The organism is Paraburkholderia sp. J41 (genome assembly GCF_905220235.1).
Lineage (GTDB): Bacteria > Pseudomonadota > Gammaproteobacteria > Burkholderiales > Burkholderiaceae > Paraburkholderia.
This window is the reverse complement of sequence record NZ_CAJMZE010000008.1, coordinates 114,863-172,533: the sequence shown is the minus strand read 5'-3', so window position 1 is coordinate 172,533 and position 57,671 is coordinate 114,863. Positions and strand designations below refer to the sequence as shown.

Sequence of the window (57,671 nt, the reverse complement as noted above, 5' to 3'; positions counted from 1 at the left end):
CCGTTCGGCTAACGGCCTCCCGTTTCGGTCAGCGGCCGATCCGCCGCCATGCGCCGCCCGCCGCGCTGCTGGCGAGCACGGCTTCAATAAAGCGCAAACCTTCGACACCGTCCTCTACCGTCGTCAGCAAGCGGCTTTCGGGCGGCATCGGCTCGCCCGCGTCGCGCGCGCGGATTTGCGCGGCGGCGTCGCGATAAAGCTGCGCGAACGCTTCCAGATACCCTTCCGGGTGGCCCGCCGGCACGCGCGTCGCGTCGCGCGCCGCCGCGCCGTTCACACGCGCGCGCGTGAGCCGCACCGCCTCGCCGCCTTGGGGCGTGAACCACAATTCGTTCGGCGCCTCCTGGTCGAACGCCAGCGACGCCTTCGTGCCATACACGCGCAAGCGCAGCGCGTTTTCCGCGCCGCTCGCCACCTGGCTCGCCCACAGCATGCCGCGCGCGCCGTTCGCGTATTGCAGCATCGCCTGTACGTGATCGTCCACGCGCCGGCCCGGCACGAACGTGTGAACTTGCGCCGCGAGCGACTCGGGCACGTGGCCGCTCACGAACGCCGCGAGCTGGTAGGCGTGCGTGCCGATATCGCCGAGACAACCCGCCGGGCCCGCGAGCGCCGGATCGGTGCGCCAGTTCGCCTGACGGTTCGCGCCGTCGCGCTCGACAGGCAAGGCGAGCCAATCCTGTGCGTACTCCACCTGCACGATGCGCACTTCGCCGATCTCGCCCGCCGCCACCATCTCGCGCGCGTGGCGCACGAGCGGATAGCCCGAATACGTATGCGTGAGCGCGAACACGCGCTGCGTTTCGCGCGCGCGCCGGGCCAGCGCCTCGCCTTCGGCGAGCGACACCGCAAGCGGCTTGTCGCAGACGATATGGATGCCCGCGTCCATGAACGCATGCGCGACGCTCGCATGCAGATGATTCGGCGTGACGATCGCCACCGCGTCGATGCCCTCTTCGAGCGCGCCTTCCACGCGCGCCATCTCGCGCCAGTTGTCGTAGCTGCGCGCGAGCCCGAGCGCCGCCGCGCTCGACTGCGCGCGCAGCGCGTCGGACGAAAGCGCGCCCGCGACGAGTTCGAAACCATCGTCGATGCGCGCGGCCATGCGATGCACCGCGCCGATGAACGCGCCCTCGCCGCCGCCGACCATGCCGAGCCGCAATCTTCGAGTCATGTCGATGTCCTCGCGCTGAACGCGCTCATAAACCCAGCACGCTTTTGAGTTGCGCCGCATTCACGCCGCTGCCCGCGAAGTCGTCGAACGCATGCCCGGCCACGCGGATGATGTGCCGCTTGATGAAGCCGGCGCCCTCGCGCGCGCCGTCGTGCGGATGCTTGAGCGCGCATTCCCATTCGAGCACGGCCCAGCCCGGATAGTCGTACTGCGTGAGCTTCGAGAAGATCGCGCCGAAGTCGATCTGGCCGTCGCCGAGCGAGCGAAAGCGACCCGCGCGCTCGACCCAGCCGCTATAGCCGCCGTACACGCCTTGCTTGCCGGTCGGGCGGAATTCGGCGTCCTTCACATGAAATGCCTTGATGCGCGCGTGATAAAGGTCGATGAACGCGAGATAGTCGAGCTGTTGCAGCACGAAATGGCTCGGGTCATAGAGAATATTCGCGCGCGGATGATCTTCCACGGCGGCGAGAAAGCGCTCGAACGTCACGCCGTCGTGCAAGTCCTCGCCGGGATGCAGCTCGTAGCAGACGTCCACGCCCGCGTCGTCGAACGCGTCGAGGATCGGCCGCCAGCGCTTCGCGAGTTCGTCGAACGCCGCTTCCACGAGACCCGCCGGGCGCTGCGGCCACGGATACAGATACGGCCACGCGAGCGCGCCCGAAAACGTCACGTGCGCGCTCAAGCCGAGGTTCTTCGACGCCCGCGCGGCCAGCATCAATTGATCGACGGCCCACGCCGTGCGCGCCTCGCGGTTCGCGCGCAGTTGCGGCGGCGCGAACCCGTCGAACAGCGCGTCGTAGGCGGGATGCACGGCCACGAGCTGCCCTTGCAGATGCGTGGAAAGCTCGGTGATCGCCACGCCCGCGTCGTCGGCCTGCTGGCGCAGGTCGTCGCAATACGCCACGCTCGACGCGGCCTGCGCGAGATCGAGCAAACGCGCGTCGGCCGGCACCTGAATGCCTTTGTAGCCGAGTTGCGCGGCCCATCCCGCCATGTGCCCGAAACTGTCGAACGGCGCGTCGTCGCCCAGAAACTGCGCGAGGAAAATCGCCGGACCCTGGATCGTTTTCATCGGCTCGTGCCTCCCGGTTCGATGGACAGAAAAACGTACGATCAGAACGGCGAGTCGGGGAAGTAGAACTGCTTCGCGTTGTCCTTCGTGATGAGCACCGAAGGAATGATCGTCGTGGGCGGCAGCGCCTTGCCCTGCAAGCGCGCTTCGGCCGTGAGCCTGATCGCGTCGTAGATGAACTTCGGCGAATACGAGACGTCGGCCTTCACGAGCGGATCGCCGTCCATCACGCGCTTGACCATGTCCTTCGAGCCCGCGCCGCCGAACACGATCTTGACGTCGGTGCGCTTCGCCTGGTCGATGGCCTTGAGCACGCCCACGGCCATGTCGTCGTCGGCGGCCCACACCGCGTCGATATGCTTGAAGCGCGTGAGGTAGTCCTGCATCGTGCGGAACGCGTCGTCGCGATTCCAGTTCGCGTATTTCGCGTCGAGAATCTTGATGTTCGGATAGCCTTTCAGCACGGTCGTGAAGGCGGTCCAGCGCTCGTTGTCGAGCGTCGTGGGAATGCCGCGCAGCGCCACGATATCGCCCTTGCCGTTCAACTGTTTCGCGAGGTATTCGGCGGGAATCTTGCCGAACGCGGTGTTGTCGCCGGCCACGTAGGCGTCCTGCGCGCTCGTGTCGGTGAGGCCGCGATCCACGACCGTCACGTACACGCCTTTCTTCTTGACCTGCGCGACCGGCTGCGTGAGCGAAGCCGATTCGAACGGAAAGATCACGAGCGCGTTGATCTTGTTGACGGTCACGAGATCCTGAAGCTGGTTCGCCTGGTCGGGCGCGTTGGCCGCCGTCTTGACGATGACCTTGAGGTCCGGGTGCGCCTTCTCCAGTTCCTTCTTCGCCTCGTTCGCCCACCACACGATGCCGCCCGTAAAGCCGTGGTCGGCCGTGGGAATCGCCACGCCCAGCGTGACTTTTTCGTCGGCGCGCGCCGCGCCCGCACCGAACGTCGCCGCCACCCCGAGCGTCAGCGCGCCCGCACACATCGCCCGCATCGCGTTCCTGATCGTCGTCTTCATGATGCCGTCTCCTTGCCGCTTTCGCGTTGATTTATCCATACCGCTTCCCACGCCAGCTTGTTTCGTCATCCGAATCAAATACCGGACCGTCTACCGCCTGCCACGCTGCAAAAACGCCACGGCGATGATCGCCACGCCCTGCACCGCCGCGTTCAGATACACGCTGATGATGCTCGTGAGGTTGAGGATATTGGCGATCACCGAAAGCAGGATCGCGCCGACCACGGTGCCGGCCACGCGCCCTTCGCCGCCCTTGAGCGCCGTGCCGCCCACTACCACGGCCGCGATCGCCTCGAGTTCCCAGAGCAGGCCCGTGGTCGGCGTGGCGGAGCCGAGGCGCGGCACGTAGAGCACCGTCGCCACGCCCACGCACATGCCGAGCAGCACGTAGGTCGCGCACTTCACGCGATCGACGCGAATGGCCGCGTAACGCGCCACGAGTTCGTTCGAGCCGATCGCCTGCACGTGCCGCCCGAACGCGGTGCGATTGAGGATGAGCGCGCCGCCCGCCGCCGTAAGCGCGAACACCCACACGGGCACGGGAATGCCGAAGAGGCTCGCGTAGTACACGGGGCCGTAGAGATCGACGAGATTGTTCTGTAGCGTGAGCGCGCCGCCGTCCGCGAGCCACGTGAGCACGGAACGGAAAATGCCGAGCGTGCCCAGCGTCACGATGAACGGCTCGATGCGCCCGCGCGTGATGAGCAAGCCGTGCGCAAGGCCGAACAGCGCGCCCAGCACGAGCGCGATGGCGATACCCAGCGCGACGATCGCGAGCGGCGCCAGTGCGTGCAGGTCGGCGAGCGTGTTCATGGTCCAGATCATCACGCCCGCGATGAGCGCGGCCATCGACCCGACCGAAAGGTCGATGCCGCCCGAGATGATGACGAACGTCATGCCCACCGCGATGATGCCGATGAACGAGGTGCGCGTGAGCACGTTGAGCAGATTGTCGACGGTGGCGAAGTCGCGGTTGAGCAGCGTGCCGAGCACGCACAGCGCGATCAGGCCGATGAGCGGCCCGATGCCCGCGAGCCGGTGGACGAATCGCGCGGCGGCGGCGCGGGCGCCGCGCGCCTCCGGCGTCGCTTCAGTGGGTGCCGGTTGCATGAGCGATCAGCTCCTCTTCGTTCAGATGCTCGCGCCCGAGCGTGGCGACGAGCGCGCCCGCGCGCATCACGGCGACGCGGTGCGCGAGGCCGATCAGCTCGATCAGTTCGGACGAGATCACCACGACCGCGCGCCCCGAGGCCGCGAGCCGCTGGATCAGGAAATAGATGTCGCGTTTCGCGCCCACGTCCACGCCGCGCGTGGGTTCGTCGAGCACGATCACGCGCGGGTCGGGTTGCAGGAACTTGGCGAGCGCGAGCTTTTGCTGGTTGCCGCCGGAGAGCATGCGCGCCCGCGCGTCGAGATCGCCGGTGCGAATGCCGAATTCGCGCACCGCCGTTTCCAGCGCGCGCCGCTCCGCCTTGAGGTCGAGCAACGGATGCCCGTAACGTTCGAGCGTCATCAGCGTGAGGTTGTCCTGGAGGCTCAGGTTCATGTGCAGGCCGCGCCCCTTGCGGTCCTCGCTCAGGTACGTGAGGCCGTGGCGCATGGCGTCGCGCGCGTGCCGCAACGCGACCGCGCGCCCGTCGATCTCGATCTGGCCCGCGCGTTTGCGCCGCAAGCCGACAATCGCCTCGAACGCCTCGCTGCGCCCCGCGCCCACGAGTCCGGCAAAGCCGAGAATCTCGCCCGCGCGCACTTCGAAGCTCAAGTCCTCGACCCAGCCCGGCACCGCGAGATTCGACACGCGCAACGCCACGGGCGCGTGCGCGCTCACCGCCGTCTTGTCGGGGAACATGTCCGAGACGTCGCGGCCCACCATCAGGTTGGCCATCTGCTGGCGCGCGAGTCCGGCGGTCGCGCTCGCGGCCACGAAACGGCCGTCGCGCATCACGATCACGTCGTCGGTGATGCGCTCCACTTCGTCGAGCTTGTGCGAGATGTACACGAGCGTCGTGCCGGCGGCGCGCAGCTTCGCCATCAGCGCAAAAAGGCGCGCGGTTTCCGAGGGCGTGAGCGTGGCCGTGGGTTCGTCCATGATGAGCAGGCGCGCGCGGCGCGAGAGCGCCTTGGCGATTTCCACCAACTGCTTTTCGGCGACGATCAGATCGCGCACTTTCGTATCGGGATCGCGCGCGAGGCCGACTTGCGCGAGCAGTTCGCGCGCCTCGCGGCGCATTGCCGTGTCGTCGACAAGCCATCCCTTGCGCTTTTCGTGGCCCAGAAAAATGTTCTGCGCAATGGTCAGATGCTCGGCGAGATTGAATTCCTGATGGATCAGCACGATGCCGGCCGCTTCGGCGGCGCGCGAGCCGTCGAAGTCGCGCGCCACGCCGTCGACGAGCATTTCGCCCGCGCTCGCGCGCTCGTAGCCGGCAAGAATCTTCATGAGCGTGGACTTGCCCGCGCCGTTTTCGCCGAGCAGGCCGTGAATGCGGCCCGGCGCGAGTTCGAAGCTCACGCCGTGCAGCACGCGCACGGGACCGAAGTCCTTGCGGATGTCGTTGAACTTCACGGCGACGCTCATGGGCGCGCGCTCCTCCTGGAAGTTTCGTTCGGCAGGTCGGCCAGGCGGCGTAACTGCCGCCCGCACCTGGACACTGCGGGTCTCCACCGCTGTTCGTTTTCCTCAACCGCTTTCGCGCACCACGAGCCGATGCGGCAGCAGCACGCCCGGCACGCTCGCGCGCGGATCGGCGAAACGGCGCAGCAGCAGGCGCGCGGCCGTCTCGCCCAGCTCGCGCATGGGCTGGGCGATGGTCGTGAGCGGCGGGTCGATGCGCGCGGCGAGCGCGATATCGTCGAACCCGACCACGGCCACGTCGTGCGGCACGCGCCGCCCCACGCTCCGCAAGCCGTTGACGACGCCCACGGCCAGCGTGTCCGACACCGCGAAGATCGCGTCCGGCGCTTCGTTCGCGGGCAACTGCATGAGCGCGGCGGCGCCGCGCGCGCCCGCGTCGTAGTCGAGGCCGTTCACGTTCACGCGCCATGCGTCGCGTGCGGCGACGCCCGCTTCGGCGAGCGCGTCGCGCCAGCCGTCGCGGCGCTGCCGCGCATACAGATAGTGTTCGTCGGAGTTGACGAGCGCGACACGGCGCCGCCCCCGCGCGATCAAGTGCCGCACCGCGTCGCGCGCGGCGCGGTAATTGTCGATGCCGACATAGGGCACGCCCATCGCCGGATCGAACTCGCAGCACGCGACCCACGGCAGCGCCGTCGATTCGGCGGCGAGCGCGTGCTGGACCGTGGCCGGGTCGAGACAGATCGCGCCGTCCGCGCGGTGGCGGCGCAGCAGGTCGAAATAGCCGCGTTCGCGGCCCGCATCGGCGCCCGTGTCGCACAGCAGCAGGAAAAAGCCGTGCTCGCGCGCGACGCTGTCGATGCCGCGCACGATCTCGGCGTAAAACGGGTTGCCGAAGTCGGGCACCATCGTCAGCAAAAGGCGGCTCTCGGCCGTGCGCAGGTTACGGGCAAGCTCGTTGACGCGGTAGCCGCTCGCCTCGATTTCCGCCAGCACTCGCGCGCGGGTGGCGTCGCGCACGTTGGCGTGGCCGTTGAGCACGCGCGAAACCGTCGCCACCGAAACGCCCACGCGCTGCGCCACCGCCGCGATGGAGCCGCCGCGCGCCGCGCCGGCCCTGGCGGGCGCGGGCACGGGTTCCGACGACGGCGGCGCGCAAGCGGTCATGGAGGAAATCGGCGTCGAAAATGTAATCGATTACATTCTTGGTGCCTCGCGCGGCAAACCGCAAGGCATTCGTGGCCAGGATAAACACCAACCTGCCAGCCATTCGAGCTTGCGCGCCCGCACGCAAACCCGAATCCGCATGCCTGTCCTGCCGGCGGCAAGGCAACGCGCGAAGCCGGTTTGCTACAATTCTGCGGTTGCCCGGCGGCGTTCCTGGTTGCGTTCCGAGTTGGCTTTGGACTCGCGCTTTCGGACCGCCGCGCCGGGCGTCCGAACCCCCGATCTCGATCCGATCCGATTCGAACCATAACGCCGAGTGACCATGAACATCGAACAAGCGCGTTTCAACATGATCGAACAGCAGATTCGCCCCTGGGACGTGCTCGACCAGGACGTGCTGAACCTGCTTTCCATCGTCAAGCGTGAGCATTTCGTTCCCGCGGCCTATGCCGACATCGCGTTCGCCGACCTCGAACTGCCGCTGCCCAACGGCCAGCACATGCTGGCGCCGCGCGTCGAGGCGCGCGTGCTCCAGGAACTCGCCGTGAAGAAGCACGAAAGCGTGCTCGAGATCGGCGCGGGCTCCGGCTACATGGCCGCGCTGCTCGCGCACCGCGCGCAAAAGGTGCTGACGGTCGAGATCGACACGGAACTCGCCGAATTCGCGCGCGCCAACTTCGCGAAGAACGGCGTGCTCAACGCCGAAGTCGTGGTGGGCGACGGCGCCAAGGGTTGGCCCGCCAATGCGCCCTACGACGTGATCTGCGTGTCGGGCGGCCTGCCGGTCGTGCCGCAGGAGTTGCTCGAACAGCTCAAGGTGGGCGGCCGTCTCGCCGCCTTCGTGGGCAGCGCGCCGGTCATGGAAACGCAGATCATCACGCGCATCGACGAAAAGCAGTTCCGCATTGCCGCCGTGTTCGAAACGTATGTGGAAGCGCTGCAAAACGCCGTGCATCCGCCGCGCTTCAAGTTCTGACGCTTCGCGTTCCGACGCTTCACGTTCCGCTCTTATATTGAGTTTGCCATGCAGAATCTGACCGCTCCCGCCCTGGCCGAATGGCTCGCCGACTCCTCGCGCGCCGCGCCCGTGCTGCTCGACGTACGCGAACCCTGGGAAGTCGAAACGGCGAAGATCGAAGGCAGCGTCTCGATCCCGATGCGCGAGATTCCCGCGCGCAGCGAGGAACTCGACGACGAAGCGCAGATCGTTTGCGTTTGCCACCACGGCGCGCGCAGCGCCCAGGTCGCGATGTTCCTCGAATCGCGCGGCTACACGAAGGTGTTCAACCTGCAAGGCGGCATCGACGCATGGTCGCGCCAGGTCGACCCGAAGGTGCCCACCTACTGATCGGCCGATCCGGCGGCGGCTCAAACAGCCGGTCGCCGCATGGCGAGAACCCACGAGGGCGCGGTTTCATACCGCGCCCTTTTCCATTTCTGCGCCGCGAGACCAAGCCGCGCGGGCCGCTGCGCGCCGCCCCTTCGCGCTCATGCACAACGATGCAGCGCGCCGCGCGCATCGCGAGCGCCGCCTTCGAGCGCCGCACGCACCGGCACGATGCAGCGCGCCCGAACATGCGTCGCACTGCACCACGATCGCCCGCCCCGCGCGCCCGCGCCCATGCGCGCGGCATCGGTTGACGCCTTGTGGGGCAAGCCGCGCCCCTTGCATGAGAACTGGCATCAAGCTTGCAGAAGAGGAACCGCAAGACCGGCCATACCAACGGGCGGCGCGCGCCACCTCAAACGAAAGCGCGTCCCTGACCCAGACCTGAATCACATCCATGCAAGGGGCAGATACATGAAACGTCGCAGTCTGTTGAAACTCGGGACGATGTCGGGCGCACTCGCGGTTGCGGGACGCGTCCCGTTCGCGCATGCGGACACCGGCAGCGGTCCGATCAAGGTCGGCATTTTGCATTCGCTCTCGGGAACCATGGCCATTTCCGAAACCTCGCTCAAGGACACGGCGCTCATGACGATCGCCGAAATCAACAAGAGCGGCGGCGTGATGGGCCGCCAGCTCGAACCCGTGGTCGTCGATCCGGCTTCGAACTGGCCGCTGTTCGCCGAAAAGGCGCGCCAACTGATTACGCAGGACAAGGTGGCCGTGGTGTTCGGCTGCTGGACGTCGGTGTCGCGCAAGTCGGTGCTGCCCGTGTTCGAGGAACTCAACGGCCTCCTGTTCTACCCCGTGCAGTACGAAGGCGAGGAAATGTCGCGCAACGTGTTCTACACGGGCGCGGCGCCGAACCAGCAGGCGATTCCCGCGACCGAATACCTGATGAGCGCCGAAGGCGGCGGCGCCAAGCGCTTCTTCCTGCTCGGCACCGACTACGTGTACCCGCGCACGACCAACAAGATCCTGCGCTCGTTCCTGCACTCGAAGGGCGTGCAGGACAGCGACATTCAGGAGGTCTACACGCCGTTCGGCCACAGCGACTATCAGACCATCGTCGCGAACATCAAGACCTTCGCGCAAAGCGGCAAGACCTGCGTGATCTCCACCGTGAACGGCGACTCGAACGTGCCGTTCTACAAGGAACTCGGCAACCAGGGCGTGAAGGCGACGGACGTGCCCGTGGTGGCGTTCTCGGTGGGCGAGGAGGAACTGCGCGGCATCGACACCAGGCCGCTCGTGGGCAATCTCGCGGCGTGGAACTACTTCATGTCGCTGCGCAATCCCGAGAACACCAAGTTCAAGAAGATGTTCGCCGACTGGGTGAAGGCCAACAATCTGCCGGGCGGCGACAAGCGCGTGACCAACGACCCGATGGAGGCGACCTTCGTCGGCATGCACATGTGGAAGCAGGCGGTCGAGAAAGCAAAGAGCACGGACGTCGACAAGGTGCGCGTCGCGATGATCGGCCAGAAGTTCGCGGCGCCCTCGGGCTTCACGCTGGAAATGGACGGCAACCACCATCTGCACAAGCCGGTGATGATCGGCGAAGTGCGCGCGGACGGCCAGTTCAACGTGGTGTGGCGCACCAAGACGACGATCCGCGCGCAGCCGTGGAGCCCGTACATTCCGGGCAACCAGGGCAAGCCGGACGTCGTGAGCTCGATTCCCGAGTTCCTGCGCCGCCGTCGCGTGGCCTGATGCGCACCACACGCCCGGCATGACGGCCGGGGCGCGGTTTCATGGGCCGCGCCCCGCCCTCCTGAAAGTCGTCCCAGGCCATTTCCCAGCAGCAGTCCAACCGGCTTCGAACATGACACTACGCAACTGCCTGCGCGCGCTGTGCGTGACCGCGACGCTCGTATGCGCCAGCACGCCCGCATTCGCGCTCGACGCCGCCGACGTCGCGCCGCTCGGCGGCGACGATTTCGACGCGAAGTCCGCGGCCATCGACAAGCTCATCGCCACGCACGACGCCGCCTCGCTCGCGCTGCTCAAGGCGCTTTCCGAAGACAGCGTCACCGCCACCGATTCCGGCGAAGTGCTCGTCCAGGACGGCGACAACGCCCGGGACGCCGCGACCGGCAAGGCCGTTTCCGCCGATGCGGCCGCGAGCGCGCAACCGGTCACGCTCAACAACCTGCTGCGCTCGAAAGTGGCGGGCGCGATCTCGGGCCTGCAACTCGCCTCGCCCGAACTCGAAACGCGCCGCGCGGCCATCGCGCAGTTGCTGAAGAATCCCGACCCGGCGATGAAACCGATGATCGACGCCGCGCGCGCGAAGGAAACCGACCCCGCGCTCAAGCGCCGCCTCGACACGCTCTGGGCCATGACCGCGCTGCGCGACCCCGACGCGGCCACGCGCCTCGAAGCAACGAAGCTCGTCGCCGCGCGCCGCGATCCCGAAATGTACGAACTGCTGCGCCCGCTCGTCGCGAAGAACGCGGCCGGCGTGTTCAACGAATCCGACGACCGCGTGCGCGCCGCCGCGCAAGCCGGCCTCGACGCGCTCGACTCCATCCAGCGCCGCAGCGAGATCGCGGGCACGCTGTTCGCGGGTCTCTCGCTCGGCAGCGTGCTGCTGCTCGCGGCGCTCGGCCTCGCCATCACGTACGGCTTGATCGGCGTAATCAACATGGCGCACGGCGAGTTTCTGATGATCGGCGCCTATGCGACCTACGTGGTGCAAACGCTCGTGCAACGCTATGCGCCGGGCGCGTTCGACTGGTATCCGCTCTTTGCGATTCCCGCGTCGTTCGTGGCGGCGGCGCTGGTGGGCGCCGTGATCGAGCGGCTCGTGATTCGCCATCTCTACGGCCGCCCGCTGGAAACGCTGCTCACGACCTTCGGCATCAGCCTGATCCTCATTCAAGCCACGCGCATGATCTTCGGCGCGCAGAACGTGCAGGTGCAAAACCCTTCGTGGATGAGCGGCGGCCTCACCGTCATGCCGAACCTGATCCTGCCGTACAACCGGCTCGCGATTCTCGCGTTCGCGCTGGCCGTCGTGGCGATCGCGTGGGGCGTGCTCGCGAAAACGCGTCTCGGCCTCTTCGTGCGCGCCGTCACGCAAAACCGCCGCATGGCCGCCTGCGTGGGCGTGCGCACGGCGCGCGTGGACGCGTGGGCATTCGCTTTCGGCGCGGGCATCGCCGGCCTGGGCGGCTGCGCGCTTTCGCAGATCGGCAACGTCGGCCCCGATCTCGGTCAGAGCTACATCATCGACTCGTTCATGGCCGTGGTGCTGGGCGGCGTGGGCCAGATCGCGGGCACGGTGATCGGCGGCTTCGGCCTGGGGCTCGTTTCCAAGGCGATCGAGCCGTTCTGGGGCGCGGTGCTCGCGAAGATCGCCGTGCTCGTGCTGATCGTGCTGTTCATCCAGAAGCGTCCGCAGGGCCTGTTCGCCCTCAAGGGCCGCAGCGCGGAGGCTTGACGATGACGCTCGCGACTTCCACTTCCCCCTCGCATCACGCGCAAGACGGCACGCCCGGCGAGCGCGCGCAAACCTTCGCGCTCGGCCTGCCCGCGCGCCCCGCGCTGCTTTCGCCGCGCGCGTGGCTCGCGCTGATCGTCCTGCTGCTCGCGATGGCGATCGGCGTGCCGCTGTGCGCGCTCGTGCTGCCGCAGTCGAGCGCGCTGCATCTTTCCGCGTATTCGATGACGCTCGGCGGCAAGTTCATGTGCTACGCGATCGCGGCGCTCGCGCTCGATCTCGTGTGGGGCTATTGCGGCATTTTGAGCCTCGGCCACGGGCTGTTCTTCGCGCTCGGCGGCTACGCGATCGGCATGTATCTGATGCGCGAGATCGGTCATGACGGCGTGTACGGCAGCAACCTGCCCGACTTCATGGTGTTCCTGAACTGGCACAGCCTGCCGTGGTACTGGGAAGGCACGAATCATCTCGCCTATGCGCTGCTGCTCGTGGTGCTCGTGCCCGCCGTGGTCGCGTGGGTGTTCGGCTTCTTCACGTTCCGCTCGCGCGTGAAGGGCGTGTATCTGTCGATCATCACGCAAGCCATGACGTTCGCCGCCATGCTGCTGTTCTATCGCAACGAAACCGGCTTCGGCGGCAACAACGGCTTCACCGACTTCAAGCGCATCGCCGGCATGCCGATCACGCATCCGGGCACGCGCACGGTGCTGTTCCTGGCCACGTTCGCCGTGCTCGTGCTCGCGTTTCTCGCGGCGCGCGCCATCGTCACCTCGAAACTCGGCCGCGTGGTAACCGCCGTGCGCGACGGCGAAACGCGCCTCATGTTTCTCGGCTACAGCCCGCTCGGCTACAAGCTGTTCGTGTGGACCGTCTCCGCCGTCCTGTGCGGCATCGCGGGCGCGCTCTACGTGCCGCAGGTGGGCATCATCAACCCGAGCGAGATGTCGCCCGCGAACTCCATCGAAATGGCGATCTGGGTGGCCGTGGGCGGGCGCGGCACGCTGATCGGCCCGATCATCGGCGCGTTCGCCGTGAACGGCGCCAAGAGCTTTTTCACCGCGTATTTCGCCGAATACTGGCTGTTCTTCCTCGGCCTCATGTTCGTGCTCGTGCCGCTGTTGCTGCCCCGCGGCATCATGGGATTGTTCGAACTCCTCAAGAACCGCCGGAGCCCGCGCGCATGAACGGCCACTCGATCATCAACGATCCGCTCAACCACAATCCGTTCGACAACGCCGACGAAAGCGAGGGCCTCACGCTCTCGGGCGTCGCCGAACTCGGACACGTGGTCGAGCCCGGCGCCATCGACGTCTCGCACGGCACGATCCTGTATCTCGAGGACGTGACCGTGAGCTTCGACGGCTTTCGCGCCCTCAATCAGCTTTCGCTCACCATCGACGTGGGCGAGCTGCGCTGCATCATCGGCCCGAACGGCGCGGGCAAGACCACGATGATGGATGTCGTCACGGGCAAGACCTCGCCCGACTCGGGCAAGGTCTTTCTCGGCCAGACGCTCGACCTCACGCGCATGAACGAACCGTCGATCGCGCGCGCGGGCATCGGCCGCAAGTTCCAGAAGCCCACTGTGTTCGAGCAGCATCCCGTGTGGGAAAACCTCGAACTCGCGATGAAGGCCGATAAAGGCTGGTTCGCGACGCTGCGCGCGCGTCTCGGGCGCGAGGCGCAGGCGAAGATCGAGGAAACGCTCGAAGTGATCCGGCTGGAAAGCGACGCGCGGCGGCTCGCGGGCGAGCTTTCGCACGGCCAGAAGCAGCGGCTCGAGATCGGCATGCTGCTGATGCAGAGGCCGCAATTGCTGCTGCTCGACGAACCGGCCGCCGGCATGACCGACGACGAAACGATGGAACTCGCGAAGCTGCTCAACCGCTTGCGCGGAAGCTGCTCGATGATGGTGGTCGAACACGACATGGAATTCGTCGCCGCGCTCGCCGGCGACGCCGGCCGCGTGACGGTGATGGCCGAAGGGCGCGTGCTCGCGCACGGCACGCTCGACGACGTGAAACGCGACGAAGCCGTGATCGAATCGTATCTGGGCCGCTAGGTTCGGCCCGGTCTCTACAGTCATTTATTTCGCCATGCTAACCATCGAATCGCTGAACCAGTATTACGGCGGCAGCCACATCCTGCGCAATGTCTCGATGACGGTGCCCGACGGCGAACTGACCGTGCTGCTCGGCCGCAACGGCGTGGGCAAGACCACGCTGCTGCGCTGCCTGATGGGCGTCGTGCCGACGAGGAACGGCTCGATCGCCTGGCGCGGCGACATGCTCACGAAGCTGCCCACGCATGCGCGCGTGGCCCACGGGCTCGCCTATGTGCCGCAAGGCCGCGACATCTTTCCGCGCTTGACGGTCGAGGAGAATCTGCTCGTGGGCGCGGCCAGCAAGAAGCGCATGCCCTCGGGCGTGCCCGCGCATATCTACGAGCTTTTTCCCGTGCTGAAGGACATGAAGGCGCGGCGCGGCGGCGATCTTTCGGGCGGCCAGCAGCAGCAACTCGCCATCGGCCGCGCGCTCATGAGCGATCCGCAACTGCTGATTCTGGACGAGCCGACCGAAGGCATTCAGCCGTCGATCATTCAGGACATCGGGCGCACGCTGCGTCGCCTCGTGGAAGAGATGCAGTTGACGGTGCTGCTCGTCGAGCAGTATTACGACTTCGCGAAGGCCATCGCCGACCGCTACTGGGTGATGAGCCGCGGCGAGATCGTCGCGGGCGGCACGGGCGCGAGCATGGACGCCGACGGCGTGCGCGAGATGATCGCGGTTTGAGCAGCGCCGTGCGCGCGTTTTCGTGCATGACTCGCATGGTATTCTCCCCGCCACTGTCCGCTTGCCTCCGGTTCCACGCATGTCGCTTCACGAAGATCACGCCGCACTCGCGCGCCGCACGTCGCGTCCCGTCGCTCAACCCGAGTGGGCCGCGAAGCTCGAACTCGGCTTCCAGTTGCAGGCAAGCGGCCGCACGGCGCTCACGCACAAGCTGCACAGCGGGCCGCTGCGCGTGCAGCGCCCGCTGTATCCCGAAGGCGACGCGATCTGTCACGCGGTGATCGTGCATCCGCCCGCGGGCATTGCGGGCGGCGACCGGCTCGACATCGACGTGAACGTGAATGCCAACGCGCACGCCGTGCTCACCACGCCGGGCGCGACCAAGTGGTACAAGTCCAATGGCCGCGTCGCGCGCCAGCGCATTCGTATTTGCGTGGGCGAAAACGCAAAGCTCGACTGGCTGCCGCAGAACAATCTCGTGTTCGATCACGCGCACGCGGAACTCGAATTCGCGCTCACGCTCGCCGAAGGCGCCACGGCCATCGGCTGGGATGCCACGCAACTGGGCCGCCAGGCGGCGGGCGAACGCTGGTCGTCGGGCACGCTGCGCGCCGTGACGCGCGTGATGCGCGCCGCGTCGCGCAGCACGGCTGCGAGTCGCCATCAAAGCGGCGATGAAAGCGGCGATGAAAACGAAGCGCCCGGCAACGCCGCCGAACTGCTGTGGTTCGAGCGCGCGCTGATCGACGCCGCCGATCCGCTGCGCGATGCGCCCCAAGGTCTCGCGGGCTATCCCGCGTTCGGCGTGCTGTGGGCGATCGGACCCGCTTGCACCGACGCGCTCGCGCAGGATCTCGCCGCCACGCTGCCCTTCGACGACGCGCAGCGCAGCGGCGCGAGCTGCGTCGCGCCCGGCGTGCTGCTCGTGCGCGTGGTTGCGCGCACGATGGAGCCGTTGCAGAACACGCTCACGCGATGCTGGACGCAATTGCGGCCGTTCGTGCATGGCGCGAACGCGGCGCCGCTGCGGCTCTGGAACACGTGAGCGCCTTCGCGGCCGAATCAGTTTCGCACCAATATAAAGCGCTATCGCACCATATCGCGTCGCGCTAACACCATGACGGCGCGTATTTTCGCCTATGTGGTGCATCCAGCACTGTCCCCATCATTGGCATATCGCTTGCTTTTAGCTTGCGTCGCATGCGCGCCCACATAGCGGGTAAGCATGCGGTCGAAATGCGTCCGTAAATTGGCTCCGTTATGCTGAGCCGACCGCTTTCCACCGACCCAAACGATGAAGCTCACGCCCCGCGAGAAAGACAAGCTCCTGATCTTCACCGCCGCCCTGCTCGCCGAACGGCGTCGCGCGCGCGGCCTCAAGCTCAACTACCCTGAAGCCGTCGCCTTCATCAGCGCGGCGCTCATGGAAGCAGCGCGCGACGGCAAAACCGTCGCCGAGGTCATGCACTACGGCACCACGCTGCTCACGCGCGACGACGTGATGGAAGGCGTGCCCGAGATGATTCCCGACATCCAGGTCGAAGCCACCTTCCCCGACGGCACCAAGCTCGTCACCGTCCACCATCCGATTCCCTGAGGCTGCGCGCATGATCCCCGGCGAAATGCTCATCGACGAAGGCGAAATCGAACTCAACGCGGGCCGCGAAACCGTCCTGGTGACGGTGGCGAACACCGGCGACCGGCCCGTGCAGATCGGCTCGCACTTCCACTTCTACGAAGTCAACGACGCGCTCACGTTCGAGCGCGAGGCCGCGCGCGGCTTTCGCCTGAACATCGCGGCGGGCACCGCCGTGCGCTTCGAGCCCGGCCAGGAGCGCACGGTCGAACTCGTCGCGCTGGCCGGCGATCGCGCCGTGTACGGCTTCAACGGCAAGGTGATGGGCCCGCTCTGAACGCGCCGCGCCCACGTTCCGAATTCATCAGGACTCCGACATGACATTGAAGATCGGCCGCCGCGCCTACGCGGAGATGTTCGGCCCCACGACCGGCGACCGCGTGCGTCTGGCCGACACCGAACTCATCATCGAGATCGAGCGCGACTACACCGTTTATGGCGACGAAGTGAAGTTCGGCGGCGGCAAGGTGATTCGCGACGGCATGGGCCAGTCGCAGCGCGTGCATGCCGAAGTCGCGGACACGGTGGTGACCAACGCCGTGATCGTCGATCACTGGGGCATCGTGAAGGCCGACATCGGCATCAAGGACGGCCGCATCTGGAAGATCGGCAAGGCGGGCAATCCCGACGTCCAGCCGGGCGTGACGATTCCGATCGGCGCCGCGACCGAGGTGATCGCGGGCGAAGGCCAGATCGTCACGGCGGGCGGCATCGACACGCACATCCACTTCATCAGCCCGCAGCAGATCGACGAAGCGCTCGCCTCGGGCGTGACGACGATGCTGGGCGGCGGCACCGGCCCCGCCACCGGCACGAACGCCACCACCTGCACGCCGGGGCCGTGGCACATGGAACGCATGCTGCAAGCCGCCGACGGCTGGCCGATCAACCTGGGCTTTCTCGGCAAGGGCAATGTGAGCCTGCCCCAACCCGCGCACGAGCAGATCGCCGCGGGCGCGATCGGTCTCAAGCTGCACGAGGACTGGGGCTCGACGCCCGCCGCCATCGACAACTGCCTCACCGTCGCGGACGCCACCGACACGCAGGTGGCGATCCACACCGACACGCTCAACGAGTCGGGTTTCGTGGAAGCCACCGTGGCCGCCTTCAAGGGCCGCACGATTCACACGTACCACACCGAAGGCGCGGGCGGCGGCCATGCGCCCGACATCATCAAGGTGTGCGGCGAGTCGAACGTGCTGCCCTCCTCGACCAACCCCACGCGCCCCTACACCATCAACACGCTCGACGAACACCTCGACATGCTGATGGTGTGCCACCACCTCGACCCTTCGATTGCCGAAGACATCGCGTTCGCCGAGTCGCGCATTCGCCGCGAAACCATCGCCGCGGAAGACATCCTGCACGATCTCGGCGCGCTTTCGATGCTTTCTTCGGATTCCCAGGCAATGGGCCGCGTGGGCGAAGTCATCATCCGCACGTGGCAGACCGCGCACAAGATGAAGGTGCAACGCGGCGCGCTGCCCGAGGACAGCGGGCGGCACGACAACTTCCGCGTCAAGCGCTACGTGGCGAAGTACACGATCAACCCGGCGCTCACGCACGGCATCGCGCACGAAGTGGGTTCGATCGAGCCGGGCAAATGGGCCGATCTCGTGTTCTGGGACCCGGCGTTTTTCGGCATCAAGCCGTCGCTCATTCTCAAGGGCGGCATGATCGCGCTCGCGCAGATGGGCGACCCCAACGCGTCGATCCCCACGCCGCAGCCCGTGCATTATCGCGAGATGTTCGCCACGCGCGGGCGCGCGCTCGCGCAAACCTCGCTCACCTTCGTTTCGCAACTCGCGCTCGACAAGGGCGTGGCGGAGCGCTACGGTCTGCAAAAGCGCGTCGTCGCGGTGCGCAACTGCCGCAACGTGACGAAGGCCGACATGATCCACAACGCGTGGCAACCCCATATCAGCGTGGACCCGGAAACCTACCAGGTCGTCGCCGACGGGCAACTGCTGACGTGCGAACCCGCCACCGTTTTGCCGATGGCGCAGCGTTACTTTTTGTTCTGATGTTTTGTTATGCGTACGATCGACAAACGACTCACCGCCCGACTCGCGAACGTGCTCGTGCAGCGCGCGCCCACGCTCACGCTCGCTTACGACGCGCGCTGCAAAAGCCGTTTCGCGGCCACGCTCGATAGCGGCGAGGAAGTGGGCGTGGTGCTGCCGCGCGGCACGGTGCTGCGCGACGGCGACATGCTGGTGGCCGACGACGGCGGCCTCGTGCGCGTGATCGCCGCGCCCGAAAGCGTGCTGCTCGTGCGCGCGCGCGACCGGCTCACGCTCACGCGCGCCGCGTATCACCTCGGCAATCGCCACACGCCCGTGGAAGTGGGCGTGGAAACGCTCAAGCTCGAAGCCGACCCCGTGCTCGAAGACATGCTCAAGCGTCTCGGCGCGCAGGTCGAGCGCGCCGAATTGCCGTTCGAGCCCGAAGCGGGCGCGTATGGACGTCAACTCGGCGGCGGCCATCGGCACGGACACGACGAATCGTTCGCCGAGGACTACGCGCTCGCGCAAAGCGTGTACGACGAGCATCACGGCCATGCGCATTCGCATGGTCATTCGCACGATCACGCTCACGACCAATCGCACGATCAATCGCACGACCATTCGCACAGTCACGCGCACGGCCACGATCATTCGCACCCGCACGATCACGACGATCACGGCCACGCGGATGACCACGCTTGCGGCCACGATCATGGCCACGACCACGGTCACTGCGACGGCCACGCGCACGACCACAGCCATGAACATCGCTGAACTCACCGCGCTGCTGCATCTCGCCTCGCCGGCGCTGCCGATCGGCGCATTCAGCTATTCGCAAGGGCTCGAAGCGGCCATCGACGCGAATCTCGTCGCCCATGCCGACGACGCCGCGCGCTGGATCGCCGCCGGTCTCGAAACCGTGCTCGCGCCGGGCGAACTGCCGTTCGTCGCGCATCAGCTCGAACGCTGGCGCGCGCACGATGCGACCGCACGCGCGGCGCTGATCGAGGCAAACGCCGAATTCGTCGCGAGCCGCGAATCGGCGGAATTGCGCCGCGAAACCTCGCAGATGGGCTGGTCGCTGCGCCAGCTTTGCGCGCAGCTCGAATGGGGCGACGCCGGCCGGCGCGCCACGCTCGAACGCATGACGCCCGTCGCGCAGCCCACGGCGTTCGCCTTCGCCGCCTTCGCACACGGCGCCGCCGCAAACGCCACGCTCGCCGCCTACGCCTTTAGCTGGGTCGAAAACCAGACCGCCGCCGCGCTCAAGGCCGTGCCGCTCGGCCAGCTCGCGGGGCAGCGCATCATCGTCGCGCTGCGGCCCGCCATCGAGCGCGCCGTCGCGCGCGCGCTCGCCACGCCGCCCGATTCGCTCAACACGTTCGCGCCGCAACTCGGCATTTTGTCGGCGCGGCACGAGTCGCAGTATTCGCGGCTGTTCCGTTCCTGACGCACCGCCTGCGCATCCACACAGATTTCGCACCGCAACCGCAACCGTACATCATCGAAACCCCATGAATTCGCACGTCAATCCCCAACGCACCCGGAAACTGCCGCCGCTGCGCGTGGGCGTGGGCGGCCCGGTCGGCTCCGGCAAGACCACGCTGCTCGAAATGCTCTGCAAGGCGATGCGCGAGAAGTACGATCTCGTCGCCATCACCAACGACATCTACACGAAGGAAGATCAGCGCCTGCTGACCGTGGCGGGCGCGCTGCCCGCCGAGCGCATCATGGGCGTGGAAACGGGCGGCTGCCCGCACACGGCCATTCGCGAGGATGCGTCGATCAACCTCGAAGCCGTCGACCAGATGCTCACGCGCTTTCCCGACGCCGACATCGTCTTTATCGAGTCCGGCGGCGACAATCTCGCGGCCACGTTCAGCCCCGAGCTTTCGGACCTCACGATCTACGTGATCGACGTGGCAGGCGGCGAGAAGATTCCGCGCAAGGGCGGCCCCGGCATCACGAAGTCGGATCTGCTCGTCATCAACAAGACCGATCTCGCGCCGCTCGTGGGCGCCAATCTCGACATCATGGCCTCCGACGCGAAGAAGATGCGCGGCGAGCGTCCGTTCGTGATGTGCAACCTGAAGGCGCTCGACGGGCTCGATCAGGTGATCGGCTTCATCGAAAAGCAGGGCTTGCTGATCGGTTGATCGGCTGATCGGCTGAGCGCTCACGCGGCGCGCGCGGGCCGCTTCGTTCAGATGAGCGTCGACAGCACGTCCACCGTGCGCGCGGTCGCGCCGCGATGGCGCGACGCGAAGGCCGCCGCCGCCGCGCCCATGGCGACGCGGCGCGGCTTGTCCTCGAACAGTGCGTGCAGCGTGCGCGCGAGATCGGCCGGGTCTTGCACCTGCGCGCACGCGCCGGCCGCTTTGGCGTCGGCGGTGGCTTGCGTGAAGTTGAAGACGTGCGGCCCGATCAGCACCGGCACACCTACCGCGCAGGCTTCGATCAGATTCTGGCCGCCCAGCGGCAGCAAACTTCCGCCGATGAAGGCGAGATCGGCGGCGGCGTAGTACGCGCCCATTTCGCCCATCGAGTCGCCGAGCAGCACGTCCACGTCCTGCGGCAACGCGGCGAGCGCCGATCCCGCCGATCCCGCCGATGCCGCGCCCGGCGCGCCTGTGCTCGCGCCGGAAACCGACGCCAGCGCGGGTGCGGGCGCCGCTGCCACCGTTCCCGGCATCGCTTTCGGCGCCCACTGCGAGCGCCGCGCAAGCTTCAAACCCTTGCGCTCGACCAGCGCCGCCACTTCGTCGAAGCGCTGCGGGTGGCGCGGCACGAGAATCAGCAGCGCGCCGGGCACGTTCATGGCCGCGAGCGCTTGCAGCACGAGTTCCTCTTCGCCTTCGCGCGTGCTCGCCGCCACCCATACGGGCCGCGCGCCGATCGCGCGCCGCCAGTCGCGCCCGCGTGCGATCAATGCGGGCGGGCTCGCCATGTCGAACTTGAGATTGCCGAGCACGGCCACGTTGCGCGCGCCGAGCGCGGTGAGGCGTTCGGCGTCGGCGGGACTTTGCGCGAGCACGCGCGTGAAGCCGCCGAACACTTCGCGCGCGCCCGCGCCGAACTTCGCCGCGCGCCTGAACGAACGCGCCGACATGCGCGCGTTCGTGAGCACGAGCGGCACGTCGGCGTGCTTGCATTCGTCGATGAGCGTGGGCCAGACCTCGGTTTCCATCACCAGACCGAGCGACGGCCGCCACGCGCGCAGAAAACGCCGCACGGCGCGCGGCATGTCGTACGGCAGATAGCAGCGCAGCACGCGGTTGCCGAACAACTGCTCGCCGGTGGCGCGGCCGCCCGGCGTCATGTGCGTGAGCAGAATGCGCGCGTCGGGGCGCGCGGCCAGCAAGGCGTCGACGAGCGGTTGCGCCGCGCGCGTCTCGCCCACGGAAACGGCATGCACCCAGATGAGCGGCGCGTCGTCCTCGGGCAAACGTCCGGCCGAATAGCCGAAGCGTTCGCCGATATGCTCGCGATAGCCGCGCTCGCGCCGCGAACGCAGAAAAAGCCGCAGCACCGCGAGCGGCGCGATCAGCCACCAGGCGGCGCGATAGATGGCCCTCAGCATCGGGCCTCCGCGTACGCAAGGGCATCCGCGCAGCCATCGACGACGAAAGCGCCGACGACATCTGCAAAAACGTCGGCGAAAACATCGGCGAAAACGTCGGCGCAGAAAACCGCCCGCACCGCCGTAACCGCCGCGCCACGGGCCGCGTGCAAGCTCGCGCGCGCGCTCAAACCAGGTCCTTGCCTTTGAGGCGCTCGAGAATGCCGAGCGGCGCCCATTCGGGATGCACCATGTCCTTCGCCGGCAGGAAGAAGGTTTGTTCCATCATGAACTGGCCGGACATCACCGCATGCGAGGCGTGATCGGAGAAACAGACCCACACGCTGCCCGGCGGAAAGCCGATGGTCTCCTGCGGACTCGACTTCTGGTAGTCGAGATCGGCCTTCATGCCGTCATGCAGATTGAGCATCAGATGGTCGTACTCGCTGCGCGGCGACTTGGTGATGTGCAGCAGATGCTGGAGCCACGCCGAGCCGGGGAACTGCGGCTTGATATTGGGCAGGAAACGCCGCGCCATGTCCTCGAACGGCTCGCCCACGCGCCACACGCGCGGCACGCCGTTCGGGTTGACGTTGGTGAACACGCGCAAGATGCGCTCGCCGTAATTGGGCCGCGAGGGAAACGCGTCCACGTGCAGGCGCGAGTCGTCCTTGCGCCACGAGGTCTGGCGCGTTTCCACCTGATGCAGCCGCAAGCTCGTGGGCGCGACGCGCAGCTTGCCGGCGTATTCGGGAAACAGCCCGTCGACGAGCGTGCGCGCATTGGCCTGGTAACGCGCGATCAACGTGCGCACCGCCGACTGCGCGTTGGCGTCGCCGAGCACGCCGTGCAGCGCGCCGCCGTTCGGGTCGAGGCTGATGTTCTTGCGCTTCGGGTCGGCGATGGCGGGATCGAGCAGCGCGCGCTCGTTGCCTTCCAGCGCGAACGCGAGGTTCGGGAAATACAGCACCTTGCCCTGCTCGACGGCATCGAGCAGCGACTCGCGCGGCCGGGAAAGCTGCTGGCCGCGCCAGTCGCCGGAAGTGATTTCGATGATCTGGGATTCGTTCATGGTCGCCCCTGGAAGCGCCGGATCTGCGTCGATCCGCTTCGATCTACGTTGATTGGGATACACGCGGCGCGAGATTCGCAGGCCGGTTGCCCGAGCCTCGCCGCGTGCGCGAGCCGATTCTTATACCCGCAGGCTTCGTGCTCCGCCTTGATTCTTCGCAGCCGATCGAACCGCCGGTAAAGCGGCGACGCCAGGCCCGCGCCGAAGCCAACGCTAAATCCAACGCCGAAGCCACAGCCGCTCAAAGCAGGCCGAAGCCCGCGAGCGCGCCCTTGACCTGCGCGAGCGCAGGCGGCTGGCCGGCCGTGCCGAGATTGACCACGTTCGGCGACCAGTAGCCGCCCGTGCGCCAGGCGGTCGCGAAATTGTACAACTCGACGGTCGGCCGCTTGAGCGCCGCCGCGATGTGAACAAGGCCGGTGTCCACGCCCACCGTGGCCGCCGCGCCGTCGATGAGACCCACCACGGCCGGCAGCGAGAGCTTCGGCGGCACGATCGCCGCTTCGCCGAATTCGCGCGCGAGGCGCTCGCTGGTCGCGCGCTCGGCCTCGCTGCCCCACGGCAGCACGAGCGACGCGCCGCGCCGCACGAGCGCCTGGCCCAGTTCGATCCAGTTGGCGTCGGGCCATTGCTTGTCCGCGCGCGAGGTGGCGTGGACGAACACCACGTACGGCACCGGCAGGTTCAGCCCGAGCGCCGCGAGCGCTTGCGCCGCGCGCGAGGTGTCGATCCCGAAGTCGATCTCGTCGGCGGGCGTGGGCCTCGCCAGCTCCAGCGCGCCCGCGACCAGTTGGCGCGTGCGCTCGACCACGTGCGTGCGCGGCTCGATGCGCACCGAGCGGTCGTAGAAAAAACGCACCGGCCATTCGTAGCCCGCGCCGTCCGTGCGGTTGCCCAGCCCCACGAGCGGGCCGCGCGCCCAGCTCGCGACCCACGCCGTCTTGATGAGCCCCTGGCAGTCGATCACCATGTCGTAGTTTTCGGCCGCGAGCGCGCGCCGGAACGCGCCGATCTCGCGCCAGTTCGCCGCCGAAAAGAGGCGCTTGCGCCAGCGGCGCAGCGAAAACGGAATGGCGCGGCGCACGCCGTGTACGAGTTCGACGAGCGACTGGAAGCTCTCTTCGACGAGCCAGTCGATCTGCGCATCGGGATAGCGCCGGCGAATGTCGGCGATGGCGGGCATGTTGTGGACGACGTCGCCAAGCGACGACACGCGCACGATGAGAATCTTTTGCACGCTCAGGCTCTGGGGGCTACGGAAGGGAAAAAGGTCCGCAATTCTAGCGCGCCGGGCGCACGCACTACAGCAGAACGGCGAAAATTGCCGCGCCATGCGCGTGATTTGCGGCGAAATAGCACGCTCGGAGCGCAAAAAGCGGCGCAAGGGCAAACTCCGCGGCGCCCCACGAAACGCAAACGGCGCCGCGACGAAGATTCGCGCGGCGCCGTATCGCTTTGGAACTCGAAGGGACTCAGAGCGGGCAAGACGAAAAGCCGAAAAGCGGCTTAGAACGGCAGCTTCGCGTCCGCCTTTTCGGCCAGGATCACCCGCTTGAAGTCGGCCTGAATGCGCGCGAGCGCCGCGTCGTTGTCGGCTTCGAAACGCATGACCACCACGGGCGTGGTGTTCGACGAACGCGCGAGGCCGAAGCCGTCCGGGTATTCCACGCGCAGGCCGTCGATCGTGATGACTTCGTCGGCGCCCGTGAACTTCGCGTTCTTTTGCAGCTTGGCGATGAGTTCGAAGTTCTCGCCCTCTTCGAGCTTCAGCTGCAGTTCCGGCGTGGCGTGCGAGTTCGGCAGGTCGTTGAGCAGCTTGCTCGGGTCGGCCACGCGCGAGAGGATTTCGAGCAGGCGCGCGCCCGTGTACAGACCGTCGTCGAAACCGTACCAGCGGTCCTTGAAGAACACGTGGCCGCTCATTTCGCCCGCCAGCGGCGCGCCGGTTTCGCGCAGCTTGGCCTTCACGAGCGAGTGGCCCGTTTTCCACATGAGCGGCTCGCCGCCCTTTTCCTTCACCCACTTCGCGAGGTTGCGCGTGCACTTCACGTCGTAAATGATCTGCTTGCCCGGATTGCGCGAGAGCACTTCCTCGGCGAACAGCATGAGCTGGCGATCGGGGTAGATGATCTGGCCGTCTTTCGTGACGACGCCCAGGCGGTCGCCGTCGCCGTCGAACGCGAAGCCGATTTCCGTATCGGCGTTCTCTTGCAGCGCGCGAATCACGTCCTGGAGGTTTTCCGGGTGCGCCGGGTCCGGATGGTGGTTCGGGAAGTTGCCGTCCACTTCCGTGAAGAGTTCGACGAGCTCGCAGCCGAGCGCCTTGAACAGACGCGGCGCGAGCGCGCCCGCCACGCCGTTGCCGGTGTCGACGACGATCTTCATCGGGCGCGCGAGCTTCACGTCGCTCACGATGCGCTCCACGTAGGCGTCGACGATGTCGTACTGCGTGTAGCTGCCTTCGCCCGCGTCGAAGCGTTCCGCGACGATGCGCTCGTAGAGCGCCTGGATCTGGTCGCCGTAAATGGCCTTGCCGCGCAGGACCATCTTGAAGCCGTTGTAGTCGGGCGGGTTGTGGCTGCCCGTCACGACGATGCACGAGTCCACGTTGCGCTCGCCGCCCGCGAGCTTGAGCGGCACGCTCGCCGCGAAATAGCCCACGGGCGTGGGCACCATGCCGACGTCGACCACGTCGACGCCCGCTTCGCACAGGCCGTCGGCGAGCGCGCGGGAGAGTTCGGGGCCCGAAAGGCGGCCGTCGCGCGCGATCACCACGGCGTCGCCGCCTTGCGCCCGCACCTCGCTGCCGAACGCGCGGCCGATGGCGCGCGCCGTATCCGCGTCGAGCGTCTTGCCAATCACGCCGCGAATGTCATATGCCTTGAAAATCGATCTGGAAGTCATGTTGAGGCTCACCGTGCAGAGGGAGGATTCGGAATTCGGGGCCTATTCGTAACACAGCAACGGGCGCGATGCGCCTGCCGTTACGAAAAGTGGTATCCGTTACAAACTATAATTGCGGTCTTTCGGCCGTGGTATGAACCTATTTTAATGCGTCGCCGCCCCCTTTCATCGCCATTTTGTCCGCCAACCGGGGCGGCACGACTGCGCACGCCGCATGCCCGGATTTTTTCCCGCGCGGCGTTGCAAAACGTTTCCCGTCGAACGGCGCGATGCTGAGCCTCAAGCGCTTCACCAATCCCGACGTCGCGCGCGCGTTCGCCAACATCGTCTGGCTCGGGCTCGAACGGCTCACGCAGATCGCGGTGGCCATCGTCATCAGCGGCGTGCTCGCGCGGTATTTCGGCCCCGACGTGTTCGGCAAGTGGCAGTACGCGAACACGCTGCTGCTCGTGCTGTCGCCCATCACTTGGGTGTGCGGCGCCGAGATTCTCGTGCCGACGATCGTGAACCGGCCGCCGCAGCAACTGGGCACGGTGCTCGGCAGCGCGTTCGCCTTGCGCATCGGCGTGTCGGCGGCGGCGCTCCTCGCGACGTGGACCGGCATTGCAATGGGCGCGACCGATCCGCTCGTTGGCGCGATGCTCGCGGGTCTCGTCGTGACGATGCTGTTTCGCGAGCCGTTCGTGGGCGTGATCAATGCGTGGCTGCAAAGCATGACGTACAGCAAGCCGCAATTGCTTGCGAGCATGACGACGGCCGTCATCAAGGCGCTGCTCGTGTTTCTGCTCGCGCGCGCGGCGTTCGCGCCCGCTGCGTTCGGCTGGCTCTGGGCGCTCGAGTCGGCGGCGATCGGCGCGGCGCTGGTGCTGTATTTCCGGCGCCATCACGGCGGCAAGCTCGGCTGGCACGTGGACCGCGCGCTGTTCCGGCACTTCGCGACGGCGGGCACGGTGTTCTGGCTCGGCCTGATCTGCATGTATCTCTTTCTCAAGCTCGACCGCCTGATGCTCGAGCGCACGATTTCGTTCGCCGATCTCGGCCGCTATTCGGCCGCGCAGCAGCTCAACGAAAACTGGATCACGCTCGCGCTGATGCTCTCGCAAACCATCGCGCCCGCCTTCGTCTATCGCGTGCAGCAAACCGCGCAACTGCGCCGCAATCTGGTGCGCCTGTTCGCGCTCACGGCCGTGGTGATGGTGGCGGGCGCGCTGGTGCTTGACGCGCTCGCGGGCTTCATCATCGGCCGCGTGTTCGGGCCGGCTTACGAAGGCGCGATCGGCATTTTTCGCTGGGCCGTGTGGCTTTCGGTGCCGGCGGGGCTGGAGGCGATCGGCAATCTCGTCGTGCTCAAATATCAGGCGAAATACGTGCTGCTCGCGAAGTGGCTGCTCGCGCTCGCGGTGGCGTTCGCCGTCAATCTCGCGGCGATCGCGCGCTTCGGCGCGTATGGCGCGCTGCTCGGCCTTGCCGCCGGTTATCTCGCGGCGGCCGCCGTGAATCTCTATTACATCCGCTTCAAGCTCGCTTCATGACGAATCCCGCCGCTCCGGCGCCTTCACGCAACAATGCGCACGCCGACGACACACACGACAGCGCGCACGAGAACGCGCGCGACAGCGCTCAAGCCGACGCGCGCGAAGGCGCGCTGGCCGACGTCGCCGTGCTCATGCCTGCGTACAACGGCCAGGCCGATGTCGATCGCACGCTGGCCTCGTTCGCGGAACACGCGCCCATTTACGCGCTCATCGTCGACGACGGCAGCACGCCGCCCATCGTCGCGCCCGAGGTGCCGGGCATGAAGATCGAAGTGTTGAAGATGGCAAAAAACGGCGGCATCGAACGCGCGTTGCAGGCGGGCATCGAAGCGCTGGCGGCGCGCGGTTTTCGCTACGCGGCGCGCATCGACTCGGGCGATCTCGCCGCGCCCGGCCGGCTCGCGAAGCAGCGCGCGCGCATGGAAGCGGAACCGGCGCTCGCGGCGCTCGGCACGTGGACGCAGGTGGTCACGCGCGCGGGCGAGCCGCTTTTCATGCTGCGCCCGCCCGCCGACGCGCACACGCTGCGCAAGACGCGCATGCTGCGCTCGCCGCTCGTGCATCCTTCGGTGATGCTGCGCGTGGACGCCGTGATCGAGGTGGGCAATTATCGCGTGCAGTATCCGGCGGCTGAGGATCTCGATCTGTTTCTGCGCCTTATGGAGCGCTATGAGTGCGCGAATCTGCCGGAACTTGGGCTGTATTACGAGCTGAACGAAGGCGGGATCAGCGCGACGAAACGGCGTAAGCAGATTACGTCGACGCTGCGGCTGCAACTGCGTTACTGGAACGCGCTGAACTGGCGCGACTCGGCGGGCATTGCCAAGAGCCTGCTGCATTTCGTGACGCCGTACCGGACGTTGCAGAAGGTGAAGCGGGCGTGGTTTGGGCGATGAGGCGCTCGAAAGAACGCTCGCGCCGCCGTTGACCGTTTGCGCGTTATCGCGATTGCGTCGACGCCCCCCACTAAATCCACCGCAACATCACCGGCAGCAACAGCGGCACGACGAACGCCGTGAACACGCCGTTCAAACCCATGCCGAGCCCCGCGAACGCGCCCATTTCCTCGCTGACCTGAAACGCGCGCGCCGTGCCGATGCCGTGCGACGCCACGCCGATCGCAAAGCCGCGCACTTCCGCCTCGCGCACGCGGATCGCGTTGAGCACCCAGCGCGCCGTGACGGCGCCGAACACGCCCGTCGAAATCACCAGCACGGCCGTGAGCGAGGGAATGCCGCCGATCTTGTCGGCGACGGCCATCGCGATCGGCGTGGTGGCCGACTTCGGCGCGAGCGAGGCCACGGTCTGACGCGAAGCGCCCAGCAGCGACGCAATGCCCACGGCCGAAACGATCGCCGTGAGCGACCCCGCCACGAGGCCGCCAAGCAAAGGCAGCGCGCCGCGCCTGAGCTTGTCCCATTGCCGGTAGAGCGGCAGCGCGAGCGCGACCGTCGCCGGCCCGAGCAGAAAATGCACGAACTGGGCGCCTTCAAAATAGACGCGATACGGCGTGTCGGTGAGCTTGAGCGCGGCCACGACGAGCGCCACCGCGATCAGCACGGGGTTGGCAAGCGGATTGTGCTTCGCGCGCGCGTAAAGGTTGATGGCGACGAGATACGCAACCAGCGTGAGCGTGAGTCCCAGCAGCGGCGAAGCGGCGAGATAGACCCAGATGGCATCGAGTTTCGGGAAAGCGTGGTTCACGATGCGCGCTCCGTGCCGGGCGCGCCGCGCCGTTGGCGGCGCAGCAGCGCGCGCGTGACGAGCGCCGTGACGGCAATGCCGAGCGTCGTGCTCACGGCCACGCTCGCGATCACGGCCAGTGCCTCGCCGCGCACCGCCTGCGCCGACACCATGATGCCCACGCCCGCGGGAATGAACAGCAGCGACAGATGACGCAGCAACTCGAGCGCGGTGGGCTCGATGGCCTCGGCGGCGGCGGGCCGCATCAGCGCGAAGGCGAACAGCAGCAACATGCCGATCACGGGACCGGGTACGGGCAGCGAGAACACGTAGGACACGCTCTCGCCCAGGCACTGGAAAACCAGCAGGGCGGCAAGGGAACGAAGCATCGGAAAAATTCGAAAAGCGGCTGAAAATGGGGCGCGCTCGGCAGCCGGGCCGCCGCGCGCAGCCCGACATCTTACGCCGCGCGGGCATTCCGCCTTGAGTCGCCCGCCCGCCTTGCACGGCCGGGCGGCGACATCTGCCGCACCGGGCGGCGCCGGCATCGTGTCGAGGCTTGCCCGGCCAGGCCAGCCCGACATCGGCCAACGCGTCGGCTAAAATGTGCGCCCCGCCCGCCGCGTGCGCCTCGCGCCGCCGGCGCGCCCACTTTCGTAACGCCGACGCCCCTGCCCTCGTGAATTCATCGCCTGCCCGCACCGCGACCGCTGCGCGTGCCCCACACCGCGCGCCGCTGCACGTCGCCCTCGTCTGCAACACCGCGTGGGCGATCTACACCTATCGGCGCGGCCTGCTGCGCGCGCTCACGCAAGCGGGCGCGCAAGTCACCGTGGTCGCGCCGCGCGACCGCACCTTCGAGCCGCTGACCGAAATGGGCTGCCGCTGCGTCGAGTTGCCGGTGGCGTCTAAAAGCACGAATCCGCTCGACGATCTGCGCACGCTGGCTACGCTTTTCAGGCACTATCGCGCGCTCAAACCGGGCGTCGTGTTCCATTACACGATCAAGCCGAACATCTATGGCTCGATCGCCGCGTGGCTCGCGCGCACGCCGTCCGTCGCGGTCACGACGGGCCTCGGCTACGTCTTCATCCAGAAAAGCCGCGCCGCGCAAATCGCCAAGCGCCTTTACCGGCTTGCCTTCCGCTTTCCGCGCGAAGTCTGGTTCCTCAATCGCGACGACGAAACCGCGTTCCGCGAGGAAAACCTGCTCGCGCATCCCGAGCGCGCGCGCCTCCTGCACGGCGAAGGCGTCGATCTCGACGAGTTCCCGTTCACGCCGCTGCCCGTGCGCGAAGCGTCCCCCGAAGCGCCCCCCGCTGCGCCCGCGTTCACATTCGTTCTGATCGGCCGTTTGCTCTGGGACAAGGGCGTGGGCGAATACGTCGAAGCGGCGCGCTCGCTGCGCGCGCGCTATCCACATGCGCGCTTCCAGTTGCTGGGGCCGGTGGGCGTCGACAACCCGAGCGCGATCGCGCGCGACGAAGTCGCCGCATGGGAGCGCGAAGGCGTGATCGAGTATCTTGGCGAAACCGCCGACGTGCGTCCCTATATTGCAGCCGCCGATTGCGTCGTGCTGCCCTCATACCGCGAAGGCGTGCCGCGGACGCTGATGGAAGCGAGCGCGATGGGCCGCCCGATCGTCGCCACCGACGTGCCGGGCTGTCGCGAAGTCGTCGCCGATGGCGAGAACGGCCTGCTCTGCGCCGCGCGCGATGCGGCGTCGCTGACTGGCGCGCTCGCGCGCATGCTCGACCTCGGCGACGCCGGGCGCGCGGCGATGGCCGAGCGCGGCCGAAAAAAAATCGAAAAAGAATTCGACGAACGCGTTGTGGTACAACGCTACCGGGAACTGATCCGGGAAATCACCGGGTCGACGTTTTAAGGCATTGATCGATTTGCACGGGACTTTCCGCATGAGCGCGACGAATTCGAAGGGCACCATTCTTGTCACCGGCGGCGCGGGCTTTATCGGCTCGCATACCTGCGTCGAACTGCTCGGCGGCGGCTACGAGGTGGTCGTCGTCGACAATCTCGTGAACAGCCGCAGCGAGTCGCTCAAGCGCGTCGAGCGCATCGCGGGCAAGGCCGTCACGTTCTACGAAACCGACGTGCGCGACGCCGCGGCGCTCTCGCGCATTTTCGAAACGCACCGCATCGACGGCGTGATCCATTTCGCGGCGCTCAAGGCCGTGGGCGAATCAGTCGCGAAGCCGATCGAGTATTACCGCAACAATCTCGACGGCCTGCTCGTCGTGCTCGATGTGATGCGCCAGCACGGCGTGAAGCAGTTCGTGTTCAGCTCGTCGGCGACGGTCTACGGCGTGCCGGAGCGCTCGCCGATCGACGAGACCTTCCCGCTTTCGGCGACGAACCCGTACGGCCAGTCGAAGCTGATCGCCGAACAGATTCTGCGCGACGTGGCAATCTCGGACCCGTCGTGGCGCATCGCGGTGCTGCGCTATTTCAACCCGGTGGGCGCGCACGAAAGCGGCTTGATCGGCGAAGATCCGGCCGGCGTGCCGAACAACCTCATGCCTTACGTCGCGCAAGTGGCCGTGGGCAAGCTTAACCAGTTGCGCGTGTTCGGCGGCGATTACCCGACGCCGGACGGCACGGGCGTGCGCGACTACATTCACGTCGTGGATCTCGCGAAGGGCCATTTGAAGGCGCTCGATGCGCTCGCGGCACGCGGCGCGGGCTTCGTCGTGAATCTGGGCACGGGGCGCGGCTATAGCGTGCTCGAAATCGTGAAGGCGTTCGAAGCGGCTTCGGGACGGCCGGTGCCGTATGAGATCGTGGCGCGCCGGCCGGGCGATATTGCCGAGTGCTATGCGAATCCGGCTACGGCGGAAAAGCTGATCGGGTGGAAGGCGGAATTCGGGATCGAGCGCATGTGCGTGGATCACTGGCGCTGGCAGGAGAGGAATCCGCGGGGGTTTGAGTGATCGTTGACCGCCCGCCATTAAAGTGAGCGGACGCCGTCAATACCCCGAAACTCAAATTTACGTATTTGCATAATTGTTGCAGTTTATTACGATCGCGTTACAAGAATAGGCTTCGCCGCTAAAATATCCATCTGGATGGATGGCTTTCCATGATTGATGGGGTGCGAAGCAATGAATACGGCCGTGAAACCAGTAACGTCGTTGGGCGTGGTCGTGTGGCTCACCGGAATGTCGGGGGCAGGCAAATCGACGATTGCGCATGCATTGGTCGATCGCTTGCAAACGTTTGATCTTCGCGCAACGATACTCGACGGCGATGTTCTGCGTACCGGGCTGAATTCGGATCTCGGGTTCAGCAAAGCGGAACGCACCGAAAATCTGCGCCGGGTGGCGCACGTCGCAGCACTCTTCTGCAAGGAAGGTTTTATTGCCGTCACGGCAACAATTTCACCCGAACCCGAGCATCGAGAAAACGCCCGGCATATCGTCGGCACCGATTCCTTTGTCGAAGTATTTGTCGACACCCCGCTCGATGTTTGCGAACAGCGCGATCCCAAAGGTCTGTACAGGCGTGCGCGGCGCGGCGAACTTTCCCAATTTACCGGCATAGGCGCGGCATATCACGCCCCTACGCTCCCCGATGTCGTCCTGCACACGCTGAACGCCAGCGTTGACGAATGCGTCGACAAGGTCATCGAGCATTTATCCACGCGAATTCCGCCGCATCGGCTCGCCAGTCTCCCGTGTCATAAAACGGCTTGAGTAACGCAGGAATGTAACGCAGGAATAACGGGATATCGTTACATCGCGTCCGCGATTCCGGGGCAACCTGGCGATGACCGTGCCGCGCGCTACTTCCTGATGAAGTAGACATCCTGGTGGTTGTCCCATCCGCCCTCGGTATATTTGGCCAGCGAATAGCCCAACTCCTCGATGAGGGCCGTCATCCAGTCTTTGTGCGTAAGCGAAACGCCATAAGCATCCCCGACTTCTTCCACGGTTTTCTTTTCGAAGGTGTGTGCGGGGGAATAGTTCACGAAACCGTGGCCACGGTGCGCGTAGGCATCGAGCAATGTCGTGCGGTCGAGATCGGAAACTTCGAACCAGTTTCTCGCGTGCAAGTCGTCGCGCGAGCGCTGACCGTGCGTGGTAATCACCGCGACCCCGTTCGGCGAAAGCTTGCGGAGGAAATGCTCGACGACCGTTCGCGTGTTCGGCTCGGAGAGGTGGGTAATAAGCGAGCCCATGGCCGCAACGTCGTATGCGCCATCTTGAATGTTGGCGAACTCGTTGACGGGATCAACGATCTGTATTGCCCTGACACCAAAAGTTGCGCGGACGAATTCGATGCAAGGAGACATGATATCGGCCGCATCAATTTGACCCGGCGCGAACTGCCTGACGAGGTGGCGCGTCACACGACCATAGCCGCACGGAAGCTCCAGAATGCGCGGCGCGCCTGCCCCCGATAAATCCGCGGCCATTTTGACGAAACTCCCGAATTGCTCTCCGCACCGCTCATAGTGTCCGAGATCACCGGTGTACATGTCATCGTCGGGGTGAATGTTCCCTGGTCGCATTGACGCTATCTCCTTAAAGTGAGGAAGAATCTTACCGAAACTTCCACACCTTCGAAGAAAAGTTACAGCGGAACCCTCGATGATTAACGTAGTACGTAGCCTTGCCGTATGCGGTCACACGTGCGGGCGGCTCATCACTCCTTCACGAGATGAACGGCGCTGTCCTGGCAAATTAGAATCTGATCTCCGCGCCGCTGTATCACGCGAATCGTCAACTCGCCTTTGAGCGCGCCCGCATCGACCTGAGCTTCGAAACCGGAACGCTTCAACGATGCATGTTTGAAGTACGTTGCAACGCCGTCGTTTTCGACTTGCGCCGCCTTCTGCAGAACCACCGCTCCCGTGCTGTCCATTAGCGCGATATAGGCGATATCGTTCGGCACGCCCTCTCTCATCGACGCTGCCGCCCATCCGCGGAAACCGAGAATTTTCGACGATGTCGAAATAGGGCCGCTTCTCGTGTCGATGCCGTTAACGTAATCAATATGGCAATCGCCGGAATTATCGAAATTGATCGGACGGGTCATCAAGGAGATATCGGCCGCCTTGCCGCGCTCCATATTCAGCGGCGCCAAGCTGACGGCGTAGTGCGTATTCCAGAGCACGCTGCTGCCGCGCGCCCCGTCGATCCAGAACGACGTCGGGCGACGGCGGTCACTCACGAGCCCGTTGAGTACCCGCCCCTGAATCGCAACAAAATCAATGTCATCCTGGATCGTTGGCGCAAGGACGAACCCGGCCTTGCCCATGCCGGCAATAAATCGGTAGGTCTGGGACGTACCGTCGGAGTATTTGACATGAATGGCCAACTGAGGAAGCTTGAAAAACACCGCCGCCAGTTTGCCGGCCAAGGTTGGCGTTACATCAATTTTCGCCCACACCACGTCATTCTGATCGGCGATGGGGACACGATCGCCGAATGACACCTTGTTGCCATAGAACTCCGCGCCAGGTGAAATATCAGTCCGGGACGCGCGCTTGTCGAGAACGACATAGTCTCCGACATAGGCCGCCGGACGATAGGCGCCCAGCAGAGCCGGCCAACTTGCGCCATCCTCCAGGGCAGGGTAGCGGCCGTCGATAGGATGGACGGAAAAGAACACGCGATCAGGCGCATTCGCCTGATTCAGATGTGCCGCATTCAACTGCGCGAGTTCTGGTGTATAGGCGGAATAGCTCTGCGGGACCGGTCGCGGGTTCCAGTTGATACCGCTGGCAAACATGAGATTCAGTTGCGCTGGGTACAAGTCGGCCGTCCCTTGTCCTGCGGGCAACGTCAGATATTTTCTGATTTCCGCGCCAGACGATGCGAATTCGTTGCGCACGGCTCGTTCGCCGCTCAGGCGATCCCTCAGCCCGTCGACCGACTTCTCAACTTCACTAGCGAAGCGCGAAGCAATGGCAGCAGGGCGAACGTCGATATACGAGTGAGCAATGCCGGCCCATCCCGCAATACCGATCAGCAAGGTTACGATTGCCGCGCGCGACGGAAACCTGAGAACCGTCAGATAAGGGAGAAGAACCAGCGCGAAGGCCGCTTCGAGCGCATGCGAGTCGTGCCTGACGAATCCGGCCTTGAACGCAATAAAGAGCACGGCAACGTAGGCAATGACGAGGGTCCACGGAGCCTTCCCCGCAGACAACCCAAGCCCCACCATGACGCAAACCGCACCGGCGAGGAAAATGGCGATCTCCCACGGGTTGCCCGACGACGTCATTGCGTCCGCGTAGCCCGACACGATTGGCGATTGTGCCGCGAGGTAATGCGCAAACCCGCTGAGCGGTTGCCCGACTGCTACCCATGCGAGGATCACGGTCAGACCAAATGCCAGTAACCCGACGAAAGCCGTGAGCCGCGAACGTTGCCATACCGTGACAAATATAAGTAGCCCCAAAAATACGATTTCGGCGGTCGTGCTTGCTTTAATCAACGGCAACATTGCCGTTGCCACGAAGAGGGCAAGAATCGCTGCGTTGGTCCAGACGCTTTTTTCCGCATCGCGCTCAACGACAAGAAGCAACATGAGCGGAATCGCGAAAAGCACCGTGTCTCTCGGCCACGTTTGAGCGAGCAAAATTGGCAATGCCAAGACCCACGCGTTTCGCTTGCCGCCAGCAATCGCCACACAGCCAAGGAAGGTCGCCAGCGCGATGATCGACGATCCGGTCAGCATCAATGCATCGACCGCTGGATGGTAGAGATGGGTATATAGCGAGGCTAACGGCCCGAACGTGAAAACGATGTCGCGACCGAATACCAGATGATTGGCGACCGCCACGTTCATCGCGTATGCCCAGGACGAGTCGAGACCTGTCCCGGGCATACGCGGCATGAAGGGAACCGACACGAGCACCGTGAAAGCGAACGCCAATAGGGCAAATATCCCGTTCACTATTGGCATGCTACGCCCGGTGCTTTCTACCCCGTTGACTTCACTCATTTATCAGAATCGAAAAGTATTCGACGGCGCCATTATAATTAGCCGAAGCGGCATCGTATATGCCGCTCCGAAAAATACCGTTATTGGCGCTGAATCGATAGCTTTTCGGGCGTCTCGCCGTGAAATCATCGCGCAACGCAGGCGCTCAGGTCAGGTGGACGGCCGGAAGTCGATTTGATTCCGAGGGAGGAATTTTTACCCAGGAATCATGGTTCCATCGCACATTACGGCGAATGATGCGTGCCGGATTGCCGGCCGCCGCGCAGTTCGGGGGCACTTCTTTCGTAACGATCGAACCCACGCCGATGATGCTCCCGTCGCCGATCGTTACACCCTTCAGTATCCTGACATCTGAACCGACCCAAACGTGCGAGCCCAGCACCACGGACCTCGGTTCATTAATGCGAACCCCGGTTTCCAGATCAAAGACGGAATGCCAGTCGCTCGTGCGCAAATCAATATCCCACGAAAAGAGGCAACGCTCCCCGACAATAATTTTCGTTGCGCGCTCTACCGCGAAAAAGTTGGCCTTAACGATGGTTGTCGCGTGATGTATCTCAATGCAGGTTTCATCGGCGCCGAACGTCGCAGAGCCTTCGGAAATCTGAACTGCACGACCAATCAGGAGGCGCGTCCTGTCAGCCGTTCGATCCGGGCCATTGTTGGCTCGCGACTGAATGCGAAAGTTGCATACGCAGCAATCTTCAACGAAGTGATATTCGTTGCCATTGCCGTTAATTTCGATAACGACGTTGTTGAGACAGGCGCGCTCGATAACGATGCGATTATCACTGCCATTTATAACCACGCGCACGTTGTCTAAAATCGCGTCGTCGTGATGCAGCACCTCATTCCCGGTTCCGTGGTTTTCTACCTGAATTGATTTCATCGCTTTCTTCCTTTCCGTTACCAGATGTTACCATCGGGCACGCCTTGTCTGACGACGGAAATGGTCCCTGAGCGATCTTCGACTCACGGGTTGCTGAAAGAGGCAGCGCTGTCATCACGCTGAAACGTAAAGAATCCGTACGGCGCGGCGTTGTACGGTATCAAGGCGATGTGGAGGTGACGGACGGCAGGCAGCCGTCGCGTCATGCCCGGTTGCAACTTTTGGGAAGCGAGGGTTCCGCAGCCAGGTTTCGCACCGGCTTGCGGAACGTTCGGCGAAACGATCTTGAAAGCAGCACGAGCAAGGAAGCCCACACGACCGGCGCACGACGTCTTCGTCGATCCCAAGCCAGCCGCCACCAGCCTGGAGACGAGTCAGGGCCATATTGCACCCAGCCCTCTCGTCATCGCGCCGTGGAGGGCGGAAACGAACTGCCTTTACGCCAGGGAAACTTGCTTAATCGAGCCAATGCGCAAAACGGGTGCCCCTCACATATCTTGAGAATTCATCGTAGTTCTCGATCAAGCCCGACAAGTCTCCGGCGTTGATCTTCTGGTGGCTGGACACAGCGTTAAAATGAGGTAAACCAAAAAAATCAAATACGGCGGCAACCCCGGCCTCGTCTTTTGTCAACTTCTCGTACGAGATCGAAAAAACGTCGCCAGTGACTTCGGTTGCGATCAGATCGTCGATTTCTTTTTCGGCTTCTTGATATCGTTCAGCAATGTCGATCAATTGACGGGGATCGATGTGAACTCTTTTATTTTTTACCGGCTTCCCGATTGCGTCTTTAATATTAACATTGTAGTTGGACGTAGCGATATAAATTTTCTGGGCAACCAGATACGAAAGGGCTTGTCTCAGAATATTTTCCCGATACAACCTCAAATATTTCACGTCATAGTAATTCAACGTGGAAATCAATTCGTGATCGTATTTTCGGATCTTTGACGTCAGGAACATCAGTTTCGGCTCTTCAACGATCCGGTGATATTCGGTCATGGTCGGGATCGTAAAGTAATCATCGAGCCATCTAAAGAATCCTGCCCTTCCTCCGCCGGAAAAACAATCCAGCGGCTCCCCAACCGCATAGGCGTCAGGATGGGCCCGGATACGGTCGCAGAGATAAGTCCCGCCGGAGCGCGAGGTGAAAAGGCAAACGCCCCGCGCCGGGCCAGCCATCAGCCGCTCGTGATGCGCCTTGGCTTCGGCGTTGCTTTGCACGTATTGGTAACTCCGCACCTCGCCATTTTTATAATACCCGCCCCCCAGCGGACGGACGCTTCCACACGGACGCACAATAATTTCCGCAGGTACGTAGCCCGGCAGTGCCGCGTCAAGCTGGAATTCAAATCCGTTCGCTTCGATCCCGGCAGATGCGAGATCCGCGCGTGAAATTACGCTCGACGGCCTGATAACGAAACGTCGATCGATTACGGCCTCGACGTCGACATCGCACCATCCGATGATTTCCTTAGCGGTCAAAATATCGACAAACCCCTTCATCGCTACTGCCCTTTCCCGGTTATATGCGGCGCTCAAAAAAATACTCCGCAGCGATAGTCGACGGAGCCCTGGTGTCTATATTCGACCAGGGTCGTCCCTGGTTACTCTCGATTATAAGTGACACCGACCACCGCACGCGCAGCCATATCTCCTCCAAATCGAGTATGGACCAATGACGGTGCAATGGGGTGCCGTCGCGTCTGCCGGACTCACATCAGTCGCGCATTCGCCATGGGACAAGCGAATCCGCAAGTCCGGCACGGTCCAGCGTCACCATTCATGTGCGGCTTCATATATGATGTTCGTCCTTCCGACCTTTGGTCACGCACGATGAACCGTATATTTCCGACCTGGGCGGCATTGCTCGCCGTGTTCGTTGTCGTTACATCTGTATATGGCGGCTACCATCACTTCTCTTCCATCCCGTTCGGTGACCAATGGGACGGAGAGATCGGTTTTTACCAGAAGCTACAAGACGGCGACTATCGCGCCTTCTGGACGCAGCACATGGAACACCGAATCGTGTTTTCCCGAATCCTCTTTTGGCTGGATATCGCGGTATTCCGGGGCATGAACGTATTCACCGTCGTTATGAATTACGTTCTGCTTGCCGCTATCGGCCTTGTCTTTTGGCGCGAATATCGGTCGGGTGTGACGGTTTCATATTCCGCCGCGCTCATCGCGGGATTAATTTTTGGATACCTGTTTCTCTGGTGCCAATATTCAAATCTGCTGTGGGGTTTTCAGAGCCAGGTTTTTGCGGTTTATTTGTTCTCGTTTCTCGCATTCGGCACCTATTCGCGCCCGCAGAACGGCACGCGCCGTCTGGTCAAGTGCTGCGCGTTCGCTGTCGTCGCGGCGTTGAGCATGGGAAACGGGGTGGTTGCGTTTTTTGTCATGGTGGTTCAGGGCATTTTGCAGCGCAGGCCCTGGCGTGAATCCGCATTGCTGGTTCTCGTGGGCCTCGTAGCCGCTGCGATTTATTTCCACCATTTCTCGCGCCCCGAACTGCCCATCACGCCCGAAGCCGAACACGTGCGCCTGATCAAGGTCAGGTTCTTCGCCATCTTCATGGGCAATCCTGTTTATGAGGTTTCCCAACGGCTCTGGGTGTGCGGTCTGCTGGGCACCGTCTTTCTCGTCGTCAATCTGGTCACGGTCTGCGTTCTCTTCTTCAAGAACCGGATTACGCCCTATCGCGCCTTCCTGATCGCCGTGTTCGGCATGACGATAATCTCGGCAGCAGGCGCAACGAATAGCCGATGGGTGTTCGGGCTGCTTTATGCGGTGTCGAGCCGGTACACCACGGCTATGCTGCCGGGCTATGTCGCGACCTTCCTTCTGCTGCTCGACATCTTGCCGACGCGCAACGCGCGAATGGCCACCGCCTTCGTATCGTTGCTACTCCTGAGCTATGTTGCACCGTTCCAGTTGCGCACCTTTGGTGGCACGGACTACCGATATCCACCGAAACTTGCGCTCCTCGGTCAAAAGATCGGTCTGGACCATCCCAATTACGACGCGCTGATTTTCTCATCGCAGGACCACGACAGATTTATCGACAAGGCGAACTTTGCCGCCGCCGCGGGTATCGGGCCGTACGGTCGCGGATGGTTGCATGACGCGGGTGTCGTGAAGTTCGACAGCAAGCTCGTAGACGCGTCCTTGTGTCTGGGCCTCGTGGAAGCGTCGGAGCCCGACGCCGCGGGACTCGCGGTGTATGGCTGGGCCGTACCGACGCACGACGCCGATACTTCCACGCTCATCGTACTGGTGGATTCCAGCGGCCGCACTGTCGGCTACGGCGTCACCGGCGCAACGCGCACGGACATAGCTAAATCGGTAAAAGGTGCGCCGACTGACAGCGGCTGGACGGGGTTTGCGAAAAAGGTCGACGGTCCGCTCAGTGCGTACGCTTATACGGCCGGCAAATTCTGTCCGCTGACCAAAGGGAGTTAGCGCGGGAGCCAACCCGAAAACGAAGCCATCGCTCGGCCAGCCGGAGTTTCTCCGGCTGCCGGCTCAATGTCTGAAGCTAAACTTCTTGTGCCCGATATAGCTGCTGAACACCGGCACGACGACGCCAACCAAGTGTGCGATATCGCGGTCGTGCCACGTCACGCCCAGCCTGGGAAACACGTAGTACGCCAGCCCTACGCTCACTACCCAGGTCTGCGCCACGGCCACGAGATTGACGAGCGTGAAAAAGAACACGGAACGGTGCGTCGACTGCTTGCTTTCCGTGAACACAAACATCTTCGCGAGCACAAACGCCGTGATCATCCCGGCGATGTACGCCACCACAATGGCCGCCGAATAAGGCATCCACCGGTTGAACAGGATACGGCTGCTCCAGTTCACGGCGGCCGCAAAGCCGCCGGTGAGCAGGAACATCAGAAAGTTCTTCGAAACGAAGCCGCTCCTGACCACGGCGTGCGCTCTCGTCATACCATCCTCGCCATCTTGCGCGACAGCCCGATACTCTCGGAAATGCCACGATCTTCGGGGTAGTAATACGACGTGTCAGCCACGAGCAGACCTTCCACCGGCAACTGGATCGGCGGCAAGCCATCGAGATAGCCCGGCTCGCAGATCGGCTGCGCGAAACGATAACGGCTTGCTCGCACGTCGATGAAGTCCTCTGCGGTGAGCGCAGGGTTGATCTTCATGAGGTAGCGTTTGACCTTGTCGATGAACGCGGAGTCCGGCTCCTGATACTTCGGGTGCTCGCCGGGCACGTAGAACGGCACGTACACCACATGGTTGTCGAGCGGCCGCAGGTTCGTGTATTCGACGATACCGGGTATATCCATTTCCGGATCGTTGGTATTGAGCCAGAAGTTTTCGGTCACGCGCTTCTTGAGCTTCGCGATCACGCAAACCACTGCGACGTTTTTCTTGCTGCGAAACGCCTCAAGAATCTCCGTCGGCAGATCGGGCATCACGCGCGGCACATAGGGCAGCGGAATCGTGCTGATCACCTTGTCGAATGCGTGGAACTCACCGCCTGCTTCAATGCCTTTGACCTTGCCGCCTTCGATTACCACTTTCTGCGCGGGCGTGCCCAGACGGAACTCGCCGCCATGCGCCTCGATATAGCTGCGCATGCCGTTCAGGAGCGTGTCCGAGCCGCCTTCGAGATAACCCAGTTTTTCGCGGAAGAGGTCGTAGCGCGAACGCCCGATACGGCGAATGCGGCTCCAGATCCACGCCGCCGAGAGGTTGTACGCGTAGTCGTAGAACTTGTAGTCGAACAAGCGCCGCCAGAGCACTTCCCACGCTTCTTCGCCAATCCAGCGCCGAATCCAGCCCGTGGCTTCGACGTGATCGAGAGGCTTCCAGTCGTTGCGCTTCGTCGAGAGGAATGCATGGAGTCCGTAGCGAAACTTCGCGCTCAGGCTCAAGCCCTTGAACTTGAGCAGCGCCATGGGATTCCCCCAAGGCTGCACGCGCCCCTGGTAGAAGTAGCCCATCTTCGTTTCGCACCACTTCATCTTGTCTTCGATGCCGAGTTCGCGCAGCACTTCGAAGAATGCGTGATCCGAAATCGCGTGGAAATGGTAATAACGCTCGATCGACAGGCCGCCAAAGTCGAAGCAGGCCGCCATGCCGCCCACGCGGTCGTCCGCTTCGAAAATGATCGGCTTGCGTCCGTCCTTGACCAATTGGTAGGCGGCGCCGAGACCCATCGGTCCTGCGCCGAGCACGGCGATGCGTTCTGTACTCATGTGTCCTCAGAATTCCAGGGCGATGTGGCTATAAGTCGGGTCGTTGAACGTTTCGTCCATGGCCTTGGCGAACGGCGTGGCGCGAATGCCGAAGATGCCCTCCCAATCGATCACCTCGAACTCGTCGCCGGCGGTCAGGGCCTTGAGCTGATCGGCCGTAAACGGCGGGTTCTTGTCGAATACCGCATAGATCTTCAGCAGCACATAAAAGAGGCCGTAAGGAATGCGTACGATCGCGCAGCGCGCACGAGTCGCGCGCTTGATCTGCCGGATGATGTCGATGTAGTCGACGCGCTCCAGGCCGCTGATATTGAACGCCTGCCCCTTGATGCGCAAGTCGATGCTGCTGATGATGACGTTGCAGAAGTCGCCGACGTAGAGCGGCTGGCGCATGTACTTGCCGCTGCCCGGAATCGGAAACACGGGCACACGGTGCATGAATCGTGAAAGCCAGCCGAGGTGCTTGCGGTCGAACCAGCCGAACATAAGTGTCGGCCGCAGCACGACGCAGTCGATGCCGGAGGCCACGACGATCTCTTCCTGCTCGCGCTTGGTTTGCGTGTACCAGTCGTCGGCAACCGAATTCACCACCGACGAGCTGATGTGTACGGTGTGGGGAATGCCGTATTGCTTGATGACGTCGAGCACGTGGCGCGTTGCCACGATATTGTTGCGCACGAAGGGCTCCTCGGTCGGAGCGCCGATTTGTGCCTGCAGCATGACCACGACGTCGGCGCCTTCAAAGTGCTTCGCCCACTCGCCGGGTTCCGCAAGATCCGCATAGATCGCCGTGATGTCCGGATGAACCTGGCGCAGGACTTCGAGGTTGGCTTTATGCTTGTCCAGCACGACAAGATTGGTGTATCCACGCGCCTTGAGCCGGGCGACCAGATTCTGTCCGACCAAACCGGCGCCGCCAGGAAGTATGATGCGAGTCTGATTCATGCGTTAGCGAATGATTAAATGGGATGTCCGACGTGAGTCGCGGCTTGCGTGCCGTTAAAGCGACGCCCGTTTGAACAAAAATTTCGGAACCGACCTGATGATCAACATGATCAGCGACCAGAACCACGGCGTGTAGAGCACGTCCCGGTTCTTCTCGATGGCGCGGGTAATGTCGGCGGCCACCTTGTCCGGAGTCGCGACGAGCGGCCCCGGCAGTGGCAGGCCGGCGGTCATCGGCGTGGCGACGAAACCCGGCTTGATCGTGACGACATGGCCGCCTGCCTTGAAGAGACGGGCGTTCAGACCCTCGCAGAACGCGGAGAGCGCCGCCTTCGCGCTGCCATAGAGATAATTCGAAGGCCGGCCGCGGTCGCCTGCCACGGACGAAATGACGGCGATCGTACCATGGCGCTGCGCCTCGACCAGATTCGCGAGCGGCGTGAGCAGCCCGATGACGGATGTGACGTTCGTATTGAACTCGCGCATTGCCACCGCGGGATCGGCCTGGCACAGCGCCTGGTCGGGCAGCGTGCCGGGCGCGACGAGCACGATGTCGAGCGTGCCCAGTTCGGCCTCGCAGCGCGCCAGCATGATTGCGTGCTGGTCGAGATCATTGACGTCGAGTACATGGCACGTCGCCGCTTTGGCGCCGCGCGCGCGGAGATCGTCGGCGACCTGCTGCACGCGTTCCGCGTTGCGAGCGACGAGAAAAAAGCTCGCGCCCTGCGCAGCCCAGCGACGCGCACACGCCGTCGCGATGGCCGAGGTTGCACCGATGATCAGAATATTTTTCATGTTCGTGTTGTTCGTTCCCAAAACCGTGAAAGCATCGCCGGATCTCGAAGCGCCTCCAGCTGCTGCCATTGCGGATAAGCGGCCCGGAAGTCCTCGCCGGACATGTGGGCGTCCTTCGCCGGATAGAGCCGGCCGCGCGCCTCGCGCACGATCGCATCGAGACGCGCGAAAAGCCGCGCATTCTGCGCATCGCGCTGCGGGAAGTCGAGTGCGAGCGAGGTGCCCTCGCGCGGGAACGACAGGAGCCCCGGCGAGACGATGTCGCCACAGCGCTTGAGCACGGCGAGAAAGGAGCCCGTGCCGCTGGTCGCGATGGCTTCGAGAATTTCGCGGATGGCGTCGCGAGCGGCCTCGGGCGGCACGACGCACTGGTACTGCTGAAAGCCCTTACGCCCGTATATGCGGTTCCATTCGAGCAGGCTGTCGAGCGGATAAAAGTACGCGTCGTAGCTAACTTTCGCGCGCCGCGCGCCGCTGCGCTGACGGTGATAGTACGCGCCATTGAACGCGCGCAGGCTGAGCGCGTTGAAGATCGGAACGGGCAGCGTCATCGGCACCGTGCGCTTCTTGCGGCGGTCGACTTCGAGCGGGCCGCCCCGCGCGTGGTCGCCGACCATGAAGATGCCGCGGCCCAGTGTCGAGCCGCGGCTCTGGCAGTCCACCCATGCCACGCTGTACTCGTGCAGCGGGTCGAGGCGCTCCGAAAGCGCGAAGAATTCGTCCAGGTTCGAGAAGCGCGTGTTCATGACGTCGATCAGGCTGGACCGGATCGGCATGAGCTGGATTTCCGCCCAGAGGATCAGGCCGGTGAGACCGAGTCCGCCGATCGTGGCCGCGTAAAGATCGGCATGCGTGTCCGGTGCGCATTCGAGCAGCGCGCCATCGCTGCGCGCCAGTCCGAAGCGGCGCACGTGGCGGCCAAACGTTCCGCGTACGTGGTGATTCTTGCCATGGACGTCATTGGCGATCGCGCCGCCCAGCGTCGCATACTTGGTGCCGGGCGTCACGGGCAGCATCCAGCCGCGCGGAATGGCGACCTCGAGGATCTGCTCCAGCGTGATGCCTGGCTCCGCGCGCAATACGCCGGTCTGCCAGTCGGCCGCGACGAGGCGGTCGAGCGGCAGCGTCTGCAACACGTGGTCCGAGGCCGCGAGGCAACTGTCGCCATAGCTGCGTCCGTTGCCGAACGCGAGCACCGTGCCGCTTGCCGCTGCCGCCTCGCGCCACGTCGCGGACGCACGGTCGCGCCACGCGATCCCATGAGCCTGTTGCGGGTGGGCAGGATAGCGGCCCCAGGATAGCACCGTATCCATCGATCAGGTCGCCGCCCAGAAAACGAGGCAGCACAGCGCCACCACGGCGAGGCTTACCCGGTCGCGCGCGGCGAACACGATCGGATCGTCGTGCATCACGCCACGGTGCGCGATGATCCAGGTGCGGCTCACCCAGTAGAGAAGCAGCGGACACGCGAGCCAGATGATCTGCGGATGGCGGTAAAGATGCGCGGTGTTGCCATCCTGGATATACATGGCGAGCACGAGCACGGACAGATAGCCGGACGCCGTGCCCAGCGACGAGATGAGCGACAGGTCACTCGCCAGATAGCCGCGCCCGCGCGTTTTGGCGAGCCCGCGCGCTTGCATCGAATAGAGCTCGGCGTAGCGTTTCACGAGCGCGAGGCTCAGGAAGATGAACATCGAAAACGCGAGCAGCCAGAACGTGAGGTGACCGCCAATGGCGGCGGTTCCCGCGACGATGCGAGTGGTATAGAGCATCGCCAGCACGACGACATCTACCATCACCTGGCGCTTGAGGTATATCGAGTAAGCAAGCGTGAGTGCGTAGTAGCTCAGCAACACCGCGGCAAAGCGCCAAGGCAGAAAGAGCGCGGTCAGTGCGAAGGAGGCCGCGAGCAGGACCGGAAACAGCGTTATCCCCCAGCTAAGCGGTAGCGCGCCGGAAGCTAACGGGCGTTTGCGCTTGGTGGGATGGTGCCGGTCGTCCTCGAGGTCGAGCATGTCGTTGAGCAGGTACACGCTCGACGCACAGAGCCCGAAGGCGAAGAAAGCAATCAGCGCCGCGACGATGAGGTCCGGATAGGCGAGCTTGTGCGCGGCAAGCAGCGGCACCAAGATCAGCAGATTCTTCAGCCATTGATGCAGACGCAACGACTTCGTCCAGGTCTTTAGCGCCGGCGGGCGCGATTCGATCACACGTTCGACATTACCGATCTTGCGGGCAGCGCGTTCGACGCCGCTGTCCGGATTCACGACATAAGCGCGCGCAGCGGATTGCCAGACCGCGATATCGTCGCGCGAGTTGCCGGCGTAGTCGAAGTTCTTTTCGCCATATTCGGCCACGAGCTTGTCGCGTTTGCGATGCGCGGAGAGATTGACGCCGTCCGCGGTCGCAAAGGTCTGGTCAAACAGCCCCAGATGATCGGCAATGGCGTGGGCGTAGCGCTCGTGGCTGGCGGTCGCGAGCACGAGCGAGCGGCCGGCTTCGCGCTCCCCCTTCAACCATTCGAGCACCTGCGCGTCATAGGGCAGGACGGTAACGTCGACATTGGTATGGGTAGCGAGGCCCGCCTTGAGGGCGGGCTTGCCGCCACGAGCGAGCCACATGAGCGGCCGGTAGAACCGTAACGGCGCGGATTTGAGGTACGCGAATCCCGATTCGATTAGCACATCCGATCGAATCAACGTGCCATCCAGGTCAACAACGAGTGGTCTGCTGCGCATACGAGGGCGACGGGTGGCCCGAGGGCGGTGGTTAATATGTTTGCGGAGGCGGTGCGCCGACCTCCCCGCCTTAATGACGGGCAGGAGAAATGACGGCCATGATGCGCCGTGAGCGGCGCCACTTTACTATCTGCAAATGTCCAGCACAACCTCCGGGCGCCGGGCAACAACGCACGACATCCGTTAAAACCGGGCAATTGCGTAGCAACATTCATTACGCATGCCGCGTGAAGGGAGTCGAGGACGGCAGAGGCCCCGAATTCGATCATGCAGCGCCATAACATCTCACCGGGCCGCATGAGATGCCGCGCTATTTTATCAACGAGAAACGGGGAGCGATCTCGGGCGGCCCGACGGCCCGGCGACCGTCGCCGCCGCCGGAACCGCCTGCGGTTGCCGAAAGCAAACCGCAGCATGCTCAATTGGCGACGCTGATCAACCCCGGCTTCATCAAGGAACGGTACTCGGGAATCCAGCGCCGCAAATCGCGCCGTACCTGGTCATCGCCCGGAATGCTTCGCTGCATGAGCCACGGCAGCAGATGATCCAGGAACGCATCGGGCGCTTCGCGCGCACGCGCGATGCGCAATTTGGGGAACGGAGTACGCGTCGTGGTTTCGTCGTCCGCGAGCAGTTCCTCATAAAGTTTTTCGCCGGGGCGCAGGCCCGTGAATTCGATCTTGATCTGCTCCTCGTTCAACCCGGACAGCCGAATGAGGTCTCGTGCGAGATCGGCGATCTTCACCGGCTGCCCCATGTCGAGCACGAAAATTTCGCCGCCCTCCCCCATGCTCGAAGCCTGGAGAACGAGCAAACACGCCTCCGGAATGGTCATGAAAAACCGCGTTATTTCCGGGTGCGTCACGGTAACAGGACCGCCGCTCGCGATTTGCGCCTGGAATTTCGGAATCACACTGCCCGCACTTCCGAGCACGTTGCCAAACCGGACAGTCTCGAAATGCGTATGCGTCGTTTCGCGCTGCAACGAGCTGCAAACCATTTCGGCAAGCCGCTTGCTCGCACCCATCACGTTGGTGGGATTGACCGCCTTGTCCGTCGAAATCAGCACGAACCGGCTGGCTTCGTAGCGTATCGCGGCGCGCCCCACCCGGTAGGTGCCGAGAACGTTGTTCCGCACCGCCTGCCAGGCATTCGTCTGCTCCATGAGCGGGACATGCTTGTACGCGGCTGCATGAAAAACGATATGCGGCCGATAACGTCCGAACACCTGGTCGAGCAGCAACGAATCCTTTACGTCGCCCACGAGCGGAACGATCTCGATTTCAGGAAAGTTGACGCGCAACTCCTCCTCGAGTTTGTAGATCGCAAACTCCGAAACGTCGAGCGCGACGAGCTGCGCCGGCGCATAGCCCAGGATCTGCCGGCACAGTTCCGAGCCGATGGAGCCGCCCGCGCCGGTCACCAGAACGACGTGATCCTGGAGCAGAGCCGAAACGTGCGCCGTGTCGATGCTGACGGGGTCGCGCCCGAGCAGATCTTCAAGGTCGATCTGCCGAACCTGCGAAAGCATGGTCTGGCCGTCCTTGAGCGGCGTAAGCGCAGGCAGCACCATGGCCCGCACGCCGGCGCGCACGCAGGCCATGGCGATGCGGCGGTGCGCGGCCATCGGCGCGGAAGGCATCGCGATGATCACGTGCTCGACGCGCATGTCGGCTGCGATTTTTTGCAGCGAACCCAGGGGGCCCAGCACGCGATAGCCATAAATCTCGCGCCCGACCTTCAGAGGGTCGTCATCGAGAAGGCCCATCAGCCGCCATTGTCCGGACCGCTTGAGTTCGCGCACCAGATTGGCGGCTGCGTTGCCCGCGCCCAGCACCAGCACCGGCTTGCCCTGACCGACCAGACCGCCGTACAAATAAAATTCCTTGGTCGCGCGGTAAATGGCGCGGGCGCCCCCCATCGTGAGAAACAGCAGCAGCGGAGAAACAAACAGCACGGAGCGTGGGATGACAGGCTCGGGCCGTACGAGCGCGGAGCCGATCATGACGAGAATGCCGCCGGCGCAAACTGCCTTGGCGATGCGCAGGAGGTCCGGCAGGCTCGCAAAGACCCACATGCCGCGATAGAGACCGTAAAACCGGAACATGCAGCCATACACGACGATGACCCACATGAGCGCCGTCAGCGCGCTTCTCCAGAAGTCGACGGGCACCGATCCGTTGAACCGGATGATGTACGCGAACATCCATGCAACGGCCACGCCGAGCAAATCAAAGCCAAATGCACTCAAGGAAAGCCAGCGAGCTCTCAGTTTCATCATTTTCGAGTCACCTCGGCGCTATCCACGCGACCACGATATTGCTGCCAGCGTCGGTCAATATTCAAGCCAGCAAGTAAAAGCACGACAGCCCACGCGCCAGCCGCGATCCACTGCATCAGGGGTTTCAGTTGGAGCGCAAGCATGGCGATCGTCACGCCGGCGCCCATGGCGACGTACCACGCTCGCGCGGTCGCCGCGTGTCCCATCCCCGATCTCACCATACGCTGATAGTAGTGCTCCTTGTGGGGCAACCATACTCTTTCGCGCCGCAGGATGCGCCTGAGCAGGGTCACGCTCGCGTCGGCGATGAACGGCAGGAACACCAGCGGCGGGAACCAGATCGGCCATACCGAATTGATCCACCCCCAATAACCGAGCGCACCCGCGAGGAACCCAAGCGGAATGGACCCGGCGTCGCCCAGAAAGACCCGAGCGGGATGAAAGTTGAAGACGAGAAAGCCTGCCGCCGCCGCCATGACCGCGGTTGCCGCCATGGCGAGTCCCGCATCCGGGTGCGGGCCAAAGCCAGCCGCGAGCGCATAGCCGCCAAAGCCGAACAATGCCATGCCGCCCGCCAATCCGTCCGATCCGTCCATGAAATTGTACAAGTTCACTAGCCAAACCAGCAGAACGGCCAGCGCGACAAGCGCCCAGGCGGGCACGTCACCCGGCGTAGCCGCAATGAACACGGCGACGGCGGCAATGTGCGCGGCGAAACGAATCCGTGCCGGGAGGCCGCGACGGTCATCCACCTGGGAGACGACGGCGAGTGCGAGGGCCAGCAGCGCCGCGAGCCAAAGTTGCGGCGCGACGAGCCAGATCGACACGCAAACGACGGGCACGATCGCCCAGCCGCCGACGCGCGGCACCGGCTTCGAATGGAGCGACCGATCGTTCGGGACATCCGTGGCGAGCCGCCACGCCAGGCCGCTCGCAAGAAGAAATCGCAGGATCGCGGCGCTCGCGCCCAGTCCGGCGACGGCAACAATGACAAATATCCAGCGCGAGTCCATAGTCTGCATCGTTCGTTAGCGTCGGCCTGTGCGATACCAGTTCGCGGTCGCACGCAGACCTTCGTCCACCGGCATCGGCGGCGTCCAGCCAAGCGTGTTCCCGATATGTCGAATATCGACGCTCAGGCCACCGACCAGCCGGCTCACTTGTTCCGTACGCCCCGTAAGGCGCCCCGCTGCGCGCAGCCACGACACCGGAACGGGAATCAGGCGGCATGGCACCTGCAAGTGGCGCGCGAGCGTTCGTAAAAGCTCCGGCACGCTCAAATCCGCGCCGTCACCGACGTGAAATGTCTGCCCTGCGGCTTCTGGGCGTCTAGCGCACTCAACCAGCGCATCGACCAGATTATCGACGCTTATGAGACTGCGCCGCGCATGAACCGCGCCCAGCGGCAGCGGCACGCCGCGCGCCAGCGTGTCCATGAGCGCGAGAAAGTTCGCCCTGACGCCCGGTCCGTAGACGAGCGGGGGCCGCACAATCACGCACTCCATGCCGATAGCGGCGCAGTATTCGCGCAGCGCAAGCTCCGCCTCGAGCTTGGACACCCCGTAGGGATCGAGCGGCTCGGGCACGTCGGTTTCTTTCAGGGGCGCGCCGTCGTCCTGTTCGGCCACGGCCTTGATGCTGCTTACGTAGACGAAGCGCCGCACGCCGGCCCGCGCCGCGGCTTCGGCCACTCGCAGCGTTCCGGCTACATTTGTCCGACGAAAGGCGGCGAGCGGATCGGCAGCACTTTCGTTGAGGACATGCACCCGCGCCGCGAGATGGACGACGCAGTCGGCGCGCAGGTGCGCGGGCCACACGTCGCCAATGTTCGCGAAATCATCGGTCACTCGCAGGCAACCATGCAGCCCCGACGGCTCGGCGGCTGCGCCACGGATCGCGCCGCAGACCTGCGCACCGTCGCGTTCGAGACGACCGGCGAGCGCCTGCCCAATGAAACCGTTGGTGCCGGTAAGCAAAAATTGGCTCACGATACAGCCGCCCTCCCCGCCATCGGCATGACGCTGCGATAGAGGTCGCTGTACGCGCGCCCGAGCGCTTCACCGGAAAAATACCGCTCGTATCGCGCGCGCGCGGCGCGGCCCATCGCCTGTGCCTGCGCGTCGTCGGCGGCGAGCCGGGCAATCGCGCCAGCCAACGCTTGCGGCGACTCGGGAGGCACCACCCAGCCTGTCACGCCATCTTCGTTCACGTAGGACGTGCCGGTGCCGATTTCGCACGACACCATCGGCTTGCCGTACATCGCCGCTTCGACAAGCACCATGCCGAATGCCTCGGAGCGCAAATGAGACGGCAGCACGAGACCGCGGCAACTCGAGAGCAACGCCCGCTTGCCGGCGTCGCTCACCTGGCCTGCGAAGATGACGTTGGTCACGCCCAGGCGCGCCTTCAACTCCTGAAGGCGCGCCATTTCCGGACCGGAGCCGGCGATCACGAAATCGGCATCGACGTGCTGCGCCGCTTCCATGAGCGTATGGAGTCCTTTGTAATAGCGCAGCACGCCAAGCGAGAGAAACATCGGACGCCGGCCGACGCCAAGACGGGCGAGCAAGCCTTCGTCCGCGGGCAGCGCGGAACCGGCGTAGTCGGCGATGCCCAGAGGAATGGCGTGCAGCCTTTCTGGCGCGACACTGGCGCTGAGCACAGGGCTCGTGCGCACATATGCGGGCGACGTTGCGACCACCGCCGACATCGAGCGAAGCGTGCGCCGCATGAGCGGGCCGTAGAGCGCGCCAAGCATACGCTGGCGCACGATGTCCGAGTGATACGTCATGACGGAAGGCTTGCGCGAAGCGCCAAAAAGCGAGAGCACGTCGCCGAACGGCCAGGGAAAATGGTAATGCACCACATCCGCCCATTCCGACAGCTCACGAAAACGCCGCACCGCCGCGGGACCGCCCAGATCGCAGGAGGCCGGAGCCGCCCACGAACGGCTGCGCACGACGCGCCCTTCCTCGCGCTGCAATTGCGCCGGAGCCGGTTCGGGAGACAACGCAAAGATCGTCGATTCGACGCCGAAAGCGCGGCAACCGAGTGCGATCTGCCGGATCGCCTCCTGTAGTCCGCCCGGCGGGTCCGGAAAATAAGTACGGTAAACGTGTAGCGCGCGCAGTGGCCGGGACGGGTCCGGCATCGCCGGCTGATCGCCGGGCAGCGCGTCTGGCGCCGAGAGATCGGTCACGCTGAATGTTCCTGTTGCTGCACGATCCGCGCAAAATTGAGGTTGAGTCACGCGAGCTCGCTCATTGCGCGCCCGAGGACCGCGGCGCTTGCCGATACGTGATGATGCTCGACCACGTCGGCGAACGCGTCGCGACGAATACTGCGGCGCAGCGACGCGTCATCCGCCATGGCTTCGAGCGCATTGACCCAGGCGTGGAAATCGTTCTCGACGAGCATGCCGGTCCGGCCGTCGGCCACGCTTCCCTCGTAGATGCTGACGTGCGAGTAGATACCCGGCACCTGGGCGGCGCCGTAGTTCAGATACTTGAACGGATTCTTGCAGGCATTGAACTCCGCGGCCTCCGCGTCCTCGTCGCCGCCGAGCGGCGTAATGGCGAACTGATAGCTGCCGGACACGAGCGCACGCATGTAATCGGTGTACGGCATCCGGTTGGTGAAGTGTAGAAAAGGCAGCGAAAACATCTCCGGGAACGGATCGCCATAAAAGTCGAGCACGTAATCCGGATGGCGCAGGAAAAAGACTTGCAGCGCAGTCAGCAGCATGTCCTTCGCCGCTTGCATCTTGAGAAAGTCGGCGTTCGTGAAAACGATGCGCGGCGGCGCAGCTTCCTCTCCCGCGCGGGCGCCGGAATGCACGTAGCGCTCCACCCACATCCCGTTCGGCACGAGCAGAGGCGCACTCACGTACTCGCGCACCTTGCGTTCGAGCGTGGGGTTGGCGACAGTCACGACGTTCGAGAGCGCGATCAGTTCGTGGATCATCTCGAGCTTGTCGCGGTGCGCCGCGCCGCCGCTATAGGTCGGAAACGAAAAAATCCAGTCGTCGATGTCGTAGATCACGCGTACGCCGCGTGCGCGGGCACGCCGCACCAGTTCGAGCGCCTTGCGCGAACTGTGCTTGCTGAGAATGAGAACGTCGGCCCAGTCGACGCCGGCGGCAGCGCACTCGTCGTTCTCGGAGATCGCGGTGTACGTCAATTCGCCGCGCGATTCCATATATCCGAGCACCTCGGTGATGCGCGCGGCGACGGACAACGAAGGCACGCCGGCAGCCACGTGCGATTGACGCTGTAGCGCCAAAACCTTCTTCATGGCGCCTCCCTTCGTTGCGCACCATGCAGCGCGGTGACGAGATTCTCGCCCGGGCCCATGGAAAAACCCAGGAGTCGGGACGTAATCGCACCGCCCACGCTTTGCGTCTCGATTACGGAAACGCTGCCATTGGCCGGCAGGAATGCGGGAAACCGCTCCATACCAACGCCCAGCGTAGCCTGTAGCAAGCACGATATCGGCCCCGAATGGGCGACGACCATGACGCGCTCGCACGGCTCCTCGCACACCGCGCGCCACCATTCAAGCACGCGCGCGTTGAGTTGCTCGTGAGATTCGCCACCGGGGTAGGCATGCGAAGCATCGCTATAAAAGTCCGGCTGCGACGCGACGAATCGCGCAAGCGGCCATTCGGCGACGTCGCCGGCGTCCGTTTCGCCAAGGCGCGAATCGACGTGCCAATGCGCATGCGGCATGAGCTGGGACGCCGTCTGCCGCGCACGCTGCCACTGGCTCACATAGCAGCGATCGGCCACGATGTCCTGCGCCGCGAGCCACCTGGCCAACCTGCCCGCCTGTTCCCTGCCCAGGTCGTTGAGCGGGTCGGCGGGCGTACCGGTTACGAGGCCGGCGTCGTTGGCACACGATCGACCGTGGCGCACAAGATAGAAGATCATCGGGCCACGCCTTCGAGAATCTCGATCAACGGATCGATCGCTTCAGGCAGGCAGAAGCGGCGCAACTCGTTCACCAGCATGCGCTGATCGGAAGGCAACGCAAGCACCTCGTCGACGGCCCGCGCGATATCCGCTTCATCGTTCGGATTTGCGTAGACGGCACGTTCGCCGAAATGCTCTCGTGACCAGTCGGAGTCGCTCAGCAACAGACGGCACCCGGCAAGACCCGCTTCGATTGCCGACAAGCCAGGCGGCTCGTGCGAGACCTCGACGTAGAAAAGCGCTTCGCGCAAAGCGGCGCGCACGATCTCGGACTTCTGCGGCAGGCCCTTGAGAAATAGCGCGTTCTCGCCGGCCGCCTCGCGACACGCGTTGAAGTACGCCTCTTCGCGGCTCCGGCCGACGAAGACGCACGGAATGCCTTTATCGCGTAGAACATGGCAAGCCGCCAGCTGGTTCTTGTTCGGCTCGATCACGCCGAACCACAGCGCGTAATTTTCGATTCCGTAGAGGCTCTTGAACAAGTGCTCCGGCGCGGGCCGCAGATACGCACCATCGGCGCCGAGCACAACGCGGCGCGCCTTTTCGTCTGGCAGGCTGAAACGGCCGCGAAAATGCTGCTCCTCGGAGACTGACTTGAAAATCACGGCATCGGCGAGATTGACGTGAGCATCGACGAGCGAAGCGGGCACCTCGGCCGGATTGCGCACCCAGAGATTCGGCCAGAGCGCGATCTTTTTTCCATGCGCCTTGGCTTCCTTGAGCAATTCGAGTCCGCCGCCATGGACCGAAAAATGGAGCACGACGTCGTAATCGTCGATCGACCGCGAATACGGTCCGTAGATATCGACGATCATGCCGCGCTGCTTCAGGCTGTCGGCGATCGAAAAAATTTCATACTCGCCCCCGCCTCGTACGAAAAAGGCTTGGTGATAAGTGGTAATCAGAACGCGGGGACTTGACACGTCGTTATATCCAGCAAAAAGAATAGTAGGCCTAGCGAGCGCCGCCGAGAATCTGCCGCAGTACTTCGTCGCGGGTCAGTTCGATCAGATCGTCCGCGCGGCGCTTGCCCGCCGCCGCCAGCCGCGCGGCGACTTCGCCGTCCTGCGCCATCGTGCGCAACGCCGAGGCCGCCTCTTCACACGTGGTGAACTCGAGCGCGCAGCCCGCCGCGACTTCGCTCGCAGCCGTCCCCGTACGAACGAGGCATGGCAACCCGAGATGCATCGCCTCGAGAACGGGCACGCAAAATCCTTCGTGCTGGCTCACGGTCAGCAATGCGTCCGCCGCATTGAACTCCGCAAGCAAGGTATCGTCGTCGAGCACGCCGGCAAGCTCGACGACTTCGCCTACACCGATTTGACGCGCGCGCTCGAGCAAGAAATGCGCATAGGCGCCGTTCGGCGTCGAGCCGACGATGCGCAGCGTCGCCTTCACCCCCAGCTCGTGCGCACGGGCGACGATATCGATGGCATCTTCGACGCGCTTGTGCGGCACCACGCGGCCGACACACAAGAGACGCAAGCCATCGCGAGGCGTTGTCGCGGCACGCGTTGCCGCGCGCAGAAACACCGGCATGTCGGGGCACACCGGCGGCATGACGTCGATTTGTTCAGACGGCACGCTGCCAGACAGCGAGCGCGCCGTAAACCGCGAATTCGCGATGACGCGCTCGAAGCCCGCAAGCAAGGGAAACTGTTCGATCGACTTTGCGCAAAGATCCGCCGTAACGGGCTCGAACTCGCGCAGCAGTTCGGGCAAGGTCACGCCATGGAAGTAGCAGATTTTGCGTGCCGGCAGCGCGAGCAAGCGCTCCAGAAGCGGATCGTGAATGGAGTAGCTCACCCACAACGTATCGTGCGGCTGTACTTCGTCGAACAGCAGCTCGATGGGCTGGACGTCGCCGGCAAAGCGCTGCGCATAGGCCTGCGCTTCCCAGCCGAGGCGCCGCGCCGCACGCGCAATGCCAAGGCAATGATTGCCGACGGCGTCGCCGGGAAATATGTCGGGAGCTGCTATGAAAAGTCGCATCGCGAATCCTTAGAGGCTTTGATCGAGTGCCTGCAGGCGCTCGACATAACGGCGACCCACGCTCGCGGGCGAGTAATGCTCCCGCACGAATGCCTGGCCCGCACGGGCCCGCGCGTCGCGCTCCGCGGGCGCCTCGACACACTCGCGCATGCATTGGGCGGCCTCGGCAACGTCGGCGTCCCACCAGAACTGCCCTTCGGCAAAACTATATTCACCGGGCCGCACCGGCAGCGTCGCGCCGCCGACCAGCCATGCGGTGCGCTCGTTCGTGAAGTCCAGGTTTCCCGAGAACGCAGACACGATGACCGGCTTGCCTAACCACATGGCCTCCGCGATGTTGCGCCCGAACCCTTCCGCGCGATGCAGCGAAACGAAGCAGTCAGCCAGCGACTGTAGCGCGATGACCTGCTCGCGAGGCAGCGCGCCGGAGAGAATCGAAATGCGCGGATCGGCGGCCGCAAGGCGCATGACCTCGTTCCACTCGGCGCTCTCGCTCGTCATGTTCATCGTCTTGACGAGCAGATGCACGCCGCGCACCGTCGGCGCAAACGCCTTCTGAAACGCTTGCACGACGGCCAGCGGATTCTTGCGAAACACGCTCGAATTGCCGTCCAGTATATTCAGGAAAACGAAAGCGTCGGAAGGCAAGCCGAACTCGGCGCGCGTGTAGACACGCGAAGGCGCCGGCAAATCGACCGCCATCGGCATCACGAACACCGGTTTCGTCGTTGCGCCGCGCATGGCATTGGCCGTATAGGACGTGCTGGACCAGATTTCGTCCACGACGTCGATAGCAAATTCCATGCCGCGAGGATAGTTGGGTAGCTCCCATTGCCAGCAGCCAATGTTGTAGCGGCCGCCGAGCAGAGCGTTGCGCGATGCAGCAAGCAGGCGGATCGTTTCGTAGTGAGGCAGGAAAAGCAGATTGGTCCGGTACACCGCCGAATTCGTTTCGTACAGATGAAACGAGCGGTCGTCCTGGCGCGCGCCGATCGTGAGCGGAATATGCGGCAGGCAGAAGTCGTAGTCCACCTGTTGCAGCGCGCGCGAAGCCATGCGCACGTCCTCGCCGATGCCCAGTTCACCACGCGCGAAGCCGACGATGTTCACCCCGCCGATACGCCACGTGCCCTGCCACAGCTCGGCTGGATCTCCGGACGGCATTTGCGTGGCCGGCGCCTCTATGGGCAAGCCGATTTCCTTGTAGCCGTACTCGCGCAGCCAGCTATTGAGCGCGGCACGGCCCTCCGCCGTCCCGATATCGAATGCGTTGCGCAAGTCGGCCCGACGTTCGTATAGCGCGCGCGCGAGCGGATGCACATCGTCGCTCGCGGAACGGTCGATGCCCAGGTCTTCCAGTGCCGGCCGCAATACGCCCGGCAAGCGATTCGCAGCGAACTCGCGGCACCACCACATCACCATCTCGCGGCGCTGGCGCGCGTCCATCGGATCGAACGAATCTGCCGGGTCGAGACCGCGAGCCTGGTATAGCGCGCACATGCCCTTCGTGATGACGACGGCGGCATCCTGGGGCAACGCCGGCTCGATCTCGCGATAAGCCGGCTCCGGAAGCAAGCGCACCGCGAACGGCTCGTCGATGCCGAAGGCGAGCCACCAGCGCATCAATTGCGCGCGCCCGGACGACGTACTCAGGTCAATGCCTTCACGCAGGTCGTCGCGCGAATCCTGCAACGCGCACAGTCCACGGGTAAAGGGCAACAGCGCATCCTGAACGACATCGTGCGCGGTTTCCACCAGCGCCTCGGGGTTGCCGAGCAGTGCGAGATGGGCGTGCCACAATGCGTCGCTCATCCACCACTGCA

52 protein-coding genes (1 of these 52 cut by a window edge) are annotated in these 57,671 nt (G+C 64.3%); 21 read left to right on the top strand and 31 right to left on the bottom strand.

The window, feature by feature from the left end:
* Positions 1-28 precede the first annotated feature (28 nt).
* From U5805_RS10940 to U5805_RS10915, 6 genes are all read right to left on the bottom strand, one after another.
* The gene (locus tag U5805_RS10940) at positions 29-1,174 is read right to left on the bottom strand and encodes a Gfo/Idh/MocA family oxidoreductase (protein WP_322103491.1); all 1,146 of its coding nucleotides are present in this window, start codon (positions 1,172-1,174) and stop codon (positions 29-31) included.
* A gap of 25 nt (positions 1,175-1,199) precedes the next feature.
* Positions 1,200-2,249 carry a sugar phosphate isomerase/epimerase family protein gene (locus U5805_RS10935; RefSeq protein ID WP_322103490.1) on the bottom strand — a complete coding sequence of 350 codons (1,050 nt, stop codon included), beginning with the start codon at positions 2,247-2,249 and terminating at the stop codon, positions 1,200-1,202.
* A 41-nt stretch (positions 2,250-2,290) separates the two neighbouring features.
* Positions 2,291-3,247, bottom strand: coding sequence for a substrate-binding domain-containing protein (locus U5805_RS10930; protein WP_415914574.1), 957 nt, complete (start codon positions 3,245-3,247; stop codon positions 2,291-2,293).
* A 114-nt stretch (positions 3,248-3,361) separates the two neighbouring features.
* The gene (locus tag U5805_RS10925; RefSeq protein WP_322103489.1) at positions 3,362-4,381 is read right to left on the bottom strand and encodes an ABC transporter permease; all 1,020 of its coding nucleotides are present in this window, start codon (positions 4,379-4,381) and stop codon (positions 3,362-3,364) included.
* Positions 4,362-5,849 (bottom strand): sugar ABC transporter ATP-binding protein, encoded by a 1,488-nt coding sequence (locus U5805_RS10920; protein WP_322103488.1) that lies wholly within the window; start codon positions 5,847-5,849, stop codon positions 4,362-4,364. Before U5805_RS10920 ends, U5805_RS10925 begins: the two co-directional genes overlap by 20 nt.
* Before the next feature lie 102 nt (positions 5,850-5,951).
* Positions 5,952-7,013 carry a LacI family DNA-binding transcriptional regulator gene (locus U5805_RS10915; protein WP_322103487.1) on the bottom strand — a complete coding sequence of 354 codons (1,062 nt, stop codon included), beginning with the start codon at positions 7,011-7,013 and terminating at the stop codon, positions 5,952-5,954.
* Between U5805_RS10915 and U5805_RS10910 the strand changes: the two genes are divergently transcribed.
* The 15 genes from U5805_RS10910 (at position 7,012) to ureG (ending at position 20,435) form a co-directional block, all read left to right on the top strand.
* On the top strand, positions 7,012-7,323 hold the full coding sequence (locus U5805_RS10910) for a hypothetical protein (RefSeq protein WP_322103486.1): 312 nt from the start codon (positions 7,012-7,014) through the stop codon (positions 7,321-7,323). The genes U5805_RS10915 and U5805_RS10910 overlap by 2 nt on opposite strands.
* 12 nt (positions 7,324-7,335) lie before the next feature.
* Positions 7,336-7,989, top strand: a complete 654-nt coding sequence (locus tag U5805_RS10905; protein WP_322103485.1) for a protein-L-isoaspartate O-methyltransferase — start codon at positions 7,336-7,338, stop codon at positions 7,987-7,989.
* A 48-nt stretch (positions 7,990-8,037) separates the two neighbouring features.
* Entirely contained in the window at positions 8,038-8,361 is a 324-nt protein-coding gene (locus U5805_RS10900) for a rhodanese-like domain-containing protein (protein ID WP_322103484.1), read from the top strand.
* A gap of 453 nt (positions 8,362-8,814) precedes the next feature.
* Positions 8,815-10,113: an urea ABC transporter substrate-binding protein gene (gene urtA / locus U5805_RS10895; protein WP_322103483.1), complete on the top strand. Its 1,299-nt coding sequence runs from the start codon at positions 8,815-8,817 to the stop codon at positions 10,111-10,113.
* A 112-nt stretch (positions 10,114-10,225) separates the two neighbouring features.
* The gene (gene urtB, locus U5805_RS10890; protein ID WP_322103482.1) at positions 10,226-11,845 is read left to right on the top strand and encodes an urea ABC transporter permease subunit UrtB; all 1,620 of its coding nucleotides are present in this window, start codon (positions 10,226-10,228) and stop codon (positions 11,843-11,845) included.
* A gap of 2 nt (positions 11,846-11,847) precedes the next feature.
* Positions 11,848-13,029 (top strand): urea ABC transporter permease subunit UrtC, encoded by a 1,182-nt coding sequence (urtC, locus tag U5805_RS10885; protein ID WP_322103481.1) that lies wholly within the window; start codon positions 11,848-11,850, stop codon positions 13,027-13,029.
* Positions 13,026-13,907 (top strand): urea ABC transporter ATP-binding protein UrtD, encoded by an 882-nt coding sequence (gene urtD, locus U5805_RS10880; RefSeq protein WP_322103480.1) that lies wholly within the window; start codon positions 13,026-13,028, stop codon positions 13,905-13,907. The genes urtC and urtD overlap by 4 nt, the downstream gene beginning before the upstream one ends.
* Before the next feature lie 34 nt (positions 13,908-13,941).
* Positions 13,942-14,637 (top strand): urea ABC transporter ATP-binding subunit UrtE, encoded by a 696-nt coding sequence (gene urtE / locus U5805_RS10875; protein ID WP_322103479.1) that lies wholly within the window; start codon positions 13,942-13,944, stop codon positions 14,635-14,637.
* A gap of 79 nt (positions 14,638-14,716) precedes the next feature.
* Positions 14,717-15,682 (top strand): urease accessory protein UreD, encoded by a 966-nt coding sequence (locus tag U5805_RS10870; RefSeq protein WP_322103478.1) that lies wholly within the window; start codon positions 14,717-14,719, stop codon positions 15,680-15,682.
* Positions 15,683-15,931: 249 nt separating this feature from the next.
* The gene (ureA, locus tag U5805_RS10865; RefSeq protein WP_017773123.1) at positions 15,932-16,234 is read left to right on the top strand and encodes an urease subunit gamma; all 303 of its coding nucleotides are present in this window, start codon (positions 15,932-15,934) and stop codon (positions 16,232-16,234) included.
* A 10-nt stretch (positions 16,235-16,244) separates the two neighbouring features.
* Positions 16,245-16,550 carry an urease subunit beta gene (locus tag U5805_RS10860; protein WP_322103477.1) on the top strand — a complete coding sequence of 102 codons (306 nt, stop codon included), beginning with the start codon at positions 16,245-16,247 and terminating at the stop codon, positions 16,548-16,550.
* A 40-nt stretch (positions 16,551-16,590) separates the two neighbouring features.
* Entirely contained in the window at positions 16,591-18,297 is a 1,707-nt protein-coding gene (ureC, locus tag U5805_RS10855) for an urease subunit alpha (protein ID WP_322103476.1), read from the top strand.
* A gap of 9 nt (positions 18,298-18,306) precedes the next feature.
* Complete coding sequence (gene ureE, locus U5805_RS10850) at positions 18,307-19,053, top strand: urease accessory protein UreE (RefSeq protein ID WP_322103475.1); 747 nt, start codon at positions 18,307-18,309, stop codon at positions 19,051-19,053.
* Positions 19,040-19,729, top strand: coding sequence for an urease accessory protein UreF (locus U5805_RS10845; RefSeq protein ID WP_322103474.1), 690 nt, complete (start codon positions 19,040-19,042; stop codon positions 19,727-19,729). The genes ureE and U5805_RS10845 overlap by 14 nt, the downstream gene beginning before the upstream one ends.
* Positions 19,730-19,793: 64 nt before the next feature.
* Complete coding sequence (gene ureG, locus U5805_RS10840) at positions 19,794-20,435, top strand: urease accessory protein UreG (RefSeq protein WP_322103473.1); 642 nt, start codon at positions 19,794-19,796, stop codon at positions 20,433-20,435.
* Positions 20,436-20,482: 47 nt separating this feature from the next.
* Here ureG and waaA read toward each other — a convergent pair whose 3' ends face one another.
* The 4 genes from waaA to U5805_RS10820 form a co-directional block, all read right to left on the bottom strand.
* The gene (gene waaA / locus U5805_RS10835; RefSeq protein ID WP_322103472.1) at positions 20,483-21,859 is read right to left on the bottom strand and encodes a lipid IV(A) 3-deoxy-D-manno-octulosonic acid transferase; all 1,377 of its coding nucleotides are present in this window, start codon (positions 21,857-21,859) and stop codon (positions 20,483-20,485) included.
* A gap of 166 nt (positions 21,860-22,025) precedes the next feature.
* Positions 22,026-22,910 (bottom strand): Kdo hydroxylase family protein, encoded by an 885-nt coding sequence (locus tag U5805_RS10830; RefSeq protein ID WP_322103471.1) that lies wholly within the window; start codon positions 22,908-22,910, stop codon positions 22,026-22,028.
* Between the two features lie 241 nt (positions 22,911-23,151).
* A complete protein-coding gene (gene waaC, locus U5805_RS10825; protein ID WP_322103569.1) occupies positions 23,152-24,153 on the bottom strand; it encodes a lipopolysaccharide heptosyltransferase I in 1,002 nt (333 codons plus the stop codon).
* Between the two features lie 263 nt (positions 24,154-24,416).
* A complete protein-coding gene (locus tag U5805_RS10820) occupies positions 24,417-25,814 on the bottom strand; it encodes a phosphomannomutase/phosphoglucomutase (RefSeq protein ID WP_322103470.1) in 1,398 nt (465 codons plus the stop codon).
* 269 nt (positions 25,815-26,083) lie between these two features.
* Here U5805_RS10820 and U5805_RS10815 point away from each other — a divergent pair, with 269 nt between their 5' ends.
* Both U5805_RS10815 and U5805_RS10810 read left to right on the top strand, forming a co-directional pair.
* On the top strand, positions 26,084-27,346 hold the full coding sequence (locus tag U5805_RS10815; RefSeq protein WP_322103469.1) for an oligosaccharide flippase family protein: 1,263 nt from the start codon (positions 26,084-26,086) through the stop codon (positions 27,344-27,346).
* A gap of 134 nt (positions 27,347-27,480) precedes the next feature.
* Entirely contained in the window at positions 27,481-28,245 is a 765-nt protein-coding gene (locus tag U5805_RS10810) for a glycosyltransferase (protein WP_322103568.1), read from the top strand.
* 70 nt (positions 28,246-28,315) lie between these two features.
* Here the strand turns inward: U5805_RS10810 and U5805_RS10805 are convergent, their stop codons facing one another.
* Positions 28,316-29,053: an LrgB family protein gene (locus tag U5805_RS10805; protein WP_322103468.1), complete on the bottom strand. Its 738-nt coding sequence runs from the start codon at positions 29,051-29,053 to the stop codon at positions 28,316-28,318.
* Positions 29,050-29,421, bottom strand: a complete 372-nt coding sequence (locus U5805_RS10800) for a CidA/LrgA family protein (protein ID WP_322103467.1) — start codon at positions 29,419-29,421, stop codon at positions 29,050-29,052. Before U5805_RS10800 ends, U5805_RS10805 begins: the two co-directional genes overlap by 4 nt.
* A 290-nt stretch (positions 29,422-29,711) precedes the next feature.
* Here U5805_RS10800 and U5805_RS10795 point away from each other — a divergent pair, with 290 nt between their 5' ends.
* From U5805_RS10795 to cysC, 3 genes are all read left to right on the top strand, one after another.
* Positions 29,712-30,917, top strand: coding sequence for a glycosyltransferase family 4 protein (locus tag U5805_RS10795; protein ID WP_415914570.1), 1,206 nt, complete (start codon positions 29,712-29,714; stop codon positions 30,915-30,917).
* Between the two features lie 31 nt (positions 30,918-30,948).
* Entirely contained in the window at positions 30,949-31,980 is a 1,032-nt protein-coding gene (gene galE / locus U5805_RS10790) for a UDP-glucose 4-epimerase GalE (RefSeq protein WP_322103466.1), read from the top strand.
* Between the two features lie 171 nt (positions 31,981-32,151).
* On the top strand, positions 32,152-32,742 hold the full coding sequence (cysC, locus tag U5805_RS10785; protein ID WP_322103465.1) for an adenylyl-sulfate kinase: 591 nt from the start codon (positions 32,152-32,154) through the stop codon (positions 32,740-32,742).
* An 89-nt stretch (positions 32,743-32,831) separates the two neighbouring features.
* Here the strand turns inward: cysC and U5805_RS10780 are convergent, their stop codons facing one another.
* From U5805_RS10780 to U5805_RS10765, 4 genes are all read right to left on the bottom strand, one after another.
* On the bottom strand, positions 32,832-33,527 hold the full coding sequence (locus tag U5805_RS10780) for a class I SAM-dependent methyltransferase (RefSeq protein ID WP_322103464.1): 696 nt from the start codon (positions 33,525-33,527) through the stop codon (positions 32,832-32,834).
* A gap of 167 nt (positions 33,528-33,694) precedes the next feature.
* The gene (locus tag U5805_RS10775; protein WP_322103463.1) at positions 33,695-36,001 is read right to left on the bottom strand and encodes a hypothetical protein; all 2,307 of its coding nucleotides are present in this window, start codon (positions 35,999-36,001) and stop codon (positions 33,695-33,697) included.
* A 145-nt stretch (positions 36,002-36,146) separates the two neighbouring features.
* Positions 36,147-36,890: an acyltransferase gene (locus U5805_RS10770; RefSeq protein WP_322103462.1), complete on the bottom strand. Its 744-nt coding sequence runs from the start codon at positions 36,888-36,890 to the stop codon at positions 36,147-36,149.
* 456 nt (positions 36,891-37,346) lie between these two features.
* The gene (locus U5805_RS10765) at positions 37,347-38,432 is read right to left on the bottom strand and encodes a hypothetical protein (RefSeq protein WP_322103461.1); all 1,086 of its coding nucleotides are present in this window, start codon (positions 38,430-38,432) and stop codon (positions 37,347-37,349) included.
* A gap of 294 nt (positions 38,433-38,726) precedes the next feature.
* Between U5805_RS10765 and U5805_RS10760 the strand changes: the two genes are divergently transcribed.
* Complete coding sequence (locus U5805_RS10760) at positions 38,727-40,355, top strand: hypothetical protein (protein WP_322103460.1); 1,629 nt, start codon at positions 38,727-38,729, stop codon at positions 40,353-40,355.
* A gap of 63 nt (positions 40,356-40,418) precedes the next feature.
* On the opposite strand, the gene U5805_RS10755 is transcribed toward U5805_RS10760, so the two are convergent.
* The 15 genes from U5805_RS10755 to U5805_RS10685 form a co-directional block, all read right to left on the bottom strand.
* Positions 40,419-40,844: a GtrA family protein gene (locus tag U5805_RS10755; RefSeq protein WP_322103459.1), complete on the bottom strand. Its 426-nt coding sequence runs from the start codon at positions 40,842-40,844 to the stop codon at positions 40,419-40,421.
* Positions 40,841-42,124 carry an NAD(P)/FAD-dependent oxidoreductase gene (locus U5805_RS10750; RefSeq protein ID WP_322103458.1) on the bottom strand — a complete coding sequence of 428 codons (1,284 nt, stop codon included), beginning with the start codon at positions 42,122-42,124 and terminating at the stop codon, positions 40,841-40,843. Before U5805_RS10750 ends, U5805_RS10755 begins: the two co-directional genes overlap by 4 nt.
* Positions 42,125-42,130: 6 nt before the next feature.
* Positions 42,131-43,069 carry an NAD-dependent epimerase/dehydratase family protein gene (locus U5805_RS10745; protein ID WP_322103457.1) on the bottom strand — a complete coding sequence of 313 codons (939 nt, stop codon included), beginning with the start codon at positions 43,067-43,069 and terminating at the stop codon, positions 42,131-42,133.
* Positions 43,070-43,123: 54 nt separating this feature from the next.
* Positions 43,124-43,864, bottom strand: a complete 741-nt coding sequence (locus U5805_RS10740) for an SDR family oxidoreductase (RefSeq protein ID WP_322103566.1) — start codon at positions 43,862-43,864, stop codon at positions 43,124-43,126.
* Positions 43,861-45,177: an FAD-binding oxidoreductase gene (locus tag U5805_RS10735; protein WP_322103456.1), complete on the bottom strand. Its 1,317-nt coding sequence runs from the start codon at positions 45,175-45,177 to the stop codon at positions 43,861-43,863. Before U5805_RS10735 ends, U5805_RS10740 begins: the two co-directional genes overlap by 4 nt.
* A gap of 3 nt (positions 45,178-45,180) precedes the next feature.
* On the bottom strand, positions 45,181-46,605 hold the full coding sequence (locus U5805_RS10730) for a UbiA family prenyltransferase (protein WP_322103455.1): 1,425 nt from the start codon (positions 46,603-46,605) through the stop codon (positions 45,181-45,183).
* A 418-nt stretch (positions 46,606-47,023) separates the two neighbouring features.
* Positions 47,024-48,886: a nucleoside-diphosphate sugar epimerase/dehydratase gene (locus tag U5805_RS10725; protein WP_322103454.1), complete on the bottom strand. Its 1,863-nt coding sequence runs from the start codon at positions 48,884-48,886 to the stop codon at positions 47,024-47,026.
* Positions 48,883-49,908, bottom strand: coding sequence for a glycosyl transferase (locus U5805_RS10720; RefSeq protein ID WP_415914569.1), 1,026 nt, complete (start codon positions 49,906-49,908; stop codon positions 48,883-48,885). The genes U5805_RS10725 and U5805_RS10720 overlap by 4 nt, the downstream gene beginning before the upstream one ends.
* Before the next feature lie 6 nt (positions 49,909-49,914).
* Positions 49,915-50,874: an SDR family oxidoreductase gene (locus U5805_RS10715; RefSeq protein WP_322103452.1), complete on the bottom strand. Its 960-nt coding sequence runs from the start codon at positions 50,872-50,874 to the stop codon at positions 49,915-49,917.
* Positions 50,871-52,016, bottom strand: a complete 1,146-nt coding sequence (locus tag U5805_RS10710) for a glycosyltransferase (RefSeq protein ID WP_322103565.1) — start codon at positions 52,014-52,016, stop codon at positions 50,871-50,873. The genes U5805_RS10715 and U5805_RS10710 overlap by 4 nt, the downstream gene beginning before the upstream one ends.
* Before the next feature lie 116 nt (positions 52,017-52,132).
* On the bottom strand, positions 52,133-53,179 hold the full coding sequence (locus U5805_RS10705) for a glycosyltransferase (RefSeq protein ID WP_322103451.1): 1,047 nt from the start codon (positions 53,177-53,179) through the stop codon (positions 52,133-52,135).
* Positions 53,176-53,814 (bottom strand): histidine phosphatase family protein, encoded by a 639-nt coding sequence (locus U5805_RS10700; protein WP_322103450.1) that lies wholly within the window; start codon positions 53,812-53,814, stop codon positions 53,176-53,178. The genes U5805_RS10705 and U5805_RS10700 overlap by 4 nt, the downstream gene beginning before the upstream one ends.
* The gene (locus U5805_RS10695; protein ID WP_322103449.1) at positions 53,811-54,671 is read right to left on the bottom strand and encodes a glycosyltransferase; all 861 of its coding nucleotides are present in this window, start codon (positions 54,669-54,671) and stop codon (positions 53,811-53,813) included. Before U5805_RS10695 ends, U5805_RS10700 begins: the two co-directional genes overlap by 4 nt.
* A gap of 139 nt (positions 54,672-54,810) precedes the next feature.
* Positions 54,811-55,848 (bottom strand): glycosyltransferase, encoded by a 1,038-nt coding sequence (locus U5805_RS10690; protein WP_322103448.1) that lies wholly within the window; start codon positions 55,846-55,848, stop codon positions 54,811-54,813.
* 9 nt (positions 55,849-55,857) lie between these two features.
* On the bottom strand, positions 55,858-57,671 hold the 3' end of the coding sequence (locus U5805_RS10685; RefSeq protein ID WP_322103447.1) for a glycosyltransferase family 4 protein. Its footprint extends 2,197 nt past the window's final position; only the last 1,814 of its 4,011 coding nucleotides appear in the window; the start codon falls outside the window, past its right edge; the stop codon is at positions 55,858-55,860.

Bases quoted from the DNA above. Each gene is read 5' to 3' on its own strand.
- U5805_RS10780 (WP_322103464.1), bottom strand. From the start codon at position 33,527: ATGTACACCGGTGATCTCGGACACTATGAGCGGTGCGGAGAGCAATTC.
- U5805_RS10815 (WP_322103469.1), top strand. From the start codon at position 26,084: ATGCTGAGCCTCAAGCGCTTCACCAATCCCGACGTCGCGCGCGCGTTC.
- ureC (WP_322103476.1), top strand. From the start codon at position 16,591: ATGACATTGAAGATCGGCCGCCGCGCCTACGCGGAGATGTTCGGCCCC.
- U5805_RS10900 (WP_322103484.1), top strand. From the start codon at position 8,038: ATGCAGAATCTGACCGCTCCCGCCCTGGCCGAATGGCTCGCCGACTCC.
- U5805_RS10720 (WP_415914569.1), bottom strand. From the start codon at position 49,908: ATGCAGACTATGGACTCGCGCTGGATATTTGTCATTGTTGCCGTCGCC.
- U5805_RS10740 (WP_322103566.1), bottom strand. From the start codon at position 43,864: ATGAAAAATATTCTGATCATCGGTGCAACCTCGGCCATCGCGACGGCG.
- waaA (WP_322103472.1), bottom strand. From the start codon at position 21,859: ATGCTGAGGGCCATCTATCGCGCCGCCTGGTGGCTGATCGCGCCGCTC.
- U5805_RS10930 (WP_415914574.1), bottom strand. From the start codon at position 3,247: ATGCGGGCGATGTGTGCGGGCGCGCTGACGCTCGGGGTGGCGGCGACG.
- U5805_RS10905 (WP_322103485.1), top strand. From the start codon at position 7,336: ATGAACATCGAACAAGCGCGTTTCAACATGATCGAACAGCAGATTCGC.
- ureG (WP_322103473.1), top strand. From the start codon at position 19,794: ATGAATTCGCACGTCAATCCCCAACGCACCCGGAAACTGCCGCCGCTG.
- U5805_RS10775 (WP_322103463.1), bottom strand. From the start codon at position 36,001: ATGAGTGAAGTCAACGGGGTAGAAAGCACCGGGCGTAGCATGCCAATA.
- U5805_RS10810 (WP_322103568.1), top strand. From the start codon at position 27,481: ATGCCTGCGTACAACGGCCAGGCCGATGTCGATCGCACGCTGGCCTCG.
- U5805_RS10845 (WP_322103474.1), top strand. From the start codon at position 19,040: ATGAACATCGCTGAACTCACCGCGCTGCTGCATCTCGCCTCGCCGGCG.
- U5805_RS10690 (WP_322103448.1), bottom strand. From the start codon at position 55,848: ATGCGACTTTTCATAGCAGCTCCCGACATATTTCCCGGCGACGCCGTC.
- urtB (WP_322103482.1), top strand. From the start codon at position 10,226: ATGACACTACGCAACTGCCTGCGCGCGCTGTGCGTGACCGCGACGCTC.
- U5805_RS10735 (WP_322103456.1), bottom strand. From the start codon at position 45,177: ATGGATACGGTGCTATCCTGGGGCCGCTATCCTGCCCACCCGCAACAG.
- U5805_RS10745 (WP_322103457.1), bottom strand. From the start codon at position 43,069: ATGAATCAGACTCGCATCATACTTCCTGGCGGCGCCGGTTTGGTCGGA.
- cysC (WP_322103465.1), top strand. From the start codon at position 32,152: ATGAATACGGCCGTGAAACCAGTAACGTCGTTGGGCGTGGTCGTGTGG.
- U5805_RS10705 (WP_322103451.1), bottom strand. From the start codon at position 53,179: ATGAAGAAGGTTTTGGCGCTACAGCGTCAATCGCACGTGGCTGCCGGC.
- U5805_RS10695 (WP_322103449.1), bottom strand. From the start codon at position 54,671: ATGATCGTCGATATCTACGGACCGTATTCGCGGTCGATCGACGATTAC.
- U5805_RS10800 (WP_322103467.1), bottom strand. From the start codon at position 29,421: ATGCTTCGTTCCCTTGCCGCCCTGCTGGTTTTCCAGTGCCTGGGCGAG.
- U5805_RS10870 (WP_322103478.1), top strand. From the start codon at position 14,717: ATGTCGCTTCACGAAGATCACGCCGCACTCGCGCGCCGCACGTCGCGT.
- U5805_RS10910 (WP_322103486.1), top strand. From the start codon at position 7,012: ATGGAGGAAATCGGCGTCGAAAATGTAATCGATTACATTCTTGGTGCC.
- urtE (WP_322103479.1), top strand. From the start codon at position 13,942: ATGCTAACCATCGAATCGCTGAACCAGTATTACGGCGGCAGCCACATC.
- U5805_RS10860 (WP_322103477.1), top strand. From the start codon at position 16,245: ATGATCCCCGGCGAAATGCTCATCGACGAAGGCGAAATCGAACTCAAC.
- U5805_RS10920 (WP_322103488.1), bottom strand. From the start codon at position 5,849: ATGAGCGTCGCCGTGAAGTTCAACGACATCCGCAAGGACTTCGGTCCC.
- U5805_RS10940 (WP_322103491.1), bottom strand. From the start codon at position 1,174: ATGACTCGAAGATTGCGGCTCGGCATGGTCGGCGGCGGCGAGGGCGCG.
- U5805_RS10760 (WP_322103460.1), top strand. From the start codon at position 38,727: ATGAACCGTATATTTCCGACCTGGGCGGCATTGCTCGCCGTGTTCGTT.
- urtA (WP_322103483.1), top strand. From the start codon at position 8,815: ATGAAACGTCGCAGTCTGTTGAAACTCGGGACGATGTCGGGCGCACTC.
- U5805_RS10730 (WP_322103455.1), bottom strand. From the start codon at position 46,605: ATGCGCAGCAGACCACTCGTTGTTGACCTGGATGGCACGTTGATTCGA.
- U5805_RS10820 (WP_322103470.1), bottom strand. From the start codon at position 25,814: ATGACTTCCAGATCGATTTTCAAGGCATATGACATTCGCGGCGTGATT.
- U5805_RS10915 (WP_322103487.1), bottom strand. From the start codon at position 7,013: ATGACCGCTTGCGCGCCGCCGTCGTCGGAACCCGTGCCCGCGCCCGCC.
- U5805_RS10700 (WP_322103450.1), bottom strand. From the start codon at position 53,814: ATGATCTTCTATCTTGTGCGCCACGGTCGATCGTGTGCCAACGACGCC.
- urtC (WP_322103481.1), top strand. From the start codon at position 11,848: ATGACGCTCGCGACTTCCACTTCCCCCTCGCATCACGCGCAAGACGGC.
- U5805_RS10925 (WP_322103489.1), bottom strand. From the start codon at position 4,381: ATGCAACCGGCACCCACTGAAGCGACGCCGGAGGCGCGCGGCGCCCGC.
- U5805_RS10725 (WP_322103454.1), bottom strand. From the start codon at position 48,886: ATGATGAAACTGAGAGCTCGCTGGCTTTCCTTGAGTGCATTTGGCTTT.
- U5805_RS10750 (WP_322103458.1), bottom strand. From the start codon at position 42,124: ATGAGTACAGAACGCATCGCCGTGCTCGGCGCAGGACCGATGGGTCTC.
- U5805_RS10935 (WP_322103490.1), bottom strand. From the start codon at position 2,249: ATGAAAACGATCCAGGGTCCGGCGATTTTCCTCGCGCAGTTTCTGGGC.
- ureA (WP_017773123.1), top strand. From the start codon at position 15,932: ATGAAGCTCACGCCCCGCGAGAAAGACAAGCTCCTGATCTTCACCGCC.
- urtD (WP_322103480.1), top strand. From the start codon at position 13,026: ATGAACGGCCACTCGATCATCAACGATCCGCTCAACCACAATCCGTTC.
- ureE (WP_322103475.1), top strand. From the start codon at position 18,307: ATGCGTACGATCGACAAACGACTCACCGCCCGACTCGCGAACGTGCTC.
- U5805_RS10755 (WP_322103459.1), bottom strand. From the start codon at position 40,844: ATGACGAGAGCGCACGCCGTGGTCAGGAGCGGCTTCGTTTCGAAGAAC.
- U5805_RS10770 (WP_322103462.1), bottom strand. From the start codon at position 36,890: ATGAAATCAATTCAGGTAGAAAACCACGGAACCGGGAATGAGGTGCTG.
- galE (WP_322103466.1), top strand. From the start codon at position 30,949: ATGAGCGCGACGAATTCGAAGGGCACCATTCTTGTCACCGGCGGCGCG.
- U5805_RS10830 (WP_322103471.1), bottom strand. From the start codon at position 22,910: ATGAACGAATCCCAGATCATCGAAATCACTTCCGGCGACTGGCGCGGC.